56 protein-coding genes and 1 pseudogene (2 of these 57 running past the window's edge) are annotated in these 55,980 nt (G+C 63.4%); 38 read left to right on the top strand and 19 right to left on the bottom strand.

Annotated elements, in window-relative coordinates; all coding sequences use genetic code 11:
- Both thiE and ACQE2J_RS12710 read left to right on the top strand, forming a co-directional pair.
- Positions 1–382 carry the 3' portion of a thiamine phosphate synthase gene (gene thiE, locus ACQE2J_RS12715; RefSeq protein WP_426936425.1) on the top strand. Its footprint begins 302 nt before the window's first position, so the window shows 382 of its 684 coding nt (coding positions 303–684); its start codon lies beyond the left edge, outside the window; the stop codon is at positions 380–382.
- A complete protein-coding gene (locus ACQE2J_RS12710) occupies positions 379–1,344 on the top strand; it encodes a ketopantoate reductase family protein (RefSeq protein ID WP_426936424.1) in 966 nt (321 codons plus the stop codon). Before thiE ends, ACQE2J_RS12710 begins: the two co-directional genes overlap by 4 nt.
- On the opposite strand, the gene ACQE2J_RS12705 is transcribed toward ACQE2J_RS12710, so the two are convergent.
- A complete protein-coding gene (locus tag ACQE2J_RS12705; RefSeq protein WP_426936423.1) occupies positions 1,298–2,521 on the bottom strand; it encodes a DedA family protein in 1,224 nt (407 codons plus the stop codon). The two genes, ACQE2J_RS12710 and ACQE2J_RS12705, sit on opposite strands and share 47 nt — an antisense overlap.
- A 152-nt stretch (positions 2,522–2,673) precedes the next feature.
- On the opposite strand from ACQE2J_RS12705, the gene ACQE2J_RS12700 reads away from it, so the two are divergent.
- From ACQE2J_RS12700 to ACQE2J_RS12690, 3 genes are all read left to right on the top strand, one after another.
- Positions 2,674–3,861, top strand: a complete 1,188-nt coding sequence (locus ACQE2J_RS12700; protein WP_426936422.1) for a sensor histidine kinase — start codon at positions 2,674–2,676, stop codon at positions 3,859–3,861.
- Between the two features lie 8 nt (positions 3,862–3,869).
- Entirely contained in the window at positions 3,870–4,544 is a 675-nt protein-coding gene (locus ACQE2J_RS12695; RefSeq protein WP_426936421.1) for a response regulator transcription factor, read from the top strand.
- A gap of 184 nt (positions 4,545–4,728) precedes the next feature.
- Positions 4,729–5,982 (top strand): alpha-hydroxy acid oxidase, encoded by a 1,254-nt coding sequence (locus ACQE2J_RS12690; RefSeq protein WP_426936420.1) that lies wholly within the window; start codon positions 4,729–4,731, stop codon positions 5,980–5,982.
- 7 nt (positions 5,983–5,989) lie between these two features.
- On the opposite strand, the gene ACQE2J_RS12685 is transcribed toward ACQE2J_RS12690, so the two are convergent.
- Positions 5,990–6,598, bottom strand: coding sequence for a TetR/AcrR family transcriptional regulator (locus ACQE2J_RS12685; protein WP_426936419.1), 609 nt, complete (start codon positions 6,596–6,598; stop codon positions 5,990–5,992).
- 164 nt (positions 6,599–6,762) lie between these two features.
- Between ACQE2J_RS12685 and ACQE2J_RS12680 the strand changes: the two genes are divergently transcribed.
- The 3 genes from ACQE2J_RS12680 to ACQE2J_RS12670 all read left to right on the top strand — a co-directional run bounded on the left by ACQE2J_RS12680 (position 6,763) and on the right by ACQE2J_RS12670 (position 10,678).
- Entirely contained in the window at positions 6,763–8,028 is a 1,266-nt protein-coding gene (locus ACQE2J_RS12680; RefSeq protein WP_426936418.1) for an FAD-dependent oxidoreductase, read from the top strand.
- Positions 8,029–8,134: 106 nt separating this feature from the next.
- A complete protein-coding gene (locus ACQE2J_RS12675) occupies positions 8,135–9,613 on the top strand; it encodes an amino acid permease (protein WP_426936417.1) in 1,479 nt (492 codons plus the stop codon).
- Between the two features lie 105 nt (positions 9,614–9,718).
- Positions 9,719–10,678: an iron-siderophore ABC transporter substrate-binding protein gene (locus ACQE2J_RS12670; RefSeq protein ID WP_426936416.1), complete on the top strand. Its 960-nt coding sequence runs from the start codon at positions 9,719–9,721 to the stop codon at positions 10,676–10,678.
- 21 nt (positions 10,679–10,699) lie between these two features.
- Here ACQE2J_RS12670 and ACQE2J_RS12665 read toward each other — a convergent pair whose 3' ends face one another.
- On the bottom strand, positions 10,700–11,158 hold the full coding sequence (locus ACQE2J_RS12665) for an NUDIX hydrolase (protein WP_135807615.1): 459 nt from the start codon (positions 11,156–11,158) through the stop codon (positions 10,700–10,702).
- 90 nt (positions 11,159–11,248) lie between these two features.
- Here ACQE2J_RS12665 and ACQE2J_RS12660 point away from each other — a divergent pair, with 90 nt between their 5' ends.
- The 6 genes from ACQE2J_RS12660 (at position 11,249) to ACQE2J_RS12635 (ending at position 16,574) form a co-directional block, all read left to right on the top strand.
- Positions 11,249–12,037 carry an alpha/beta fold hydrolase gene (locus ACQE2J_RS12660; protein ID WP_426936415.1) on the top strand — a complete coding sequence of 263 codons (789 nt, stop codon included), beginning with the start codon at positions 11,249–11,251 and terminating at the stop codon, positions 12,035–12,037.
- Positions 12,038–12,109: 72 nt separating this feature from the next.
- Positions 12,110–13,018, top strand: coding sequence for a sulfurtransferase (locus ACQE2J_RS12655; RefSeq protein ID WP_135807613.1), 909 nt, complete (start codon positions 12,110–12,112; stop codon positions 13,016–13,018).
- On the top strand, positions 13,018–13,503 hold the full coding sequence (locus tag ACQE2J_RS12650; RefSeq protein ID WP_426936414.1) for a SufE family protein: 486 nt from the start codon (positions 13,018–13,020) through the stop codon (positions 13,501–13,503). Before ACQE2J_RS12655 ends, ACQE2J_RS12650 begins: the two co-directional genes overlap by 1 nt.
- 85 nt (positions 13,504–13,588) lie before the next feature.
- Complete coding sequence (locus ACQE2J_RS12645) at positions 13,589–14,656, top strand: iron chelate uptake ABC transporter family permease subunit (protein WP_135807611.1); 1,068 nt, start codon at positions 13,589–13,591, stop codon at positions 14,654–14,656.
- 32 nt (positions 14,657–14,688) lie between these two features.
- Complete coding sequence (locus tag ACQE2J_RS12640) at positions 14,689–15,756, top strand: FecCD family ABC transporter permease (RefSeq protein ID WP_426937516.1); 1,068 nt, start codon at positions 14,689–14,691, stop codon at positions 15,754–15,756.
- The gene (locus ACQE2J_RS12635) at positions 15,753–16,574 is read left to right on the top strand and encodes an ABC transporter ATP-binding protein (RefSeq protein WP_135807610.1); all 822 of its coding nucleotides are present in this window, start codon (positions 15,753–15,755) and stop codon (positions 16,572–16,574) included. Before ACQE2J_RS12640 ends, ACQE2J_RS12635 begins: the two co-directional genes overlap by 4 nt.
- A gap of 105 nt (positions 16,575–16,679) precedes the next feature.
- Here the strand turns inward: ACQE2J_RS12635 and ACQE2J_RS12630 are convergent.
- The 3 genes and pseudogenes from ACQE2J_RS12630 to ACQE2J_RS12620 all read right to left on the bottom strand — a co-directional run bounded on the left by ACQE2J_RS12630 (position 16,680) and on the right by ACQE2J_RS12620 (position 18,447).
- Positions 16,680–17,650 (bottom strand): annotated as a pseudogene (locus ACQE2J_RS12630) (DUF808 domain-containing protein).
- The gene (locus ACQE2J_RS12625; protein WP_135807608.1) at positions 17,651–17,971 is read right to left on the bottom strand and encodes a hypothetical protein; all 321 of its coding nucleotides are present in this window, start codon (positions 17,969–17,971) and stop codon (positions 17,651–17,653) included.
- Entirely contained in the window at positions 17,968–18,447 is a 480-nt protein-coding gene (locus ACQE2J_RS12620) for an META domain-containing protein (RefSeq protein ID WP_426936413.1), read from the bottom strand. The genes ACQE2J_RS12625 and ACQE2J_RS12620 overlap by 4 nt, the downstream gene beginning before the upstream one ends.
- 246 nt (positions 18,448–18,693) lie before the next feature.
- Here ACQE2J_RS12620 and ACQE2J_RS12615 point away from each other — a divergent pair, with 246 nt between their 5' ends.
- Both ACQE2J_RS12615 and ACQE2J_RS12610 read left to right on the top strand, forming a co-directional pair.
- Positions 18,694–20,664: an LPXTG cell wall anchor domain-containing protein gene (locus ACQE2J_RS12615; protein WP_426936412.1), complete on the top strand. Its 1,971-nt coding sequence runs from the start codon at positions 18,694–18,696 to the stop codon at positions 20,662–20,664.
- Positions 20,665–20,929: 265 nt separating this feature from the next.
- On the top strand, positions 20,930–23,080 hold the full coding sequence (locus ACQE2J_RS12610) for a S1 family peptidase (protein ID WP_426936411.1): 2,151 nt from the start codon (positions 20,930–20,932) through the stop codon (positions 23,078–23,080).
- A gap of 75 nt (positions 23,081–23,155) precedes the next feature.
- Here the strand turns inward: ACQE2J_RS12610 and ACQE2J_RS12605 are convergent, their stop codons facing one another.
- Positions 23,156–24,133, bottom strand: a complete 978-nt coding sequence (locus ACQE2J_RS12605) for a GNAT family N-acetyltransferase (protein WP_346763129.1) — start codon at positions 24,131–24,133, stop codon at positions 23,156–23,158.
- A gap of 84 nt (positions 24,134–24,217) precedes the next feature.
- Between ACQE2J_RS12605 and ACQE2J_RS12600 the strand changes: the two genes are divergently transcribed.
- The 7 genes from ACQE2J_RS12600 (at position 24,218) to tpx (ending at position 30,278) form a co-directional block, all read left to right on the top strand.
- Positions 24,218–24,433 (top strand): hypothetical protein, encoded by a 216-nt coding sequence (locus ACQE2J_RS12600; protein WP_135807604.1) that lies wholly within the window; start codon positions 24,218–24,220, stop codon positions 24,431–24,433.
- 42 nt (positions 24,434–24,475) lie between these two features.
- Positions 24,476–25,294: a thioesterase family protein gene (locus tag ACQE2J_RS12595; RefSeq protein ID WP_426936410.1), complete on the top strand. Its 819-nt coding sequence runs from the start codon at positions 24,476–24,478 to the stop codon at positions 25,292–25,294.
- Positions 25,295–25,401: 107 nt separating this feature from the next.
- A complete protein-coding gene (locus ACQE2J_RS12590; RefSeq protein ID WP_135807602.1) occupies positions 25,402–25,773 on the top strand; it encodes a VOC family protein in 372 nt (123 codons plus the stop codon).
- Positions 25,774–25,828: 55 nt separating this feature from the next.
- Positions 25,829–26,347 carry a DinB family protein gene (locus tag ACQE2J_RS12585; RefSeq protein ID WP_135807601.1) on the top strand — a complete coding sequence of 173 codons (519 nt, stop codon included), beginning with the start codon at positions 25,829–25,831 and terminating at the stop codon, positions 26,345–26,347.
- A 44-nt stretch (positions 26,348–26,391) separates the two neighbouring features.
- Positions 26,392–27,399 carry a DUF368 domain-containing protein gene (locus tag ACQE2J_RS12580; RefSeq protein ID WP_135807600.1) on the top strand — a complete coding sequence of 336 codons (1,008 nt, stop codon included), beginning with the start codon at positions 26,392–26,394 and terminating at the stop codon, positions 27,397–27,399.
- Positions 27,400–27,514: 115 nt separating this feature from the next.
- A complete protein-coding gene (locus ACQE2J_RS12575; protein ID WP_135807599.1) occupies positions 27,515–29,638 on the top strand; it encodes a bifunctional metallophosphatase/5'-nucleotidase in 2,124 nt (707 codons plus the stop codon).
- A gap of 139 nt (positions 29,639–29,777) precedes the next feature.
- A complete protein-coding gene (gene tpx, locus ACQE2J_RS12570) occupies positions 29,778–30,278 on the top strand; it encodes a thiol peroxidase (RefSeq protein ID WP_135807598.1) in 501 nt (166 codons plus the stop codon).
- A gap of 154 nt (positions 30,279–30,432) precedes the next feature.
- Here tpx and ACQE2J_RS12565 read toward each other — a convergent pair whose 3' ends face one another.
- Positions 30,433–31,149 (bottom strand): PIG-L deacetylase family protein, encoded by a 717-nt coding sequence (locus tag ACQE2J_RS12565; RefSeq protein ID WP_135807597.1) that lies wholly within the window; start codon positions 31,147–31,149, stop codon positions 30,433–30,435.
- Positions 31,150–31,254: 105 nt separating this feature from the next.
- Between ACQE2J_RS12565 and ACQE2J_RS12560 the strand changes: the two genes are divergently transcribed.
- A complete protein-coding gene (locus ACQE2J_RS12560) occupies positions 31,255–31,917 on the top strand; it encodes a hypothetical protein (RefSeq protein ID WP_135807596.1) in 663 nt (220 codons plus the stop codon).
- On the opposite strand, the gene ACQE2J_RS12555 is transcribed toward ACQE2J_RS12560, so the two are convergent.
- The 4 genes from ACQE2J_RS12555 to ACQE2J_RS12540 form a co-directional block, all read right to left on the bottom strand.
- Entirely contained in the window at positions 31,887–33,110 is a 1,224-nt protein-coding gene (locus tag ACQE2J_RS12555; RefSeq protein WP_240688449.1) for an NAD(P)-binding domain-containing protein, read from the bottom strand. The genes ACQE2J_RS12560 and ACQE2J_RS12555 overlap by 31 nt on opposite strands.
- A gap of 102 nt (positions 33,111–33,212) precedes the next feature.
- On the bottom strand, positions 33,213–33,767 hold the full coding sequence (locus ACQE2J_RS12550) for a hypothetical protein (RefSeq protein WP_135807594.1): 555 nt from the start codon (positions 33,765–33,767) through the stop codon (positions 33,213–33,215).
- 293 nt (positions 33,768–34,060) lie between these two features.
- Positions 34,061–34,657 (bottom strand): hypothetical protein, encoded by a 597-nt coding sequence (locus tag ACQE2J_RS12545; RefSeq protein ID WP_135807593.1) that lies wholly within the window; start codon positions 34,655–34,657, stop codon positions 34,061–34,063.
- A gap of 201 nt (positions 34,658–34,858) precedes the next feature.
- Complete coding sequence (locus ACQE2J_RS12540) at positions 34,859–35,446, bottom strand: HhH-GPD-type base excision DNA repair protein (protein ID WP_135807592.1); 588 nt, start codon at positions 35,444–35,446, stop codon at positions 34,859–34,861.
- A gap of 54 nt (positions 35,447–35,500) precedes the next feature.
- Between ACQE2J_RS12540 and ACQE2J_RS12535 the strand changes: the two genes are divergently transcribed.
- The 6 genes from ACQE2J_RS12535 (at position 35,501) to ACQE2J_RS12510 (ending at position 40,672) form a co-directional block, all read left to right on the top strand.
- Positions 35,501–35,884, top strand: coding sequence for a YchJ family protein (locus tag ACQE2J_RS12535; protein WP_168216582.1), 384 nt, complete (start codon positions 35,501–35,503; stop codon positions 35,882–35,884).
- Positions 35,885–36,083: 199 nt separating this feature from the next.
- The gene (locus ACQE2J_RS12530; protein ID WP_135807591.1) at positions 36,084–36,587 is read left to right on the top strand and encodes a DUF2087 domain-containing protein; all 504 of its coding nucleotides are present in this window, start codon (positions 36,084–36,086) and stop codon (positions 36,585–36,587) included.
- 59 nt (positions 36,588–36,646) lie between these two features.
- Positions 36,647–37,150 (top strand): phosphoribosyltransferase, encoded by a 504-nt coding sequence (locus tag ACQE2J_RS12525; RefSeq protein ID WP_135807590.1) that lies wholly within the window; start codon positions 36,647–36,649, stop codon positions 37,148–37,150.
- Between the two features lie 9 nt (positions 37,151–37,159).
- Complete coding sequence (locus ACQE2J_RS12520; RefSeq protein ID WP_426936409.1) at positions 37,160–38,467, top strand: carboxylesterase family protein; 1,308 nt, start codon at positions 37,160–37,162, stop codon at positions 38,465–38,467.
- 76 nt (positions 38,468–38,543) lie between these two features.
- Complete coding sequence (locus ACQE2J_RS12515) at positions 38,544–39,653, top strand: winged helix DNA-binding domain-containing protein (RefSeq protein WP_135807588.1); 1,110 nt, start codon at positions 38,544–38,546, stop codon at positions 39,651–39,653.
- A gap of 20 nt (positions 39,654–39,673) precedes the next feature.
- Positions 39,674–40,672 carry a diacylglycerol/lipid kinase family protein gene (locus ACQE2J_RS12510; protein WP_135807587.1) on the top strand — a complete coding sequence of 333 codons (999 nt, stop codon included), beginning with the start codon at positions 39,674–39,676 and terminating at the stop codon, positions 40,670–40,672.
- Positions 40,673–40,697: 25 nt separating this feature from the next.
- Here the strand turns inward: ACQE2J_RS12510 and ACQE2J_RS12505 are convergent, their stop codons facing one another.
- The 3 genes from ACQE2J_RS12505 to pdxS all read right to left on the bottom strand — a co-directional run bounded on the left by ACQE2J_RS12505 (position 40,698) and on the right by pdxS (position 42,506).
- The gene (locus ACQE2J_RS12505; RefSeq protein ID WP_346763131.1) at positions 40,698–40,928 is read right to left on the bottom strand and encodes a helicase HerA-like domain-containing protein; all 231 of its coding nucleotides are present in this window, start codon (positions 40,926–40,928) and stop codon (positions 40,698–40,700) included.
- Positions 40,929–41,046: 118 nt separating this feature from the next.
- Complete coding sequence (pdxT, locus tag ACQE2J_RS12500; RefSeq protein ID WP_346763128.1) at positions 41,047–41,628, bottom strand: pyridoxal 5'-phosphate synthase glutaminase subunit PdxT; 582 nt, start codon at positions 41,626–41,628, stop codon at positions 41,047–41,049.
- Entirely contained in the window at positions 41,625–42,506 is an 882-nt protein-coding gene (gene pdxS, locus ACQE2J_RS12495; protein ID WP_135807584.1) for a pyridoxal 5'-phosphate synthase lyase subunit PdxS, read from the bottom strand. Before pdxS ends, pdxT begins: the two co-directional genes overlap by 4 nt.
- Positions 42,507–42,724: 218 nt before the next feature.
- On the opposite strand from pdxS, the gene ACQE2J_RS12490 reads away from it, so the two are divergent.
- Together ACQE2J_RS12490 and ACQE2J_RS12485 are read left to right on the top strand one after the other, a co-directional pair.
- Entirely contained in the window at positions 42,725–44,119 is a 1,395-nt protein-coding gene (locus ACQE2J_RS12490; RefSeq protein WP_426936408.1) for a PLP-dependent aminotransferase family protein, read from the top strand.
- Complete coding sequence (locus ACQE2J_RS12485; protein WP_426936407.1) at positions 44,116–44,505, top strand: hypothetical protein; 390 nt, start codon at positions 44,116–44,118, stop codon at positions 44,503–44,505. Before ACQE2J_RS12490 ends, ACQE2J_RS12485 begins: the two co-directional genes overlap by 4 nt.
- 450 nt (positions 44,506–44,955) lie before the next feature.
- Here the strand turns inward: ACQE2J_RS12485 and ACQE2J_RS12480 are convergent, their stop codons facing one another.
- The 3 genes from ACQE2J_RS12480 to ACQE2J_RS12470 all read right to left on the bottom strand — a co-directional run bounded on the left by ACQE2J_RS12480 (position 44,956) and on the right by ACQE2J_RS12470 (position 48,444).
- On the bottom strand, positions 44,956–45,600 hold the full coding sequence (locus ACQE2J_RS12480) for a 4'-phosphopantetheinyl transferase family protein (protein WP_426936406.1): 645 nt from the start codon (positions 45,598–45,600) through the stop codon (positions 44,956–44,958).
- A gap of 3 nt (positions 45,601–45,603) precedes the next feature.
- Complete coding sequence (locus ACQE2J_RS12475; protein ID WP_135807580.1) at positions 45,604–46,095, bottom strand: LapA family protein; 492 nt, start codon at positions 46,093–46,095, stop codon at positions 45,604–45,606.
- Positions 46,096–46,215: 120 nt separating this feature from the next.
- Positions 46,216–48,444: an NADP-dependent isocitrate dehydrogenase gene (locus tag ACQE2J_RS12470; RefSeq protein WP_426936405.1), complete on the bottom strand. Its 2,229-nt coding sequence runs from the start codon at positions 48,442–48,444 to the stop codon at positions 46,216–46,218.
- Between the two features lie 157 nt (positions 48,445–48,601).
- On the opposite strand from ACQE2J_RS12470, the gene ACQE2J_RS12465 reads away from it, so the two are divergent.
- From ACQE2J_RS12465 to ACQE2J_RS12445, 5 genes are all read left to right on the top strand, one after another.
- Positions 48,602–49,243: a thymidine kinase gene (locus ACQE2J_RS12465; RefSeq protein ID WP_135807578.1), complete on the top strand. Its 642-nt coding sequence runs from the start codon at positions 48,602–48,604 to the stop codon at positions 49,241–49,243.
- A 96-nt stretch (positions 49,244–49,339) separates the two neighbouring features.
- Positions 49,340–50,107: an alpha/beta fold hydrolase gene (locus tag ACQE2J_RS12460; RefSeq protein WP_135807577.1), complete on the top strand. Its 768-nt coding sequence runs from the start codon at positions 49,340–49,342 to the stop codon at positions 50,105–50,107.
- 104 nt (positions 50,108–50,211) lie between these two features.
- The gene (locus ACQE2J_RS12455) at positions 50,212–51,837 is read left to right on the top strand and encodes an SLC13 family permease (RefSeq protein WP_135807576.1); all 1,626 of its coding nucleotides are present in this window, start codon (positions 50,212–50,214) and stop codon (positions 51,835–51,837) included.
- A 28-nt stretch (positions 51,838–51,865) separates the two neighbouring features.
- The gene (locus ACQE2J_RS12450) at positions 51,866–52,936 is read left to right on the top strand and encodes an NADH:flavin oxidoreductase/NADH oxidase (protein WP_135807575.1); all 1,071 of its coding nucleotides are present in this window, start codon (positions 51,866–51,868) and stop codon (positions 52,934–52,936) included.
- Positions 52,937–53,055: 119 nt separating this feature from the next.
- The gene (locus ACQE2J_RS12445) at positions 53,056–53,709 is read left to right on the top strand and encodes an MBL fold metallo-hydrolase (RefSeq protein ID WP_135807574.1); all 654 of its coding nucleotides are present in this window, start codon (positions 53,056–53,058) and stop codon (positions 53,707–53,709) included.
- 51 nt (positions 53,710–53,760) lie between these two features.
- Here ACQE2J_RS12445 and ACQE2J_RS12440 read toward each other — a convergent pair whose 3' ends face one another.
- Positions 53,761–54,345, bottom strand: a complete 585-nt coding sequence (locus ACQE2J_RS12440) for a hypothetical protein (RefSeq protein ID WP_240688448.1) — start codon at positions 54,343–54,345, stop codon at positions 53,761–53,763.
- Between the two features lie 259 nt (positions 54,346–54,604).
- Between ACQE2J_RS12440 and ACQE2J_RS12435 the strand changes: the two genes are divergently transcribed.
- Positions 54,605–55,980, top strand: the 5' portion of a protein-coding gene (locus tag ACQE2J_RS12435; RefSeq protein ID WP_135807573.1) for an ABC transporter family substrate-binding protein. The gene runs 430 nt beyond the window's last position; only the first 1,376 of its 1,806 coding nucleotides appear in the window; its start codon is at positions 54,605–54,607; its stop codon lies beyond the right edge, outside the window.

Raw genomic sequence — 55,980 nt, 5'->3', positions numbered from 1 at the left:
TGTCTTCCACGTCGGACAGGGAGACCTCACCAGCGTCCAAGCCAGAGCCGTGCTCGGCCCCGACGTCATCCTCGGCCGCTCCACACATTCTCTCGACCAGGCGCTCGCCGCCGAGGCAGACCCGGAGACCGACTATTTCTGTGTCGGACCGGTATGGGAGACCCCGACGAAACCCGGCCGTGCCGCTGTGGGGACGGAGCTGCTGGAAGCCGTCACCGCTGAGGCGGCCACACCGTGGTTCGCGATCGGCGGGATCTCGGCCGGGGAGAGACTGGAAGCGGTCCGGCAGGCGGGCGCGAACCGTGCCGTCGTCGTCCGCGCGATAGCCTCGGCAGAGGACCCCGCTGCGGCCGCTCGGGGGCTCAAGGAGGAACTGAAATGACTGAATCAGCCGGCAGCGCAGCCTCGGGAACCGATGCCCGGCCCGACCTGTCGATCCTCATTGCCGGGGCAGGCGCCACCGGGGGAGCGTTCGGCACCTATCTGCACGAGGCCGGTCGCAGTGTCACCTTCCTGCTGAGGCGCGCGCGGGCAGAGGCGATCCGCTCGGAAGGGCTGCGCTTCGCTGCTCCGGACCATGACCGGACGAATCAGGTCCGTGTGGTCACCGCAGAGGAACTCAGCGCCGCACCGCAGACCTACGACCTCGTCATCGTCGCGGTCAAAGCGGGCGGCCTCGACTCGGTCATCGACGATATCGGACCGGCTGTGGGAGAGCAGACGACGATCGTCCCGTTCCTCAACGGCATGGCCCAGATCGAGAAGCTGCAGAACCGGTTCCCCGGTCAGGTGCTCGGCGGATTCGTCAAGATCGTCGGCACCATCAGAGACGGTGCCGTCGTCCAACTCACCGATCTGGCCGTGATGACCATCGGCGACCTTGACGGAGCAGACGTGCCGACCCGAATCGTCGAAGCACTCGATGTGCCAGGGTTCAGACTCCAGACCATCGACGGAATCATCGACGGACTGTGGGAGAAGTGGACTTTCATCGCCGCGGCGGGAGTCGTCACCTGCCTGTTCCGTGCTCCGGTCGGGGCGATCATGGATGCCGGAGGCAGACCGCATGTGCATGCCATCGTCGATGAACTCGAAGCTGTGGCCGACGCGGCCGGACACCCGGTGTCAGAGCAGTCCCACGCCATGACGCTGAAGATGCTCACCGAAGACGGATCGGCCTTCACCTCTTCCCTCTACCGGGACGTGACAGCAGGGCTTCCGAGCGAAGCGGAGCACATCCTCGGCGATCTGGCGCTCAGAGCAGACGAGCTGGGAGCAGCGACTCCGCTGCTGGACCTCACACTTGTGCAGCTGCGGGCAGGCGCAGCCCAGCAGCGGCCCTGACTTCTGCCATACCCGTTCGCAGCATCGCCAGATACGGCTCCTGCGGCTGGGCGTGTTCGGCATCGGCTGAACCATGGGCGGCGGTGAACGTGACCATGGGGACGCCGTCGGCATCGTCGAGGACGAGGAGGGTCTCGTATCCGCCCGGACCCACCGAATAGGAGCTGCCGGCGGGCAGATCGAAGACGAGGTGTTCCAACGGACTGTCGGGTTCGGGCCGGCGGTTCATCTCTTGGGCCGCCACATCGGCGAACTGCGCGGCGGTGATGAGGTAGGCCTTGGCCGGAGTCGGTCCGGGCACGGAATGATCGTAGAAGGCCATTCCGCCGCCCCAGACCTTCGACTCGCCGGCGAAGTAGATCGTGCCGGGCAGTTCGATCCCGGCCTCGGCTTGAGGCAGTGTCGCGTCTCTGGCACCCGGATAGGTCACCATCGCCCCGGGCGGTCGTCCGCCCTGCAGATAGCAGGCGAGCCGATCGCGGGCCATGTTCGAACCGTAGCTGACGTACCACACATGTGTTTGAGACATCTCTTCCATGATGCCACCTCGGGCCCCGAGACTGTCGAACCGGTTCCCGGTGCGTCCACGACGGTGCTGCCGCAGTCTGCGGACGAGTTCGGCTGCACCGGTGACGGCCACAGCGATGCCGATGCCGACGGCCACTCCGATCAGTGGGCGGTCCTCGAAGATCGAGCCGCCGATCAGTCCGATTCCCGTCGAGTAGAGTGCCCAGGCCAGAGAGCCGATGCCGTCCCAGAGGAGGAAGCTGCGGATGGGGAGTCCGAACAGGCCGGAGCCGATGGTCGCCACGCTGCGCCCGCCGGGAACGAATCGACCAGCGATGAGAGTGGTGCCGGCTCGGCGAGAGAAGGCTGTGCGGGTGGAATCGATGAGTTTCGCTGCCCGTGTCCACCGCTGCCACCTGCCGACACCAGAGTCGGCGAGTCGGCCGAGGAGGTGAGCGGCCAGATCACCGAGGAGAGCCCCGCCGGCGGCAGCGAGGACGAGACCCGCTGGATGAGGCAGCCCCGCAGCGGCGAACGTCGCGGCGGTGATGAGCAGGGTCTCGGACGGAACGATGGGCATCAGCGAGTCGAGCGCCGCGGCCACAGCGATGAGCAGATAGACCCACGGAGATGTGAGAGTGGCGGTGAGCAGCTCGAGTGTGAGTTCCATACTCAACCACGCTAAAGAGCAGATGATCCGAGCGGTACGCGGCCGGGCACACGGTCAGCGCGGGCGACCGGCAGCACTGCTGCGGAAAACCGGAACCCGAGACTGCGGTCGAACCTCTGTGAGTCGGCGTCCGGCGTTGCTACGATCGATCCATGCCTTGGCCGAGCGCGCTGTCCACCCGTTTTCCTCCTGAAGCACGGATGTTCGCCGCGCGGTGGGCGCGTTCGGTCCTCGCTGTCGCGTGGGGCGGTCTGCTGTGTCTTCCGCTGCTCATCGCCTCCGTCTTCCCACCCTCCTCACGTGTGGCCAAGAGGGTGAGAGGGTGGGAACTCGCCCGTCATTCTCGCGGATTCGGACTCGTCCTCGCCGCCGCACCGGACCACCGCCGGTTCCTGCTCGGCAACGGCCTCGTTGCGGGAATCGCCATCATCCCCACCGCGAACCTCCTCGGCGGATTCCTCGTCGTGACTCTCGGTTCGCTCTTCCAGGGGTTCTTCATCGGGGGAGCCGTCAACATCGGCTTCGACATGTGGTCGATCTCCCAACCCACACTCTTCGTCGGTGTCCTCTACGGGGCGGCGAACCTCATCGGAGCCGTTGCCCTGGCCGAAGCGGCGAGCTGGGCGCACGGTCGCATCGATGCGCGCTTCGCCGAGGTGGACCGCCCTTTCGCCGTCTACACCCGCATCAGTGAGCTGGTGACGACCCGCCGCGGAGTCGTCCTCGCCATCGATGAGGAGCGACGACGGATCGAACGCGACCTGCATGATGGCGTGCAGCAGAACGTCGTCTCCCTGTCCGTGCTCATCGCCCGCGCCCAGCGAGCCTCTGATCCGGTGAAGTCCAAAGCCCTCCTCGACGATGCGCTGGTTCAGTCCCAGGACCTCATCGACGAGATGCGGGAAGTCGCATGGCGGGTCTACCCCACAGCACTGGACGATCATGGGCTTCGGCCCGTGCTCGAGAGGATCGCCGGTCGCAGCCCCGTACCGTTGACTCTCCTGACCGTGCAGGAGGGTAGACTTCCGCCGGCAGTGGAATCCGCCGCCTACTTCGTCGTCCGTGAGGCCGTGACGAACGTCGTCAAACACGCGGAGGCGGCAGCGATCACGGTCGGCATCGTCGCCGAGGCCCAGACACTGACCGTGACCATCTCCGATGACGGTCTCGGTGGCGCCGATCCGGGTGGGGGCGGACTCCAAGGGTTGGCCCGACGGGTCGGTGCGCTCGACGGGAGTCTCGATGTCGACTCCCCTGACGGCGCAGGCACCACAGTGAGCGCACGGATTCCGCTCGGGACGGAAGCACAGATCGGCAGTACGAAGAGTCAGACGAGGTAGAGGTGACCATGACAGAGATGCAGGCGGAGAATCGGATGCGAGTCGTCCTCGCCGATGACGCGGTGCTGCTGCGCGAAGGTGTGCGCAGTCTGCTCGAAGACGAGGGGATCAGCGTCGTCGCGTCCGTCGGCGACGCGGGCGAGCTGCTGCGGGCGGTGAACGAGCTGCGACCGACCCTTGCGATCGTCGACGTGCGGATGCCGCCGACTCACACCACCGAGGGGCTTGAGGCGGCGTTGGCGATCAAACGCCGATTTCCGGACATCGGTGTGCTCGTGCTCAGCCAATATGTGCTGCGCGAGTATGCGACGGAGCTGCTGAGCACCGAATCTGTGGGCGTCGGCTACCTGCTGAAGAACCGGGTGACCGACATCGATCGGTTCCTCGAGTCGGTCCAGCGGATAGCCGAGGGCGGAACGGTCATCGATCCCGACGTCGTGCGGCAGCTGCTGACCACCTCGGAGAGGCAGAACACGCTGTCGACCCTGACCCCGCGGGAGAGCGAAGTGCTCGAAGCGATGGCCGAGGGACTGTCGAATCGGGGCATCGGCGAACGACTCTTCGTCTCGGTCAGCTCCGTCGAGAAGTCCATCAGTGCGATCTTCGACAAACTCGGCCTCCTCGCGGGGGAGACGACGAGTCGACGCGTCGCAGCAGTGCTCGCCTACCTCAACCAGGAGTGAGCACCCCGGCCGCGGTGCTTTGACGACTCGCGCAGGGCGATTCGGGGCGGACAGGCGTTCGGCTGACGGTCGCCTGAGCAAGTGCGGCGCTCGCCTCCTTAGACTGGCACTCTGCGGACCGCGAACGACCCGCCATGGAACCTCCGGACTGCGGATGCCAGCCGGAGCCTGACCCAGGAGAGAGATGAAACGTCGACTGCCCGATCTCAAAGAACTCGCTCCCTTGCTGCAGTTCGACCTGCCCCGCCTCGACCGGGTCGCAGCCAGGTTGGAGTCGGCCGCAGACATCTGGGACCTCCGGCGCGTCGCCAAGCGTGTGACGCCGACGGCTCCGTTCGACTACGTCGACGGTGCCGCCCTCGATGAGAGGACCCTGCAGAAGAACCGCGACGCACTGGGCCGCATCGAGCTTCTTCCTCGAATCCTCCACGGAGTCGACGCCCCCGACACGTCGACGACGATCGCCGGAGCCCGGGCCCGACTGCCCTTCGGCATCGCCCCGACCGGATACACCCGCATGATGCACTCCGAGGGCGAGATCGCCGGAGTGCGTGCGGCGACGAAGGCCGGAATCCCGTTCTCGCTGTCGACGATGGGCACGACCTCGGTCGAGGACGTCGCCCAGGCGGCTCCGGATTCCACCCGGTGGTTCCAGCTTTACCTGTGGAAGGACCGGCAGCGCAGCCTCGATCTGATCCAGCGCGCCGCCGCCAGCGGATACGAGACTCTGCTCGTCACCGTCGACACCCCGATCACCGGCCAGCGTCTGCGCGACCACCGCAACGGCCTGACGATTCCGCCGCGACTGAACCTGGGCACCATCCTCGACGCCTCCTATCGTCCCGGCTGGTGGTTCAACTTCCTCACCACCGAACCGCCGAAGTACGCGTCGCTGTCGAACACCTCCCAATCCCTGACTGAGATGACTCGCACGATGTTCGACCCGACCCTCGACCTCGATGACCTGCGGTGGATCCGCGAACAATGGAAGGGACAGCTGTTCGTCAAGGGCATCCTCACCGCCGACGACGCCAGGCGCGCCAGATCTGTCGGGGCCGATGGACTCGTCGTCTCCAACCACGGCGGCCGTCAGCTCGATCGGGCCCCGGACTCGCTGACTTCTCTGGCCGAAGTCCGTGCCGAGGTCGGACCGGAGATGGAACTCATCTTCGACTCCGGGATCATGTCAGGCACCGATGTCGTCGCCGCAGTGTGCGCCGGTGCCGACTTCGTGCTCATCGGGCGGGCCTACCTGTACGGGCTCATGGCCGGCGGTCAGCGAGGCGTCGAGAGGGCGATCGCCCTGATCCGGCAGGAGATCCTCACCGCCATGGGACTCATGGGCGCCCGCAATATCTCAGACCTCGGTCCCGAACTCGCCCGCGGACTGCCGAGCGCACCGACCCCGAGCCGTGAGAACCCGGCCGAGTCTGTATGAGATCCGGTCAGGCACGCAGCAGCCGTGTGAGCAGCCGGAACTGATGGGCTGCAGCCGCTTCCGGGCCGACGGCGGCGCTGTCGCTCTCCGTCAGTTTCAGAGACCATTCGTCGAAGGTGCGTAAGAGCGAGAACACCGAGAGGGTTTGGAGTTCGAGCGGACACTCGACGTCGATCGACGCAGACTCACGTCCGGCAGTGAGCACTGCACGCACCCATTCTTCGACGCGGACAGCGAGTTCGCGGACAGTGCGATCATCCGAGTTCGCATAGACGATATGCCACAGCAGAGTGAGCTCCGGACTGTCTGGCCACGTTCGCACAACGTCGTCCCAGACCGAGCGCGCACGGTCCCAGAATCCGTCTCTGAAGCTGTCCGGAACCGGCGGAGTCCAGAAGCGACGGGCGGTCGCAGCGAGATCAGCGACGACAAGAGAGAAGAGGTCATCCTTCGAATCGACGACATGATAGAAGGAGCTCTTGCTCATCCCGCAGCTGGAGATGATGCGATTGAGCGATGCTTCCTCGAACGGCCGTGAGGCGAATTCACGAGCCGCGGCATCAATGAGAGCGGCTCGCCTCTCAGGGCGCATGCGCGCCAACGCAGTCTCGGACACGAAGTCAGTCTAGCAATGTCCGACCCATCTGTGGACCATGCGGTCCAGTCGGTGATACTGTGCTTGGACCAGGCGGTCCAGAAGCGGGGCCGTGCAGCGAATCGGCCCGAATCAGGAGTCCACGTATGATCACTGCGGCCACTGTCGACGACCAGCGGAGGGACGTGAGTCCAGAAGAGCCGCGCATCCTCATCGTCGGAGCCGGAATCGCCGGAATCACCCTGGCCCAGCTGCTCCGGGCCCGCGGTATGAATCCGGTTCTCATCGACCGCTCGGCCGATGCCGGTCGGATGATCGGTGACAACCGCGCCGGATACATGCTTGCCCTCATGCCCATGGTCGAACCGATCATCGACGAGCTCGATCGCCGGGAGGCGTACCTCGATGCCAGCGTCGGCATCAGCCGCTACATCGCACATGCGCACACCGGCAGAGTGCTCCGGCAGGACCACCTCGGTGATCTGCTGGCCGAATACGGCGACTATCGCGGAATCTCCCGCGCGGGCCTGCTCGGCGTACTCACCGCCGACGACTGCCCGATCGCCTTCGGCGCCACGGTGACCGGGCTGTCTGCTGACGGCACCACCGTGACCGTGGCTGGTGCGGACCGTGGCGACCGACGCCAGAGCCAGTCGTCAGACTTCGATTTCGATATCGTCGTCATCGCTGACGGAATGAACTCCCACACCCGTCGGCTTGTGATCGGCCAGCCCGACGCGGCCGACTCCGTCGAATCCTCGGTGGCGGATTCCGTGGATACGGCTTGGGGCGGGTGGGTCTGCTGGGCCGAGGCAGATGCCGATGACGACGCCGTCAATGAGATCTGGGGCGACGGGTTCTTCCTCGGCATATATCCGGTCAAAGGCGCCGTCGGAGTGTTTCTCGGCTGTCCCGATGCCCGGCAGTCGCTCGGCCCGCGGCGATTCGCAGCCGAGGTCCGCAGCCGCCTCACGGTGCTGACACCACGGATCGAGGCCTGCCTCACCGCGGTCGCAGAGACAGACGACGCCTTCTTCTGGCCGCTGCGCGATTCTCGGGTGCAGCGCTGGAGACGCGGTCGCACTGTTCTGCTCGGCGATGCTGCGGCAGGTTTCCTCCCTACGGCCGGGATCGGTGCCGGAATGGCGATGGAGTCGGCCGGGGTGCTCGCCGAAGAGCTCTCCGCCCTGGCCGCTGATTCCGGAACAGACTCACGTTCGGGCGGGCTCGCGGCAGTCGATGAGATCGAGACCGCGCTCGACCGCTTCGAAGCCCGTCAACGGCCGCGAGTCGAAGCCGCTCACGACAATTCCCGCGCCCTGGCCCGTCTGATGTTCGATCGGTCTCGCCTCTTCGCATTCGTCCGTGACCAGGCGTTCCGCATCATCAGCATCCGATCCGCACTCAAACCGATCCTCCGTCTGCTCGAATCCCCGCCTGAGAGAGTGTGACCCTCCTCCCAGACGTCTTTCCCATCGGCTGTGGAGGGCCGGGCGTGTGGTAGGAATGGCCAGGGTCCTCGTGCGCGGACCTTTCGAACCACGAACGAGGATGACCATGGGAATGCCAGCCGCCTCGGCGAGCGAAGAACGCCGACTCCGACGGGGACTGAAGTCTCGCCACCTGCAGATGATCGCCATCGGCGGTGCCATCGGCACCGGGCTCTTCCTCGGGTCCGGCGGCACGATCTCACAGGCCGGCCCCGGCGGTGCTCTGCTCGCCTACGCGGCGATCGGCATTATGGTCCTGTTCGTCATGCAGTCCCTCGGCGAGATGTCGACCCATCTGCCCGTGGCAGGATCGTTCCACACCTACGGGACAAAATACGTCAGCCCCTCGTTCGGCTTCGCCATGGGCTGGAACTATTGGTTCAACTGGGCGATCACCTTGGCCGCCGAACTCGTCGCCGCCGGTGTCATCATGTCCTTCTGGTTCCCCGACGTTCCGTCGTGGATCTGGGCTGCGGTCTTCCTCGTCCTCCTCTCCGGGCTGAACTTCCTGTCCGCGAAGGCCTTTGGCGAAGGGGAGTTCTGGTTCGCCGCCATCAAGGTCACAGCGGTGCTGGCGTTCCTCGTCCTCGGCGTGCTCATGATCGTCGGCATCCTCGGCGGAACCTCACCCGGACTGAGCAACTGGACGACCGGCGAGGCCCCGTTCGCCGGTGGGTGGATGTCGGTCATCAGCGTGTTCATGATCGCCGGATTCTCGTTCCAGGGAACCGAACTCGTCGGCGTCACCGCAGGGGAGTCGGAGAACCCTCGCAAGGACATGCCGCGAGCCATCCGCACGGTGTTCTGGCGCATCATGCTCTTCTACATCGGAGCCATCGCCGTCATCGGCTTCCTCCTGCCCTACACCGACCCCTCCCTGCTGGCCTCGGCGAACAACGAAGACGTCACGGCCTCACCATTCACCCTCGTCTTCGAACGCGCGGGGATCGCTGTGGCCGCCGGAATGATGAACGCCGTCATCCTCACCGCCATCCTCTCGGCCGGCAACTCCGGCCTCTACGCCTCCACCCGCATGCTCTACGCCATGGCCGAAGAAGGAACCGCGCCGAGGCTGTTCGCCCGACTCAACGAACGCGGAGTGCCTGTCATGGCGCTGCTGGCCACCGCGATGATCGGTCTGTTCGGATTCCTCACTGAGATCATGGGCGACGGTGGTGCCTATACCTGGCTGATGAACGTCTCCGGTCTCTCCGGCTTCATCGTCTGGGTCGGCATCGCGTGGTGTCACTTCCGGTTCCGCCGCGCCTATGTCCGGCAGGGACGTGCTGTCGCGGACCTGCCGTACCGGGCACCGCTGTTCCCGATCGGTCCGATCATCGCGCTCATCATGCTCGTCGTCGTCATCATCGGCCAGAATGTGCAGGCCATCGTCAACGGTCAGCTGCTCCAGGTCGCCAGTGCCTATGCCGGGCTTCCGGCATTCCTGCTGCTGTGGGTCATCCACCGCATCGTCACCGGCCGAGACTCTCGCATGGTCGGATTGGACGAGATGGACATCGAAGGTCTGGAGATCAAGGCGTCCTGAATCACGACGCGGGGGTTCTGCGGCGGGGGGAGAGTCGAGTGCAATCACCTGCATGATGATGGGTTAAGCTAGGCTCGCCTAATACTTCAAGAAGGACTCCCTCCCATGCGCAGAATTCTTGCTCCACTGTTCGCCTCTGTTCTCGTTCTCGCCGGCTGCGGCGGAGGAGGATCGGACTCAGCAGACTCCGCCTCCGGTCCCACGGTGGACACCAAATTCGGTGCCATCGAGGTGCCCGCCGACCCGCAGAAGGTCGTCGCGCTCGGGTGGGGTGACGCCGAGACCGCCCTGGCGCTGGGCGTCCAGCCCGTCGGTGCTTCGGACTGGGTGGAGTTCGGCGGCAAGGGCGTCGGCCCCTGGGCCGAAGACCTCTATGACCAGGACCCGGAGATCATCGCGACAATGGAACCCGACTACGAGGCGATCGCCGCACTCGAACCCGACCTCATCCTCGACACGAACAGCTCGGGAGAGCAGAAGCGCTACGATCGTCTGTCCGAGATCGCTCCGACCGTCGGCGTTCCCGAAGGCGGCGACAACTACCTGACGACGATGGAGCAGCAGGTCGATCTCGTCTCCCAAGCGCTGGATAAGGACGACGACGGGAAGAAGCTGCTCGACGATCTCGATCAGACGTTCGAAGATGCGGCGGAGGCTCATCCCGAGTTCGAAGGCAAGACCGCCACGGTTGCTGCGAAGACTGCGGACGGGTGGGGCGCGTATGTCGAGAAGTCGAGCCGGGTGGAGGTCATGGAGCGACTCGGCTTCACTCAGTCACCGAAGATCGATGAGAGCGAGGCCGAAGGATTCTCCGTCCCGGTCTCCGAGGAGAACCTCAAGACCCTCGACGCCGATGTGCTGCTGACGTTCCCGATCTACGTCCCCGATTCCGACGTCACCGACGATGAGGGCTTTGAGCGCATCCCCGCCGTCAAGGACGGTCGCTCCCTCGTCTTCACCGACGACATGGACGACCTGCGGATGGCGTTCTCGCTCAACTCCATCCTCTCAGCGAAGTACGCGGCCGAACACCTGCCTGACGAACTCGAGAAGATCGTCAAGTAGCCGTCCTACCGCGATTGCCGACTACGACGCGGCACGCCGCGCATCGAGACCGACGTCGATGATGCGGGCGTGCCGCACATCTGTCAGCGAGTCGATCGGCAGCCACTCGGCCCGGTCCGTCGTCCCGTCGACCTCGAGCGTGCCCAGCGTGCCGCCGGTGACCCGAGCCTCGTAGACGACGCGCACTCCTTTGAAGGGGCGAGAGGTCGAATCGCCGAACACCGGATTGCGTCGTGATTCGGTGAAGGAGTGGGTGGTCAGGGGGCGGACAAGCTCAGCGTCGTAGCCGGTCTCCTCTCTGATCTCCCGAATCGTGCCCGCTTCGATGCTCTCGTCGAATTCGATTCCGCCGCCGGGCAGCGTCCAGATCGCGTGCAGGCGGTCCCTCCCGCCGTTGAACCAGCTGAGGAGGATTTCGTCGTCGTCATTGACGATGACCGCGTAGCCGGCAAGTCGAGTGTCATATTCGGAGAAGTGCATGCCCTCACCCTACCGGTGCGGGATCCCTCGGGTACGGAAGTCTGCGCGGGAGGCCGACCGGATAGGAGACCGACGGGATAGGCTGGAGACGTGACCACCATCAACAGCACTCGCATCGGTGATTCCGGGCGCCTGGTCGTCTTCCTGCACGGATTGTTCGGCCGAGGCAAGAACTTCACCCGCATCGCCAAGGACATCGAGCCCGAATTCTCCAGCCTCCTCGTCGACCTGCCCAACCACGGCGACTCCGAATGGACCGAGACCTTCGACTACGTCGAGCTCGCCGATGCCGTTGCGAACCATATCGCCGAGGCGGTCGGTCCTGATGAACAGCCGGTGCACCTGGTCGGGCATTCCCTGGGCGGAAAGGTCGCCATGGTGCTCGCCCTGCGCCACCCGAGCCTGATCGACCGCCTCGTCGTCGTCGACATCGGCCCCAACGCCGGCGGCTCGACCGGCGTATTCGATCATCTCCTCTCCAGCCTGGCCGCCCTCGATCTCGAACAGATCGAATCGCGCGCCGACGCCGATGCGGCGCTTCAGGAGCCGATCCCCGAAGCCGCGATCAGAGGATTCCTGCTGCAGAACCTGCGCCCCACCTCGGCGGGGTATTCCTGGCAGCCCAACCTCACACTCCTGCATTCGAGCCTCGATATCATCGGGGATTTCCCGGAGATGGGTGATTCCGTCTTCGACCACCCCGTCCTGTGGGTCGCCGGCGAGAAGTCGGACTACGTCAGCCGTGACGACCTGCCGCAGATGCGCGGCCTGTTCCCACGCACCACCCTTCTCACCGTCAAAGGCTCGGGCCACTGGGTGCATTCGGAGAAGCCGCAGGCGTTCGTCTCAGCCTTGACGGCATTCCTCAGCCGACCCTGAAAAGGAATATGCTGAACGCGCTCGGCGTTGCCATGTCGAGCACAACTAGTCACCAACCCTGAGGAGGAATGCGTGAGCACTTCGATCCCGGCCGATCCCGCACCGAAGTTCGCCGAATACGCGGACGGAACCCGACTGGTCAGCACCGACTGGGTGGCTGAGCATGCAGGCGATCCCGGACTCGTCATCGTCGAAAGCGACGAAGACGTGCTGCTCTACGAGACCGGGCACATTCCCGGAGCAGTCAAGGTCGATTGGCACACCGAACTCAACGACCCCGTGACCCGTGACTACGTCGACGGCGAAGGATTCGCCGCACTCATGTCCGCCAAGGGCATCTCCCGCGATGACACCATCGTCGTCTATGGCGACAAGTCCAACTGGTGGGCCGCCTACGCACTGTGGGTCTTCACCCTCTTCGGTCACGAAGACGTCCGCCTGATGGACGGCGGACGTGCGAAATGGCAGGCCGAAGGCCGAGAGATGACCACCGAGAAGCCGAGGCCCGAACCCACCGAATACCCCGTCGTCGAACGCGACGATTCAGTCATCCGCGCTTTTCTGTCCGACGTCCGGGACAGCCTCGGCGAACTGCCGCTCATCGATGTGCGCAGCCTCGAAGAATACACCGGCGAACGCACCCACATGCCCGCCTATCCGGAGGAAGGCGCACTGCGCGGCGGCCATATCCCCGGTGCGAAGTCGATGCCCTGGGGCAAGGCGGCCAACGAGGACGGCACCTTCAAGTCCGCAGCCGAACTCAAGGAGCTCTACACCGAGCAGGCCGGACTGGGCACCAGCGACGAGGTGATCGCCTACTGCCGCATCGGTGAGCGCTCCAGCCACACATGGTTCGTCCTCAAGCACCTGCTCGGCTACGAAAATGTACGCAACTACGACGGCTCCTGGACCGAATGGGGCAACGTCGTGGCCGTGCCGATCGTCACCGGAGCCGAGCCCGGAGAGGTGCCCGGGCGCTGATGACTGAGGCCACCACACCCACAACCGATGACCTGCCGGAGGCGCTGGCGGAGATCGTGGTCGATTTCGCCGAAACCTCGGCCGATGACCGTCTGCAGGTGCTGCTGGAGTTCGCGACCGACCTTCCGGACCTGCCCGCGAAGTACACGGATCATCCCGAACTGCTCGAGCCTGTGCCCGAATGCCAGTCGCCGATCTTCCTCGTCACCGAGGTGGCCGACCCCGAGGCGGGGGAGCAGGCTGAGGTGCGCCTGCACTTCTCTGCGCCCCCGGAGGCACCGACGACGCGCGGATTCGCCGGTATCCTCCACGAAGGGCTCGACGGAGCCAGCGCCGAGGCGATCCTGTCGGTGCCCGCCGACCTGCCGCTGCGTCTGTCGATGTCGGAGGTCGTCAGTCCGCTGCGGCTGCGCGGAATGAGCGGAATGCTCTCACGCATCCAGCGACAGGTCTCCGAAAGGATCGGCAAGATCACAGGCAGCTGATCCCTCCAGCGCTTGGCTGTCATCGGGGAGTGCGTTACAGTGTGGTTAGCCTGACCTTAGTGAGCCACTCGAAGGACCGACCCCGATGACAGCATCCGCCACACTCTCCTCGGCGAAGGAGGAAGCGGATGCCGGACGTACCACCGGTCGGGCTCTGCTGATCAAACGCACCACGGGACTGATCGCGGCAGTGCTCGCTCTCGTCGTCGTGGTGCTGGCCTCCCTGGCCATCGGTGCCAGGGACATGCCCGTCTCCGAGGTGCTCGACGCCTTCTTCGCTCCGACCGGCAGCGATGACCAACTCGTCGTCCTCGAACTCCGTCTGCCCCGGACCGTGCTGGGCATCCTCGTCGGCATGGGCCTGGGGCTTGCCGGCGGGCTCATCCAGGCACTGACGCGCAACCCGCTGGCCGATCCCGGAATCCTCGGAGTCAACGCCGGTGCCTCCTTCGCGGTGACGATCGGCATCGGCTTCTTCGGCATCACCTCGATCAACGGCTACATCTGGTTCGCCTTCGTCGGTGCCTTCCTCACCACCGTCGGGGTCTACATCATCGGCTCGTCCGGGCGCACCCGCACCGTCGACCCGATTCGACTGACTCTGGCCGGAGTGGCCATGGCCGCCGTGCTGACAGGACTGACGAAGGGGATCCTGCTCACGAACGAACGGGCCTTCGACTCCTTCCGCTCCTGGGACGTCGGCGCGATCGCCGGTCGTGACTTCGACGCGGTCACCGCGGTGCTGCCCTTCATCGCCGTCGGCACGGTGCTGGCTCTGGCACTGGCCCATTCGCTCAACGCCGTCGCACTCGGCGACGACCTCGCTGCGAGCCTCGGCACCTCGGTCAACCGCACTCGAATCCTCTCGATCCTCGCGGTGACGCTGCTGGCCGGCGCCGCGACCGCCGCAGCCGGGCCGATCGGCTTCATCGGACTGATGATCCCGCACATCGCCCGCTGGATCGTCGGACCCGATCAACGGTGGATCCTCGCCTACTCCGTTCTCCTCTCACCCATCCTCCTCCTGGCCTCAGACGTCATCGGGCGTGTGGTGATGAAACCCGGAGAGCTGCAGGTCGGTGTCGTCACGGCCTTCGTCGGAGCCCCCGTCCTGATTGCGCTCGTACGCCGAAAGAAGGCCAGCGGACTGTGAAGACTGCACCGACCCGACTCGAATCGACCGAGATGAACATCGACCGGTCCGTGCTTCCCGGGGAGAAGATCGACTTCGGACGGCCGATGCTGCGCATCTTCGGCCAGCGCATCGACATGTGCGTCGTTCTGACCGTCGGCATCGTCACGCTCCTGGCGCTGGCCTGCGGTTTCGCCGCACTCATGCTCGGCAAGTTCTCGCTCACCCCAGCCGAAGTGTTCCAGGGCCTGTTCGGTCAGGCCGAGAGACGCATCGTCAACACCGTCGTCGGAGAATGGCGCGCTCCGCGGATCATCGCCGGCATCGTGCTCGGAGCAGGGCTGGGGGTATCGGGAGCGGTGTTCCAGTCGCTGACCCGCAACCCGCTGGGAAGCCCCGACATCATCGGTTTCTCCACCGGCGCCTACACCGGCGGAATCGTCACCATCATCGTCTTCGGCGCAGGCTATGTGTCCACGGCGTTCGGTGCGATCATCGGCGGCATCCTCACCGCCGTCGTCGTCTACCTGCTGACGTGGAAGGGCGGAGTCCAAGGCTTCCGACTCATCATCGTCGGCATTGCGCTGACGGCCATGCTCAACGCGTTCAACACCTGGCTGATCCTGCGCGCGGACCTCGAACTCGCGATGGCCGCAGCGACCTGGGGAGCCGGGTCTCTCAACGGCATGGGTTGGTCGACGATCACCCCCGCAGCGGTCGCCACGATCGTCCTCTGTCTGGGCTGCGGGATCTTCGCCCGTGACCTGCACACCATGGAATTGGGAGACGATACGGCGAAGGCGCTGGGAGTGAGGAACGAACCGGTGCGCGCAGCACTCATCGTCGTCGCCGTCGCCCTCGTGGCAGTGGTCACCGCCGCCGCCGGACCGATCGCCTTCGTCGCCTTGGCGGCCCCGCAGATCGGGCGACGGATCGCTCGCGCCCAGGGCACCAGTCTGCTCGCCTCCGCAGCTGTCGGAGCGCTGCTGCTGGTCGGGGCCGATCTCATCGCTCAGCATGCCCTCGGCGACATCCAGCTGCCCGTCGGAGTCGTCACCGTCAGCATCGGCGGCATCTATCTCATCTGGCTCCTCATCCAAGAAGCTCGGAAGGCACAATGAGCACATCCACAACCTCTCCGTCACCGCTGGTCGCGCGGAATCTCGATCTGTCCTATGACCATCGACAGGTCGTCCGCGACCTCGACGTGTCGATTCCCGACGGCAAGTTCACCGTCATCGTCGGCCCGAACGCCTGCGGAAAGTCGACCCTGCTGCGAGCCCTGGCCAGACTCCTGCCTCCGGCTAAGGGATCGGTCCTGCTCGACGGGACGGACATCGCGAAGATGAAGACGAAGAGCATCGCTCGCCGCCTGGGTCTGCTGCCGCAGAGTTCGATCGCGCCCGAAGGCATCACTGTCGGCGAACTCGTCGCCCGCGGCCGGCACCCGCATCAGTCGTTCCTCAGACAGTGGACCGACACAGACGAGGCCGCAGTGCTCACCGCACTGCGGGCGACGAACACCGAGGAACTCTCGTCCCGGCAGGTCGACGAACTCTCCGGCGGTCAGCGTCAGCGGGTGTGGGTGGCCATGGTGTTGGCGCAGGAGACCTCGCTGCTGCTCCTCGACGAACCGACGACGTTCCTCGACGTCGCCTTCCAGATCGAACTGCTCGACCTGTTCTCACAGCTGAACAACGAATACGGGCACACGATGGTCGCGGTCCTCCACGACCTCAACCAAGCGTGCCGCTATGCCGATGAGATCATTGCGATGAAGAACGGTGCAATCGTCGCTCAGGGGCCGCCGGAGAAGATCATCACCTCGGACCTCGTCCAGAAGGTGTTCGGCATCGAGTGCACGGTCATCGACGATCCGGTCACGGATGCTCCGATGATCGTGGCAGGAGCACCGAAGAAGACCTTCTCCCAACGCTGACGCGCCTGTTCAGGAGCAGCAGACTCAGAAAGGCTCAGCGACACGATGAAGGACGGGCTCGAAGCCGTCGGCGCCGACGAGCGGATACGAACAGATTGCGCCCGCCTATGAAGCAGCGGCGTCCTTGTTCCCTGGCTTCGTCGCAAGCGCCTTGGCTCCGACGATGACAGCGACGACGATGCCTCCCCAGATCGCGCCGAGGATGAAGGAGAAGAACGTATTGACCAGCCAGCCGAGGAATCCGCCGACGGCCGCGATTGCGGCGACGGGTTCTTCGAGGTGGTGGACGAAGCCGTAGAGGGCGTGGAAGCCGAGTTCATCGGTGCCGACGAGGATGATGTGGCCGCCGACCCACAGCATTGCGAAGGTGCCGACGACGGAGAGCAGCGCGAGCAGCTTCGGCATGGCTCCGACGAGAACCGACCGAACTTCTGCTGTCCGGGGGAATCCTTCTTCGCCATATGCAGACCGATGTCATCCATCTTCACGATGAGCGCGACGACACCGTAGACACCGACGGTGATCGCAATGCCGACGACGGCGAGGATGACCGCGCGACTGGTCAGGGACTCACCGGCCACCTCGTTGAGGGCGATGACCATGATCTCGCAGCTGAGGACGAAGTCGGTGGTGATGGCTGAACGAACGACCTTCTTCTCCGCTGCCGCACCATCGGTCGGCTCATCCGCGGCGGGAGTCTCCTTCTCATGGTGGGCAATCCACCCGAGCTTCTCACCGATCTTCTCGGCACCCTCAAAGCACAGATAGGTGCCGCCGACCATGAGCAGCGGGGTCAGCAGCCAGGGCAGGAACTGGCTGAGCAGCAGGATGACCGGCAAGATGATGACGAGCTTGTTGAAGAGCGAGCCCACAGCGATGCGCTGGATGATCGGCAGCTCACGTTTCGGATTCACTCCTTCGACGAACTTCGGCGTCACCGCCGCATCATCGATGACGACGCCCGCAGCCTTGGCGCCGGCTCGTGACGCACCGGCAGCGACATCGTCGAGGCTGGCAGCCGAGAGCTTGACGATCGCGGCGACGTCGTCAAGGAGTGCGATCAGACCCCCGGCCATCTACCGAGCGCCGAGCGTTTCAGTGGTGCCCGGCGGCTGACGATGGAGATCGCCGAGGTGGTTCTCTGCGGCGTCGAAGAGTCGCAGACGGTCACCGTCGGGTTCGACCCGCCTGGCTTTGGGGACCCACGTGAGCATTCCGGGAGCGGCTTTGAGCGTCATGATCGAGGATCTGATCATGTATCCTTCCGGCTCGGCCGACCATGAGGTCACGAGGTTGTTGGCGCCGTCGCTGCCGCGCAGTGACCCGTTCTCGGAGAACTCGAGGAATGCTCGTTCGTTCGTCTCAGCCACCCAGCGGCCGATGAGTTCCTGTGTCATTTGTCTTCCTTCTCCAGTCCGCCGATGACTTCTCCGTTGCTGTCTTTGACTTTCATGACGTCGCCTTCGATGGCGGCTGTCGACGCCTTGCTCAACCAGGTGTCGACGCCTGCGCACGCCTTCTGAGTCGACATGAAGGAATCGATGACGATCTCGTCGCCTTCGACTTTCCAGCTGGTGACGATCGCATTGCAGCCGTCAGAACCTTCGAGCGAACCGTCTTCAGCGAATTCGAGGAAGGGGTCACCCTTTTCCGGTGAGGTCCATTTGCCGGTCGGGTCAGGCTCGGAGGCCTCTTCGCTGGGGGACGTGGTTTCGGTGGATTCGGTGGGTGAGGCGGAGCTCGGGCTCCGTGGGTCGATGCCGGTGTCGCAGGCTGCCAAGGGCAGTGTGAGGGCGAGGGCGGCGAGTCCGAGCGCGAGCCTCGATGCGGGTGTCGCAGCGGTCAGGGCGCGAAGCAGTGTGTGGTTCGGCATGCCCCTGATCATAACGGCACCGTTTCCGAGGCCCCTGGAAGAACACAGGACGGCTTGTGAGCCTCGACTTCTGTAAGTTGTGTTCACCTGCGACTCTGATGGTTTTTGCCATGTGTCGTGATCAAACCGTAATCTTTCACACGGTTGGAAATCTGACACCAGAGACATGAACCGCCGAATCGTGGTGAAGCGTGTTGAAGGGGTCGGGCAATCGAAGCATCGACAACGATCAAGGGAATCAACCTTATGCAGAAGAAACTCGTGCAGAGTTCGCTGGCAATCAGCGCCGCAGCGGCGCTGGGCCTGAGCGGCGCGCTCGTTGCCTCGCCGGCGATGGCCGACAACGCTCCGCAGAAGCTGGACCTCCAGAGTGAAGCTCACGTCCAGAAGGCTCTGTCCGGAGTCGAGGGCGTCAACGCCTACGGCACCGAGGGCGGCGAGCTCAGCATCGGCGTTGCCAAGAAGACCGACGAGATCAAGAAGCTCGAAAAGCAGTACCAGAACATCAAGGTCACCGAGGGCATCAAGGAACTGAAGCCTTACGCGAAGAATGACCTCGTCGGCGGCGCCGGCTACCTCGTCAAGGCTGGCGAGAGCGGCGGAGCCTGCTCGACCGGTTTCTCCGGCTGGGACGGAGACGGCAAGCCCGTCGTCCTGACTGCCGGACACTGCTCGAAGATCATCAACGAACAGACCAATGACTTCGACGGTGACACCACTGTCGATCAGACCGAGAAGCCTTCGACCTCTGAAGCCAACGGTGGAGAAGGATTCCAGGCTTCCGGCGACGGCGTCATCGGCAAGTGGGGCTTCCACAACTTCGGCGGTGACCTGCTCGAGGGCGCCGATCAGGACAAGTGGCCCGAGCCCAGTGAGTCGGACATCGACTTCGCCGTGATCAATGTCGACGAGTCGAAGTACAACGTCAAGAACGGCATCACCGATTGGTCCACAGCCGATGACGACGATCTGGCCAAGTCGACGACCGAGATCACCGAGGTCGGCGAACACAAGGAAGGTGCGATCAACAAGTCGGGTCGCACCACCGGTAAGACCGACGGCGAAGTTCTGCCGCGCTCGGAGTACGACTTCGACTACCAGAACGTCGGCGGCCGTTGGGTCCACGGATTCGGCGTGACCTCGCCGATCGACAAGCCCTTCTCGCAGCCGGGCGACTCCGGTGGCGGCGTGTACCAGGGCAAGACGGCCGTCGGTGTCATCTCCGGTGGCGGCGACCTCGACGCGAACACCTCGTTCACCTGGGTGGCTGACCTGGATCACTCGCTCGAGGAGTCCGGCACGGACTTCAACCTCGAGAAGCCGGGCGAGGAGACCCCCGAGGCTCCCGCCGCTCCGAAGGCCGAAGACCAGACCATCGAGCCCGAAGGCAAGATCAAGGGCAAGGCCGAGGCCGGCGCCGAGGTCGAGGTGAAGTGGGAAGCCGCTTCGGCTGCTGACGGCGAAAAGGAAAACCAGGCCGACCCTCAGGCCGATGAAAGCGGTTCGGAGACAGTCAAGGCCGACAAGGACGGAAACTTCTCCGTCGAAGGGCCCAAGGCAGAGGGTGACTACGACTTCACTGCGACTGCGTCCGTTGACGGCGAAAAGTCCGAGGAGACCGAGTTCTCTGTGACCGTTGAGAAGGACGAGTCCGAGACACCCGCTCCTGTCGAGCGCGAGATCAGCATCGATCCCAAGCAGATCGCGGCTTCCGACTTCGTGAAGGAAGACAACGGCGTGACGATCACGGTCAAGGGCTTCGACGAGGGTGAGAAAGTCACCCTCGAAGTCGCCAGCGGACCCGAGGGTGTCGAAGGCATCGAGCTGGAAGAGACCGCCAACGAGAACGGCGCTGCCGCATTCTCCATCTACGGCACCAGCGCCGAGAACCCCGAGGCCTACCTCGGTAAGTACGACGTCGAGGTCGCCGGCGCCAACGACACCGAGGATGAGTCGGCACTGACCGGTTCGTTCGAGGTTGTTGCTGACGAAGACGGCTCCGGTGGCGGAACCGGTGGCGACGATGACGGCAACAACGACGACGGCAATGCCGACGGCGGAGCCGGCGAAGGAAATGACGATGACGGAAACGGTGACGGTGGCTCTGATCTGCCTCGCACCGGTGCCGAGCTGACCGGCCTTGCTGCCGGCGCCGGACTGCTCCTCGTGGGCGGAACCGCAATCGTTCTGACGATGCGTCGCAAGAACAACAACTGAGTGCAGTGATGCAGACCGTCTGACGGTCTGCTGAACCCGCACTGACGATGCCCCCGGTCCTCTGACCGGGGGCATCGTCAATTCATCCCGTGGTCGCGCGGCGGATAAAGGCAAGTCGCTTTGTACATCTGTTGAAGTTTCGTTCATTAAGTTCACAGTTTTCCACGTACTTTTTTGGTAGTCCCTGAGTGCGGCCCGTAACCTTATCGTGACTTAGGTCATCGATTCGTGATTTTGATCCCTCACACAAGAGAGACAACAACTTATGCAGAAGAAACTCGTGCAGAGTTCGCTGGCGCTGGCCGCAGCGACAGCACTCGGACTCGGAGGCGCACTCGTCACCGGGCCCGCAATGGCAGATTCGCCTGAGCTCACTCAGCAGACTGCGCAGAAGGCTGCGAAGTCCATCTCCGTCGTCAATGCTTTCGGTTTCGACAACGGCACACTTCACCTCGGTGTCGAAAACGAAGGTGACGTAGATTCGGCAGAGATTGAGAAGCTCCAGAAGAAGTACGGGGCTGACAACGTCGTCGTTCAGGCCGGTATTCCCGAAGTCGAAGCCCATGCCGCTGACGATCTGGTCGGTGGCGCCGGCTATCTGCTGACCTCGCCGAGCACCGGCGGAACAGGGGCCTGCTCGACCGGATTCTCCGGATGGGACGATCAGGGTAACCCTGTCGTCGTGACGGCGGGCCACTGTGCCGAAGACACCGGAGAGAACGGCGAGGACCTCGGATCGAACGATATCCTCGACACCGAGCTTCCCAACTCTTCTCCCGCCGCCGGTGGTCAGGGTGGCGAAGTCACCGGGGTAGGCTCTCTCGGCTCCTGGGGATACAACAAGTACGGCAGCCCTGTCGAACCTGATGACGAGACAGGCAGTGAGGGCGATATCGACTTCGCCGTCATCGACGTCGACGAGTCGAAGTACAACGTGAAGAGCGGTATCACCGATTGGTCTGATGATGAAGACCTCTCATCCTCGGTCGCGGCTATCACCTCTGTGGGATCGCATACCGAAGGCAGCATTCAGAAGGCCGGTCGCACGACCGGACTGACAGAGGGCCAGGTCATCCCTCGCGAGCAGGCGCCGTTCGACTTCATGAGCGTCAGCGATCGCTGGGTGCATGGATTTGCTGTTGAGTCGTCGCTGAGCGATCCGTTCTCGGCGCCCGGCGACTCCGGCGGCGGTGTCTTCCAGGGAGACACCGCAGTGGGCGTGATCTCCGGTGGCGGACCTGCTGAATGGGACGACGGCACCGAGTTCTCACTCGGTTGGGTAGCCGACCTCGACTACTCCCTCGAGCAGTCGAACCAGTCGATTTCCTTCGAGGACCCCGCCGAGGAGCCCCCTGGCGACGACAACTCGGACGCAGATGCTTCTGCTGCCGCTGAGGGTGAGGACGCGGATGCTTCGGCAGCCGCAGAAGGCGACGACGCCAACGCTTCCGACAACGCTGATGCAGACGCCAAGGATGCCGACGCTTCGTCCGCTGCAGAAGGCGACGATGCTGAAGCTTCGGCTGACGCAGACGGAGCAGAGGCAGACGCTTCCGCAGCCGCCGACGGCAAGGATGACGAAGCTGATTCCGACGCTGACGGTGACGAGAAGCCCGAAGCTCCCAAGGTCGGCGACCAGACAGTCGTCGAAGGTGGAAAGATCAGCGGTCAGGCCGCTCCGAATGCTGAAGTGAAGCTGACTTGGAAGTCTGCTGGCGCCAACGCTGGTTCCGCTCAGGCCGCACCCGCTGAGGGCAATGTGACCGTCAAGACCGATGCTGACGGCAACTTCTCGACCGAGGCTCCTGCCGAAGCCGGTGAGTACAACTACACCGCAGTCGTCAACGTCAACGGACAGGACTCCGCCCCGGCTGAGTTCGTTGTGACCGTTGAGGCTGAAGAGGCCCCTGCCGAGCGCAGCCTGACCGTCGACCCGAAGGAAGTCTCTGCTTCTGACTTCGTGAAGGAAGACAAGGGCGTGCAGGTCACCGCTGAAGGCTTCGAAGAGGGCGAGAAGGTCAGCCTCGAGGTTGTTGCCGGTCCGGACAATGTCGAGGGCATCACTCTCGAAGAGACCGCCAATGCAGACGGAGTCGTCGGATTCTCGATCTACGGCACCAGCGCCTCGAACCCCGAGGCCTACCTCGGTCAGTACGATCTCGAGGTCACCGGAGCCAACGACGCCGAAGACGAAGAAGCCCTCACCGGTTCCTTCCAGGTCGTGGCCGACGAAGACGGCAACGGTGGCGGCAACGATGGCGATGACAACGGCAACGACGACGGAAACGGTGACGGCGGTGGCTCTGATCTGCCTCGCACCGGTGCCGAGCTGACCGGCCTTGCTGCCGGAGCCGGACTCCTCCTCGTCGGCGGAGCCGCTGTTGTTCTGACCATGCGTCGCAAGAAGAACAACTGACGCAAACTCTGACGGTCAGATGCTGACCGACTGAGCGGACGTGCCCCTGACCTTCGGGTCAGGGGCACTTTCTCATCATCGGACGAAAGCACGCAGAGCCGCCCCTGCAGATGGGGAGGCCTCGCTGAATCCGAGAGAAGCGTAGAACGCCGTCAATCTCGGATCATCGTCGGTAAGCAGAACAGTCTGTCGGACGTCGGCGAAAGGTTCGAAGGCACGGATGACGAGTTCCGTTCCGATGCCGCGCCATTGCACCCTGGGGTCAACGAGGACATCCTGCAGATAGACAAGTGTCCCGAAGTCGCTGATAACGCGAGCCAGTCCCACAAGAGTTCCTTTCTCGCGAGCGCAAACGACATGTGCGGAGTTGAGCACGCTGAGGATCAGCCGTTCCGGGTCGTTTGTATAAGCAGACCATCCGACTGAATCGTAGAGGCCGAGCAGCTCACTGCGCGAAGACACGTCATTCGACGAATACGTGATCCCGTTTCGAGTCCGCTCTGGGAAGTGTCGACGATCGTGCCAGTGAAGCACGTCACGGACCCCTGTCTCCCATTCCCTGCGCAGAATCGCGTAGGCGACTGAATCCAAAGGGTCTCCACCGGCAACGGGCCACGCCTGACGGTAGTGAGCTTCCTTTGTCCAGCCCGCTCGTTCGAAGACCGACCTCATGGCGCAGTTGTCTTCCCGGGTCTGACCTTCCACTCGTATCGCTCGCGTATTGGCGAACATGTGATCGGAAATGGAGTTCAATGCCGCAACGCCGAGCCCCAGGCCCCGGAACCGTGCGGCCAATCGGAGGTCGAGCATCGGAGTCTCGTCACGAAGATCCTCGAGTCGGACGATACCGATCCGCCCGTACTCACCGTGATCGAGCCAGAATGTCTCGTTCGTCTCGCCGAGGAAGTATCCGGTCGCAATTCGTTCGCGGACCGATTCCTCTGACCAGCCGGACGTCGCCACGTGAAAAGGAAACTCTTCCGTAGTGTAGAACTCAATGAGCTCACCAGTATCGCGGTCATCGGGATCGACTCGGGTCAGTTGCATACTCATGCGCTTAGACTAACCGGAGTGTGCCCACCGCGGTTCAGAGCAGATACGCGATGATCAAAGCGCGTCCGACGAAGGAGTCCAGCAATGAGCCTTGAAGACGACCCGTTCGACTACCAGATCACCAAATCCGGAGTCCTTGTCATCCGCCGAGGCGGCCGTACGGTCATGGAACTCGGCGGGAAGAAGGCCGCCGCACTCATTCCCAGACTCGGCCGCGATGACGAAACCGACCAGCAATTGCTGGCCCGGGCGACCGGAAACTACCGTCACGGAAACGAACGTCAGCCCAAACAATCCTGATGCTGGCTGTACGATCGTTCAGCTGTTGGTAATGTATGTCACATGAGTCAAACGACCGCCAGTGAATTCTCCCGCGCCACCGCCGTTACTCGACAAAGCGAACACGAGTTCACCGCCGAACTCGACGCCGGCTGGAAAGTCGCCGGAGCCGTCAACGGAGGCTACCTCCTCGGGGTCGCCGGTCAAGCACTTCGCACCGTCAACCCCAGTACGCCGGACCCCCTCGTGGTCTCCACCTTCTATCTGGGACCCAGCACAGAAGGTTCGGTGGACATCACCACTCGCACACTGCGCGAAGGCCGATCAACGGCGAGCTACGGCATCGAACTCTCCCAGAACGGGGCACCGACGATCTCGGCAATGGCCACGATGGGCAACCTCGGCGAGCTTCCCGACGATGTCGGCACCACTGCCACCCTGCCCCAGCTGCCGCCACCAGAGGAGTGTGTCAGCGTCGCTGAAGCCAGCGAGGATTTCACGAAAGCGGCACCGCTGATCGAACGTTTCGATATGCGCCTGGACCCGGCCACCGCTGGGTTCGCGGTCGGCAGACCCAGTGGTCGCGGAGTGCTGCAGGGCTGGATTCGGTTCATCGACGGGACGGATCCAGATCCGCTGTCTCTGCTGACGTTCCTCGACTCCTTCCCGCCGGTGATGTTCGACCTGGGTCGTTTCAATTGGGCACCGACGATGGAACTGACCGCGCACGTTCGGGCCCTGCCTGCGCCCGGTTGGATCAGTGCGCGACTGGCCACTCGGAACATCGCCGGCGGTATGTTCGAAGAGGACTGCGAATTGTGGGACTCGGCCGGCCGCCTCGTGGCTCAGTCACGTCAGTTGGCGCGCCAGCCTCGTGGGTGAAGAAACGATGACGGCGGATAACCGACGATGACGCCCACAGAGTGTCATGTCAGCACGGTGCTCTAGAGTCAGTTCAACACCTATCCGACTGTGAAAGGACCAAGTCCATGGCATCGCTGTCATCGCTGAGCATCACATTCGACTGCCTCGACGTGGAAACGCAATCGCTCTTCTGGGCCGAACTCCTCGGTGCCGAAATCGATTCTGGTGCCAATGATTATGTCGCGAGCATCGGGGGAGTCCACAACACCGAATCATCGACCCCGGGAATGCTCTTCCTCAAGGTCGACGAGCGTACAGAGGGGAAGAATCCGCTGCATATCGACCTCGACGATCCGCACTATCCAGCGGATGTCGACCGGGCGGTCTCCCTGGGGGCGCAGAAGCTGGGGTCCTTCGACGAATACGGAATCGAATGGACGACCTTGAAAGATCCCGAAGGAAATCTCTTCGACATCGGCCGAAGAAAACTAGACTGAACCCCATGCACCTGGTTTGAACGACAGGCCGTCTGCATGATCAGAGAGGCTCAGCATGACCCTGCCATTGACCGATCCGAGCAGCACCCCGACCGAACGCCGTGGGCTCGAAGAGTTCCTCGACTACTTTCGACAGGTGGTCAGACGCAAGGCCGATGGGCTGACGCCTGACCAGCTGGCGCACACCGTGGCCTCCTCGTCGTTGACGATCGGCGGGATCCTCCGCCATCTCACTCTCGTCGAAGAGAGCTGGTTCGTCGAAGTGCTGCAGGGCAGAGAGCTGGGGGAGCCGTGGTCGAGTGTCGATTGGAACTCCGACCGTGATTGGGACTTCGACTCCGCTGCGGGGATGACTGCGGAAGAGCTCCTGGACGCCCACGCACAGTCATGCGAAATATCCCGTGAAATCCTCGCCGAGGTGGCCGACCTGGGCACGCTCACCGAGCGAAGTGACAGCGACGGAGTCAGGTTCAACGTCCGCTGGATCCTCATCCACCTCATTGAAGAATATGCTCGACATGCGGGCCACGCCGATCTCCTGCGCGAAGACATCGATGGTGAGATCGGCGACTGAGTCGCAGGCTCGCAACGGCCGGTCGATGAAATAGGCTGGGAGGTATGACGAACTCCTCGCCATCCGCTGCCGACACTGAGCCGAAACGACCCAAGGCGCTCCTTCCACTCGACCTGGTGCGTGGCTTCCTCATCGGCAGCGCCGAACTCGTCCCCGGAGTCTCCGGCGGAACCATCGCCCTGGTCACCGGAGTCTACGACCAGCTGATCGACTCCGCCGCACACGTCGTCTCTGCAGCAAAGACCCTGGTGGCAGGACCGGACCGGGTGACAGGTGCGATCGCTGAACTGCGGCGTACCGACTGGCTCCTCGTTATCCCCGTTCTGCTGGGAATGGCCACTGCAGTGTTCACCATTGCCGGTGTCATGGAGTCCTTCGTCGCCGGCAACCCCGAACTCTCCCGCGGACTGTTCTTCGGTCTCGTCGCCGCCAGCATCGCGGTGCCGCTGCGGATGCTGCCCGCACGGACCACGCGTCAGCCGGCACTCCTCGGTGTTCTGGCCTTCATCGCCGCAGCCGCGCTCGCGTTCTGGATGACGAGTCTGGCCGGCGGTGCAGATGTGGAGAACCCGCCTCTCATCACGGTCTTCTTCGTCGCCTCGATCGCCATCTGCGCACTCGTCATTCCCGGAGTCTCCGGATCATTCTTCCTGCTGGCGGTCGGCCTGTACTCGACGACACTGCGCGCCGTCGACTCCCGCGATTTCGGGTACATCGGAATCTTCCTGCTCGGAGCGATCCTCGGCCTGGCCGTCTTTGTCAACATCCTCAGATACTTCCTCCACAACCACCGGTGGTGGACACTCACCGTCATGGCGGGACTGATGTTCGGTTCCCTGCGCGCTCTCTGGCCCTGGCAGTCGTCCGCCGAGGCAGGGGCTGACGGCGAAGAGCACGGAGCAGGTGCTCTGCTGGCTCCTGGTGACCCGGTGCTCGGCCCGATCCTTTTGGCAGTCCTCGGCGCAGCTGTTGTCGTCATCCTCATCGTCGTCGAGGCGAAATTCGCTGCTTCGAAGGCTCAGTCGGTTGGAGCCGACTCCAGCGCGGCTTGAGCGCAACAGAGTTTGTTCAAATTTCTTTCAAGATCCATTCAGAAAACGGTCAGCGCACACTAGGGTGAGAGAGTTGAATCACTTTCATCCACTTTGACCAGTCTTCTGGAGACACATGCGTCTGCGCACCCTGACCTCGTCAACACTCGCCCTTGCTCTCATCGTCACCGGACCCGCGGCCGCCTCGGCGACCGGCCTCGGCGACGCAGGGGATTCCGCCGACGCCCAGGCGGCCAAGACCGGAGAGCTGACGCTGCTGGCGACGACCGACGTACACGGCAACGTACTCAACTGGGACTACTTCGCGAACAAGCCTTACCCGGCAGGGGAGGAACTGGGGATGACCCGCGCAGCGACGCTCGTCAATGGGGTCCGCGAGGACAAGGGCGCGGAATCCGTGCTCCTCGTCGACAACGGTGACACCATCCAAGGCAACCCCTTGGCCTACTACTTCGCCAAACAGGAGCCGATCACGACGAGTGGTCAGACGCACCCGCTGGCCAAGACCTACAACCATTTGGAATACGACGCACAGGTCGTCGGCAACCATGAGTTCAACTACGGTCTCGATCTGCTGGCCACCTACAAAGACCAGATCGACTTCCCGCTGCTCGGCGCCAATGTCATCGATGACGCTGACGGTCAGACACATCTGGATCCGTATGCGATGGTCGACAAACAGGTCGATGGTGAGACGATCACCGTCGGTGTTCTCGGAGTGACTACCCCCGGCAGTCGAATCTGGGACAAGAACAACCTGACCGGAAAGGTGCACTTCGACGATCCCGTTGAGACGGCCCAGAAGTATGTCCCCGAGATGAAGCAGAAAGGCGCTGACGTCATCGTCGTGCTTTCCCACTCGGGCAAGGATCCGAAGGGGCAGAACTGGGACCCGGACCAACTGCAGGAGAACCTCAGCACCTCGGTGGCGAAGGTTCCCGGTATCGATGTCCTCGTTGCCGGACATACCCACCAGAACGAACCCAGTCAGGTCGTGGACCGTGACGACGGCAGTCAGGTGCTCATCACCCAGCCGAACTACTGGGCCCGATCGGTCTCCGAGGTGGGCCTGCCGATCAATCTCGACACACACCACGTCGATTGGGGTGAGATCGAGCCCCACGCGGATGCGCTGGCCACCCAGGGCGAAGTCGCTGAGGATCAGGAGATCAAGGACCTCGTCGATGAGCAGCACCGGACCACGATCGACTACGTGAACACGAAGATCGGGCGGGTGACTGAAACCCTGTCGGCGAAGACCTCCTACTACGAGGACACAGCGATCCTCGACTTCATCTCTCACGTCCAGACTGAGACGGTGCAGGAGGGCCTGAAGGGAACAGACTATGAGGATCTGCCCGTGATCTCACAGGCATCACCGTTCAGTCGCACCGCAGAATTCCCAGCCGGTGACATCACGATCCGCGATGTGGCCGGACTCTACGTCTACGACAACACTCTGGCCGGGGTCGAAATCAACGGTGCCCAGCTCCGTGACTACCTCGAGTACTCGGCCCGGTATTTCAAACAGACTGAAGAAGGCGCTGAATTCGACCCGGTCGACGGCACCAATGCGATCGATGAAGGCTCCGATTCACCGATCCCGGACTACAACTATGACGCTCTGGCCGGAATCGACTATGACATCAACGTCTCCAAACCCAGCGGTGAGAGGATCGAGCATCTCAAACGGGCCGACGGCACCGAAGTCGGAGACGACGACCGGTTCATTCTCGCCATCAACAACTACCGCCAGTCCGGGGGAGGCGGCTACCCGGTCGACGGACTCAAAGAGATCTACAACGAGCAGGTCGAGGTGCGCCAGGCCCTCATCGACTGGGCCGAGGAAAAACAGATCGTCGACCCAGCCGATTTCTTCGACGAGAACTGGCAGGTCGTCACCAGCAGTCGGACCCCTGGCGGAGACGGCGGAGACGATGGCGACGATTCCAGCGACAACGGAGACAGCTCCCGTGAAGCAACTGCGGCAGCAGATTCGAATGGATCCGATGACGACGAGTCCGATGCCAGCGAATCCTCGGATGCTTCGAGTTCTGGGAATGCCGGAGGCTCTGACGGGGATGACAGCGGCGAAGCCGATGAATCGGCGGCCGGCGCCGGTGGCGGGGCCGACCTTCCACGGACCGGTGTCGAAGTCACCACGAGCATCGGCATCGCTGCCGCGATCATCGCACTCGGGACGGTGCTGGTGCTCTTCACACGCCGCCGTCGCAGCTGAGGAATCGCCGAGCATCCGCGGGACACAGCGAATTGACGTCGACCTGATGACCGGTCTGCATTCATCGGGCTTCCCCCGGCCTCGACTCACGTAGAGTGAGAGAGACAGCAGTCAGCTCTGAAGAAGGAGAAAGTCAAGCATGGCCAACACAGCATTCCAGGGATCTCCGGTCAAGACCGTCGGCGACCTGCCTGCCAAAGGCGAGCAGGCTCCGGCCTTCAGCCTCGTCGGCGGCGACCTCGGTGATGTGAACTCACAGGACTATTCGGGCAAGCGCGTCGTGCTCAACATCTTTCCCAGCGTCGATACGGGCGTGTGCGCAGCCTCGGTGCGCAAGTTCAACGAACTCGCCGCCGACCTGGGGAACACCACCGTTCTCTGCGTATCCAATGACCTTCCGTTCGCTCAGGGCCGCTTCTGCGGTGCCGAGGGAATCGAGAACGTCGTGGCAGCATCGGGATTCCGCAGCTCGTTCGGCAAGGACTTCGGTGTGACCATGGTCGATGGTCCGCTCGCCGGCCTGCTCGCACGCTCTGTCGTCGTCGTCGATGAGAAAGGCACTGTGACCTACACACAGCTCGTCGACGAGATCACCACCGAGCCCGACTACGACTCAGCGATCGCAGCTCTGGGAGCCTGATCTCCTGTCTGCGGGCCGAATCCTCGACCCGCGCATAGTGAACCGGGTGGGACGTGTACGCGTCCCACCCGGTTCACTCTGCAGGCAAAGAGTGCCGATCATGATCAATGCGGCAGGCACCTCGGGTGCCGGTACGCAGCTCGTGCCGAAGTTCTCACATATCGACGACGGTGATCGGCAGAGCATAATCAACACCGGCGAGCTCTCCACCGCTCGTGGTGATGCCGGAGATCATATCCTTCGGTTCCGGGTGGTCACTGAGTGCGTCCAAATAGACCTTGTGCGCCTCGAGTGACCGCACACCGCGGTCGACATGCTCGGCGGTGAGGGCCACGGCATGAGTGGGCTCGGCACCGTTGATGAGCAGCCGATCGGCTTTCCACGCTTCGAGCCCTTCGTCCTTGAGATCGGTGAAGACCCAGGGATTGTCGGCATCGCGGATCGCATCGACAGTGGCGACACCGGCATTGCGATGATCGACATGATTGAGTCCCCACTGGACCTGCAGATCGAATGTCGTCACCACGACCGCATTCGGTCGGAACTCGCGGATCTTCCGCGCAATCGAGCGACGCAGCTCATGAGTGGGTTCCAACAGTCCATCCGGGTAGTCGAGGATCTCGAGATCGTCGACGCCGACGACATTGCATGCCCGACGCTGCTCTTCGGCGCGCAACGGCGCCACCTCCTCGGGGCTCATTTCACGGATCCCTGCCTCCCCACGGGTAAGCAGCAGATAAGCGACCTCCTTGCCCTCGTCGGTCCATTTCGACACTGCGGCCGACCCTCCGTACTCCATATCGTCGGGGTGGGCGACCACGCAGAGCACGCGGTTGATATCAGAGTCATCGAAAAGCGGGATCTCAGTCATGCCTCCAGGCTAGGCGGCATCCTGCAGTTGCGCTAGGGAACGGGGACGAATCCGACTTTGGGTACGATGTGGATGACCCCACCGACCGAGTGAAGGCAGACAACGATGAAGAGGTCATTCGCAGCGGTGACGTTGGTTCTGGGGCTGACCCTCAGCGGATGTTCGGCGTTCCGGGTCAGCAGCTCCGATGAAGCAGGCTCGAAGCCGGCGAAAGTGGGCATCGGGGATGGGCAGTCACCATCGCCGACATCAACGGGTCCGACGATTCCCGACGACATGAGTGAGACCACCGTTGACCTGGGCGACAAGTGTCCCATCGAAGTCAGCCTGGCATTGGGCGCAGACTGGGCCGATGGTTCCGGGTACGACGGATATCGGCTCTATACCGCCGATTCCGAGGCGATCATCACGGTCAACTGCTTCGATGACGATGATTCTTCACCTCAGGGCTTGGTGGATCAGGCGCGGGAGAGAATGTTCAGCACCTCGGGGTCGACATTGGACAGTGAAACCACGGGATCACTCAGTGGGGGAGAGTACTGGGTCTTCCATGGCACGCTGGCTGCCGACGATATGCGCGCAGTCGATCAGGAGGACTCAGTGATCTTCGGTACCGTTGCCGGATTATCCGCCGACGGTCGACTGTTCAAGATCAGTGTCGACATGCTTGCTCAAGCCGATGACACCGAAGCTCAGGACCAGTTCCGCCAAATGCTTCCGACGGTTCGCCTCGGCGATCAGGTGCTCAAAGCCCCAGACCTGCGCTGAGGCTGTCGGCTACCTGACATGCGTTTGAGCAGTTCCCGGGCCGCAATCCTTCCCGCGCGGGTGGCGCCGACCGTGGAACTGGCCGATCCGTAGCCGACGAGGAAGAGTCGGGGATCGTCCTTGACGGCGACTTCTGTCTCCATGGCGATCCCACCATCCGGTGTGCGCAAATGAAGAGGTGCGAGGTGTTTGAGAGCTGCTCGGAATCCTGTGTTCCAGAAGATCACGTCGACCTCTTCGACGTGAGGTGCGGTGAATGGTGCCCACGACTCGGGTACTGCCAGATGGTCACTGGCCGATGGGCCCAGTCCCTCCGAGGTCGTCGGCTGTTCGGTGTCGCCGGTCCCGGGGAACCGGACCGCGTGAGGAAGGATGCGGTCGAACATGCCACGGGAGACCAGAACTCCGGAATCGATCCCTTCGCGGAACTCTCGTCGGATCGGCAGCCCCGTGGTGCGCACGACGCTGGCCGGGGCAAGGCCGGACAGAGTTCGGTCGCGCACGGCCCGCTCGACTTCGAGGCCCCATTGGCCGTCGAATTCTCTGGACGTGAAGTTCGGGGGACGGCGTGTGGCCCACAGCGTGTCGGTCACCTCGGCGAGTTCGAGGAGAAACTGTGTGGCGGAGATTCCGCCGCCGACCACGAGTGTGCGCAGTCCGCGGAAGTCCTCGACGTCCCGGAAGTTCACGGTATGGAGCTGGTGGCCTTCGAATTCGGCGATGCCGGGGATGAAGGGGACGTAGGGCTGAGTCCAGGTGCCGGTTGCGTTGATGAGGAAGTCGCTGGAGAGCGCCACGTGTTCACCGTCTATTGTGGTGGTGATGGTGAAGCGTCCCTGCCCTCGTTCTTCCGAGCGGACGGTGTTCACTTCAGCTGGGCGGATGACGCAGAGTTCGAGCTCGCGTTCGAACCGGGAGTAGTAGTCGGAGACGATCTGCGAGGCGGGTATGTTCGGGTCGGGGCGGCCGAGTGGGAATCCGGGCAAGTCGGAGATATGGTTCGTGGAACCCAGAGTCAGGGAGTCCCACCGCTCCCGCCACGCTCCACCGGGTCCGTCGCCGGCGTCGAGGATGATGAAATCCTTGCCCGGTGCGAGCCCGTCGCGCCACAGGTAATGCGCTGCGGACAGCCCGGCTTGGCCCGCCCCGATGATGACGACGGGCCAGTGAGAATCGATCAGGAGCTCGTTCATTCGGCACACCATGGTGCCATTGTTTCAGGTTTCTCGAGTCACAGTCCGACTGTCTATGCCGGGGCGTTAGACTGTTGCGTTCTGGCCGAGAGATGAGGGGTGTCATCTGGCCGATTGAGCGCAGTCGGGTCCGCGAGGGTTGGTGTAGCAGTTTTCGTCGACGAGGTAGCGGTGATACCGGTAGACGTCGATGCCGATGGTGTTGCTGGCGACGTGGGCGAAGCCGTCGATAGGCAGCCAAGGGCCGCCATCGACGGAGAACTCTCCGCTGAATGTCGCTGTCATCGCTGCCGAGACTTTGCCTGATTTTTGGTATTCGTGACCGATCTGCGGTGTGCCGCCGGCAAGTGGTTTCGCGCCTTTCGCAGTGGTTGTGGTGCCCGAGCCGTCTCCGAAGTCCCAGCTGAAGCGCTCTGGGGTGACTCTGACTTTGACTGCGTAGGTCAGCAGGGTCATGTCGATATAGCTGACGTCGATGTCGGTCCAAAACGCTGTCGGCTTGCCGACGACGGCCCAATCTTTTGGCCAGGCGTAGATTGTGGGAGCCGGAATATCGAAGTTCTGGAACTGCGATTCCGGGATGCGTGTCGGGGGATCCGGTCGGGCCGGAGCCTCGCCGCCTCCGCCTCCTCCACCGCCGGGGCCGGGTTCGCTCACGCACAGATAACCGACATCTTCCGTTGCACAGTCCGGCACTCCACCACCGGCGCCACCACCGGCGCCACCTCCGCCGTCGCTACCGCCACCGGAGCCGCCTCCTCCGGTCCCACCGCCGCCACCTCCGGAGCCGCCCCCGCCCGGAGGCGGCTCTGGAGCAGGAGGTTTCACTGCTTCACACCCGCTTGTGTCGCCGATGGTGCAACCCGGTGCTGCCACTGCTGGTATCGGAACCACGAATAAGCAAATGACGACAATTGCGATAGAAAGTATGGTGTGGGAAGCCCTGTTGTCTAGCAACGTCGTTCCCAGAGTGTTTGCTGGTCGACTTTCCAGCTCCCGTCATCCTGCTGAATCGTGTGTTGCATTGTCACTTTTCCGTCAGGGTTCGAAGTCGGTGATTGCCCCGCCGGGGTCATCGTCCACTTTGTAGTGTCGACACAGAAGTTCACTAAGACTGATGCGGCTTCTGCTGAGTCCTCCAGCTCCGTGATATCAAATACTTCGACCTTTAGCGGTACGACTTGGCCTTCAAACGTCGCTTTATCCGAAGCTACTGATTTGGCTTCTGCTTGAATTGACTTAAGTGCATCGCCAGACGCGAACTGAGGGAACTCGCTCGTTGCTTTGGTCTTTCCGGAATATGCTTCATTGATGGTTTGGATGAAACCTTCAAACGCCACCAGCGCTCCCTCTACGGCCTTCTTTTCCTCCTTATTGAGGTCGAGGTCGGTTTCGTAATCGGGGATGGCCACCTCGGCGGTGTCATCTGTGGAATCAGCGTCGGGCTCATTCGCGGGCAGGGTCGACGTCGGCGCAGCGACGGGCGAAGTGTCGGCACAGCCGACAACTGAGACCAGACTCAATGCGGAGAAAATGGCAACGATCAATTGGGCGGGTCGACGACACGGTCGGGACGATCCAGTTCTCATTCCACGCCTCTGTGGTCTGCAACTGCGGCGCGACCCCATCGGCCGACACCCGGATTCTCTACATTATTCGACAGGCGCGCTTTTTAGAACAGGCGAAGTCGAATCTGTGGATAACTCATGTCCGAGTGCGCGGAAGCAATTGTGCCGAAGAGATCGGCCCTACTTGTTCGCCGCCTTTGCCGCCTTCGCGGCGGCCTTCTGCTGCTTCTTGAAGGCGCGCACCTCCTGCAGAGTGACGTCGTCGACGACATCGGCGATCGAACGGCGGGCGTCCTCGTCACCGTAGTCACCGGCAGCCACCTGCCAGCCTTCGGCCTGAAGCTCGAACTGCTTACCGAGCAGCGCCAGGAAGATCTTCGCCTTCTGATCACCGAATCCAGGCAGCTTCTTCAGCCGTTTGAGGACCTCGGCACCGCTGGGATCACCATCAGTCCAGATCGCCTCAGCATTCCCGTCGTAGTCGTCGACGATGGCCGCAGCCAGCTTCTGCACCCGTCCGGCCATCGACTTCGGGAACCGGTGGACCGCAGGAGACTGGGCGAAAGTGTCGAGGAAATCATCCGGATTCATCTCTGCGATCTCGTCGACATCGAGCTTGCCCAGTCGCTCGGCCAACTTCGCCGGCCCCGCAAAAGCGCTCTCCATGGTCACCTGCTGATCGAGCAGCATTCCGACGAGCAGAGCGAAGCGGTCTTCGGCCAACAGTGCATCGGCCTTCGGATCTCCAGACAGGAACAGTGAAGTCATGGCTCCATCTTCGCATGCCGCCGTCTGCCGTCCATGCACCGATATCATCGGGGAATGATCTGTCCCTGTTCCGGAGTGCCTCGAGGCGCCGACTACGCCGACTGCTGCCGACCTGCACTCGACGGCGAAACCTGGCCCACCACCGCCGAGGCGCTCATGCGCTCCCGCTATACCGCTTTTGTTCGCGGCAATGAAGACCACCTCTTCCGCACGTGGCATGCCAAGACCCGACCCGACGACGTCGGCGTCGATGACTCCACCACCTGGCTCGGTCTCGAAATCCTGTCCACGACCGACGGGGGACCCGATGATGGCGCCGGAACGGTGCACTTCCGAGCGAAATTCCGGGACCACCTCGGCGATCATCTCCTCGAAGAGAACTCCTCCTTCGTCCGCAGGGCCGGACGGTGGATGTACCTCGATGCCCTTGAGAACTGACTTCGAACACCGACTTCGAGAATCGATGACGATGACATCTATACTGTTGGCTGGCGCATCCAACGCCCAGCCGAGGTCGTGATCCCAGCACACCGACCACATGGCGAAGGGGAGAGCATCCTCGGACGAAACCGGCACGGTGAATCCCTGACCAGGTTTCGTGCTGGGGGGAGACTTGGTCGCTTGAGGAAGAGACACCATGACCAAGGACAAGGATTTCAAGAGACTCGTTCGCACGCGGATGACCGAAACCGGTGAGAACTTCACTACTGCCCGCGCCGCACTGCTCGCCGAAAGCCAAGATGCGAACCGGAGTGCAGAGGCGCACCGCGGAGCCAGCGGCGAAATCCTCAGCGATTCCCCGATCGACCCGCAGATCGATCGGTTTCGGGCGAAGACACTGAGGACGTTCATGCCGAACGGTCGCATCACAGCCGTTCCGACGAAACGTCGCGCCCTCGTCGTCATCCTCATCGAGGTCCTCGTCTCCCTCGACCCAGACCGGGTCTACGACGAAAAGCAGCTCAACGGCATCCTCGGCGAGTTCCATCCGGACTTCGCCCTGCTGCGTCGCGAACTCATCGACTACCGACTGCTCGAACGCAATGCCCACACGGGTGAGTACTGGGTCAACCCGAAACCACCCATCCACAGCGGCTCACAGGCACAGGAGATGGCCGGACTCGAGGTATTTCTGAGCTGAACCGGCGACGGCGTATCCTTGAAGCTCGAACCACAACCGGGCAGACACGAGGAGCATCCATGGCCTACCACGCCGATTCGACCGATCTCGACGAAAAAGAGATTCTCAGCTGGGACATGTTCGGCCAATCGGCGCGTGAGATGGCGCAGACCATTGCGGATTCAGACTACGACCCCGAGATCGTCATCGCCGTGGCCCGGGGTGGGCTGCTGCCCGCCGGAGCACTGGCCTATGCCCTCGGGCTCAAGCTCTCCGATGCCATCAACGTCGAGTTCTACACCGACGTCCACGAAACCCTGCCCGATCCCATCCTGCTCGCCCCGATGCTCGACATCGAAGCGATCAAGGGCAAGAAGCTGCTCGTCGTCGATGACGTCGCCGACTCCGGTCGTACCCTGGCCCTCGTCCTCGAACTGCTGCGCAAACACGGTGCCGAAGCCCAGTCGGCCGTCATCTACGCGAAGTCCGCGTCGATCATCGACCCGGACTTCGTGTGGAAGCGCACCGATCAGTGGATCGTCTTCCCCTGGTCAGCCGAGCCGCCGGTCGAACCCAGCAAGTAAGCTGACCGTATGGAGGAGACACGGGACATCGCCGCCCCGTGCGGACGCGTCCGCGCCTATACCGCCGACGATGTGATCCGCGCACGGGGAATCCGCTATGCCCGCGCGGGGCGTTTCCTTCCTCCCGTCGACGAACCCCCGGTGGACTTCATCGACGGCGGCCAGCCCGGCCCGGCGAGCCCGCAGCTGCGCCGCGACCCGAACGCAGGGATGACCTTCGACCAGCTCGGAGGCCTTCCCATCAGCGAAGACTGTCTGCGCGTGAGCGTGACGATGCCCCGCGACATCGATCCCAGCGCCGAGGTGGGGCTGCCTGTCCTCGTCTGGATCCACGGCGGAGCCTATGTCGCCGGGGCCGGTGACGCGGAGATCTACGACGCGCACACCATCGCGGCAGAACAGCACATCATCGTCGTTTCCGTCACCTACCGCCTCGGCGTGCTCGGCTATTTGGGCACGGGCGCACCCGAGCATTCGAACCTCGGTGTGCTCGACCAGATCTCCGCTCTTCGGTGGGTGCAGACCAACATCGCCTCCTTCGGCGGCGACCCGCGCAATGTCACGATCGCCGGACAGAGCGCCGGTGCAGACGCCTGCGCCCACCTGATGATCGCCGAGGGTACGACGGGCCTCTTCCGGCGCGTGCTCATGGCATCTGCACCGCTGGGTCTGGCCGGTGGTACGGACACGATGAACTGGGCGATGGCCAAGGTCGCCCAGAGGATCGACCCTGACGCGAGCGTGAAGGAGATTCTCGAGGCCCAGGAGGAAGTGCACAGGGCGGCCCTCGTCGGCGGCCTGCACGCGGGAATGTGCTTCGGAGTCCACTACGGCCGGTACCCGCTGCCGTCCCGCGCCGAGGCGGCCAAGGCATGGGTCGACGTCGCGCCGACGTATGACGTGCTCATGACCCGCACCGAACGCGAGATGGCGTTCTTCGCCGGTTTCGTCCCCGCCCTGCGCCGGCTGCACAAGCGGTCCCTGACCTCACCGATGCTCGAATCCCTCATCTCTGGGATCACTTCGGCGGTCTACACCCGAGCCGGTCGAGAGTTCTACGACCGGCACCGCATGTCCGGCGGTCAGGGAGCGCGCCTGCTCATCGTCTCTCGCGGCGACGGCAGCTTCTTCGACGCCGCCCATGCCGGAGACCTGCCGCTGATCTTCCCCGGCGCGATCTGGCACAGATCCTTCCTCGACTACGGCGCGACCACCGATATCGCCGGTCCCGAACTGCGCCGGATCTGGGGCGACTTCGCGGCCTCGGGGTCGCTGCCGCGTATGCGCGTGCCCGGCCTCATCGACATCATGGGCTGAACGGTTCGACAGTGCGGTCCCGATTCTGTCGGTCTTTCACAATTGCCGTGTCACCGGCGTGCACTACCGTAAGACCATGGATGCACATCAGGTCTCGGCCGCCCGTCTGATCGCTCAGGGCCTCGTCGGACCTCCGCCCTCGTCACCGACAGGCACGGACCTCTCACCTGCAGGTGCCGTCGTCGAACATCTGGGCTGCGTCCAAGCGCAGGCCCTCAGCGGCGCTTTGGTCTCCATCGCCTTGCGTCTGGGTCCCGATGTCACTGCAGGGGTAGGCGCCGTCCGCGCCGCCATCGACGCCGGAGAGATCGTGCGGTCCTGGACTCAGCGCGGCACCATCCATCTGACCACAGCCAAGGACATCGGGTGGATCCTCGGCCTGACCGGTGCACGGACGATGAAGTCCACAGCCAACCGGCGCAAGCACTTCGGCATCACCGACGCGATGATCGACACCGCGGCCCGACTGGCCGCAACCGCCATCAGAGACCGTGGACCTCTGACCCGTGAAGAGCTGCTCGAAGCGTTTGCCCCCATCGAAGCCGGAGACGAATACGGACACGCTCGACACCTCATCACCTCCCTGGCACTGCAGAACATCATCGTTCAAGCCCCCATGATCGAGGGCAAGGACGATATGAAATACGTGCTCACCGACGATTGGGTGACGAGTCCCACCGCGTTGAACGCCGAGGCGGCGCTGCACGAATGGATGAGACGCTTCGTCACCAGTCACGGACCGGTGACGCTCGACGACGCCACCCGATGGACGGGACTGCCGAAGACCCACGTCAGAATGGCCATCCACGCTGGGATCGACGCCGGTGAGATCGTGAGTGCGGACATCGACGGCACTGACTGCGTGCACGCCCCGGACCTCGAAGATCGTCTGTCCGAATGGGAGACCGCGGCGCAGGAGACGATGCTGCTGCCGGGATTCGACGAGATCATCCTCGGTTACAAAGACCGCAGCGCTACGCTCGACCCTGCAAACGAAAAGCTCGTTGTTCCCGGAGGCAACGGAATGTTCAAGAACACGGTGGTGATGGGCACCCGTGCACGCGCCACATGGAAGCGATCACCCCGCAAAACCGGTCCACGTGTCCTCGTCGAAGCATTTCCTGGTGAGACGGTGGCCCTCGAGGCCGTCGAATCGGTGAGCGAAACCCACCCGGCCTTCGTCTGAGATCGCAGGCACGACCGACAATGGGCGAATCACAGAGGACACCGGCGGGCGGCGAGGTCGCCCCAGAAGGCCGGCCGACATCGTCGCAGCGGAGAATCGACGTCGGGATCATACTCAATCCCAGACATGCGGCGACTCTGCGAGCGTATGCCGATCTCGTTCAGGGCCTGCGTTCTGTTTCCGCGCACCACCGAAGCATGACGACCAGCGTCGAACGCTCTGGGCATTGGCAAGCCGAACAGCTCACCGATTGGGGCGCCGACATCGTCATCATCCTCGGCGGAGACGGCACCATCCGTGCGGCAGCCCCGGTGCTCGCAGAAGCGGGGATTCTTGTCTTCGTCATCCCGACGGGAACCGCGAATGTGCTCAGCCGTCATATCGGTCTCGGCTCGTCCCGGCAGGCAATCGACCATTGTGTGTCCACGGTGGCATCGATCATCCGCGGCGGGACCACGAACAGTGTGAGCGTCCCGGTCAATGCGGCGGACCTTCGGCAAGCAGACGGCAGTCGACTTCGCAGCGATTTCATCAGCCTCGCGGGAATCGGGGGAGACGCCCGTGCCGTCGCCCACCATCACGCCGCCCCTGGGCTGGCGGGTTACGCCTGGGGAGCCGTCCGAGCCCTCTTCGCCGCCAACTTCACAATGCGTCCTGGGAACGCTGCCCAGAGGCCGGTGTGGTCGGTGATGGCATCGAAGGCGGCCCGTCCTGCAGGACCCATCGCAGTGTTCCCCGAGGCACGAATCGAGGCAGAGACCTTCTCCGTGCTCACCGTCGGCCCACTTCCGCACCCGTTCATGGCCCGGTGCAGAGCGTGGGCGGGAATCGCCGCAGCATGCCTGCAGGGCGAACCGCAGACACACCCGCTCATGAGCTATCGCAGTACCGCGGAAACGACAGTCGCGCTCGAATCACCTGTGCCGGCGCAACTCGACGGCGACCACATCGGCGACTGTGTGGAACTGCGGGTCAGCGTCGGCGAGAAGAAGCTCTTGGTATCAGCGCCGACGGCGTGAGGTGCCGAAGATCCCGCGCGCGATCTCACGTGCCGCGGTCCGCGTGGGCAGCTCTTCGAGGCCATAGCCGGACTTCGGGAAGATCTGTACGGGCTCCGCCGATACCCGAGAGATCGCCTTTGACATCGGAGACGAAGACCGGCGCACCGTCCCGTGACGGCCGCTCGGCGAGCATCTGCAGGGGTGCGGTCTTGCCGGTTCCGGTGTCACCGGCGACGAGGTCGTGCCGGTTGAGCATGGACAGTCCGATGGAGATCGGGGTCTCCTTTCAGGGTTCCTCACCGTCGAGGGCGACTCCCAGATCGAGGGTCTCCCCGTCGAAGGTGTATCCGTCTTTGAGTGTCTGCAATGCCTGCGCTGTTATGCCTCAATCTTTATACAGCCGCACCGTGGCGGTGGAGGAATTCTGCATGGACTCGCCGGTCCGTCCCCAACTCGGGGTGGAAGCTGGCTCCCCACACCTGCCCCTGCCGAACGAGGACGGGCATACCGTCATGCCGGGCGAGCACCTCGGTGTCGGGCCCGAGATCGAGTATCTGCGGGGCCCGGATGAATGTGCCGTCGACCGGCTCGGTCAGTCCGTGGACGGTCAGCGGGGTGGTGAAGGACTCGCGCTGGCGACCATAGGCGTTGCGGGCCACGGTGATATCGAGCCCACCGAGGCGGTCGTAGCCGCCCAGCGAATCATCGCTGAGCCGATCCGCCAGGAGAATGAGCCCCGCGCAGGTGCCGAAGACCGGCAGACCACCGGTCATGCGTTCGCGCAGGGTCGCGAAGAGATCCGTGCCGGCTGCGATGCGCACCATCGCCGAGGACTCTCCGCCGGGCAGGATGAGCGCATCGATGGCGTCGAGGTGGTCGGACTTGGTGACCTTGAGGGGGTCGACCCCCAGGGAGCCGAGCATGAGCAGGTGCTCACGAAAAGCTCCCTGGAGGGCGAGGACGCCGACTCTCACCAGCCGCGTTCGGCCAGGCGGTGCGGTGCGGGAACATCGGCGACATTGATGCCGACCATCGCATCGCCGAGTGCGCGGGAAGCCTTGGCCACAGCCTGCGGATCGTCGAAGTGAGTGGTCGCTTCGACGATGGCCTTCGCACGGGCCTCGGGGTTGCCGGACTTGAAGATTCCGGAGCCGACGAAGACGCCGTCGGCACCGAGCTGCATCATCATCGCGGCATCCGCCGGGGTGGCGATGCCTCCGGCGACGAACGTCACGACGGGCAGCCGGCCGAGGCTGGCGACCTGTTTGACCAGGTGGTAAGGGGCAGCGATCTCCTTGGCCGCGACATAGAGCTCGTCTTCGCTCTTCGCACCCAGTGCACGGATCTCAGAGTTGATGGTGCGCAGGTGACGCATCGCCTCGGAGACGTCGCCGGTTCCTGCTTCACCCTTCGACCGGATCATCGATGCGCCTTCGGTGATCCGGCGCAGAGCCTCACCGAGGTTGGTCGCACCGCAGACGAACGGCACCTTAAAGACAGACTTGTCGATGTGGTTGACGTAGTCGGCGGGGGAGAGGACCTCTGATTCGTCGATGTAGTCGACGCCGAGGGTCTCAAGTATCTGTGCTTCGACGAAGTGCCCGATGCGGGCCTTGGCCATGACCGGCACGGACACGGCACTGATGATCGAGTCGATGAGATCGGGATCGCTCATTCTGGCGACTCCGCCTTGAGCGCGGATATCTGCGGGGACTCGTTCGAGGGCCATCACGGCTGAGGCTCCGGCCGCCTCGGCGATGCGTGCCTGCTCTTCGTTGACGACGTCCATGATGACGCCGCCCTTGAGCATCTGGGCAAGTCCGGTGTTGAGCAGGGTCTGTGTTTCGGTCATTGTGGTGCCAGTCCATTCACTGTCGCGGAGTCGATCCGGGCCGACACTGGGTGCAGCGCAGAGTGATCGCGGTCTGCTGCCAAGTATCGGAAGGATCATGCTTCTTCGGGGCGAACGGCCGTTCCCGACTAGCCTAAACTGCCGAGTGGCTCACTGTGAGAGCCAGAAAGAGTCAAGTATTTTAGGCCAGATGCGCATTGTCGCACTATGATCGTCTGATGGTTTCGACGTCACAGGGCCGCACGCAGACCGAGGGCATCGCGCTGCCGATGAGTGTCGACAAGGGTCTGCCGACTCCCTTGCCCGATCAGCTCACTCAGGAGCTGCGCCGTCTCATCTCGGACGGTACGCTGCGTCCCGGGGACGCGGTGCCCTCGAGTCGTCGGCTGGCCAAGCACCTCGGAATCTCCCGCGGCAGCGTGGAGACTGCCTATGCGCAGCTCGCCGTCGAGGGATTCCTCGTCGCCTTCGAACGCTCGGCGACGCGGATCAACCCTGACCTGCCCGCCGCACCGCGAACACTGCGTCCGCAGCGCCGGATTCCCGAATCACCGAGGCGGCTCTTACGCAACTATGTCGACCTGCGTCCGGGATTCGGCGGTGATGACCCACTGCGCGAACCGGCCTTTCGTCGCGCCTGGAGGGAATCGCTCGACCTCGACCCGGGGCCGATCGATCCCTTGGGCCAGCCCCGTGCCCGCTGGGCGATCGCCGACTATCTGCGACTGGCGCGCGGCATGGCAGTCGACCCCGATGAAATCATCCTCACCAGCGGGTCTCGCGACGGACTGAGGCTGCTGCTGAGCATCGGCACCGCCGGTTCCATCGCCGTGGAGAATCCGGGCTTCCCAGGCCTGCGGCAGGCAATGACCGACCAACATCTCGTGCCCTTGGACACTGCCTCCTCGTCGCCGGCTCCAGCCGATGTGGGGGCCGCCGTCGTGACTCCGAATCACCAGTTCCCACACGGGACACCGATGCCGGTCGACCAGCGTGCCCGGCTGTTGGACTGGGCGGCCAGGGGCGATGCCGTCGTCGTCGAAGACGACTACGACAGTGAGGCCCGTTTCACCCGGACTGTGCTCCCGACACTTCTCGATCTCGCATCATCGACCGGCAGTGCTGCCGAGGTCGTCCATATCGGCACTTTCTCCACTCTGCTGACCTCGGCAGTATCGACCGGATACGTCATCGCCCGCGGGGAGATCTCGGAGAAGCTCATAAGCGCGCGCACGGCACTGGGGCCCGCTTTCTCACCGATTCTGCAGATGGCCATCGCCACCTACCTCGGCTCCGGCGGGCTGCGTCGTCGCATCTCCCGCGGCCGACGTCGACTGCGGGCGGCCGAGGAGGTCGTAGGGGAGCTCGGTCCGATCCCCGGTCTGGTCCATGACGGACGTACCCTCGTCATCGAAACGACTCAGGAGCAGGCCGAGAGTCTGCTGCGACAGTTGGCCGACCGCGGCATTCTCGTCGCTTCATTGGCCCGCGGCTGGACCGGCGGTGATGAGGTCAGGCATGGTCTGGTCATCGCACATTCGAACGTCGAGGCCTCAGTGCTGCAGGAGGCCTTGGGAGAAGTGAAGACCCTGTTGAGTAGAATCCAGTCATGAGGAATTCGGGATTCGCAGTCGACGGGATCATCAAGCTGCTGCTGGCCGTTGCCGGCTTCATCTTCGTCCGCGGACTCGAGGACTTCTTCCTCGCCCCGCGCTGGCTGGTCATCACCGCTCTGGTGCTGTTCTTCCTCAGCGCCGCCACTCAGATCTCCTATGCCGTGAGCAAGGGAGAGAAGCGTTATCTGAAGTTCCCGATGGTCTTCGACGCGCTCCTCATCGTCGCCGTCGTCATCGGCCTCGTCCTCGCTGCTGCGAGCAATCCCGCCGGTGGTTGGATACTCTTCGTTCTGATGGGTGTGGGTTCGCTGGGCATCGCTGTGGTCTTCACCACCGGCGAGAACGGTCCCTCTTTCAGCGAAGAGGACTCACAGAGCCCCTGACCCCCGCCACCTGCTCACTGTCGACCAACCGCCTGCGCACGTCCGCCGTCGATCAAGCGCCGCCACACATTCTCACTGCCGATCAAGCGTCGCCGCGGATTTGTGGTCGTCTACGGGCATATTTCCGCGGCAATGCTTGATCGGCGGGTAGTTTGTGGGGTGAACGTGCGCGGCGGGCGGTCAGACGCGGCAGTGCTTGATCGGCGTGAACGGTCCGGTCTCGGCGAACGGCCGTCCCAGAGCACCTGTTCGGCGCCGCATGATTCCTGCCGATCAAGCGCTGGCGCGGATTTGTGGTCGTCTACGGGCATATTTCCGCGGCGAGGCTTGATCGGCGGGTAGTTTGTGGTGTGAACGTGTGCGGCGGGCGGTCAGACGCGGCAATGCTTGATCGGCGTGACTCTGCGAAGAGACAGTCAGCGCGGGGAGAAAGCCAGCGCGGAGAGACAGTCAGCGATTGAACGCGATCGCAGCGATATGACCGTCCGGAATGCCAGCCTCGAGGTCGTGGATGTCGACGTCCGGATGCGGTGAGTTCGGGTGCGGCCCGGCGCCGATGTAGTCGAGACCGGGATCGCGAGCCAGGCCCGTGCTCAGCGCTTTGAGGAAGGCCTCGGTGCGCGCCCACACGCGGACGAATCCAGCGGCGAAGTCCTCGTCGGACAAGGCCTCGAGCTCGGCCCGCTCATCTTTGTGGAGCAGATGCACAGCCTCGAGGGCGACATCTCGTTCGGGGACCGCTTCGATGTCGAGCCCGACCGGGTCGTCGGCGACGGCGACGAGAACGAGGCGTCGAGACCGAGACACCGAGAACTCACATTCATCGTGGCGTGGTTTGCCCGCCGAATCGAGGCGGATCTCGATCGCAGCGGGATCCCGGTCCAGATGTGCTGCGAGCACATGGCGGAGGACGACACGACCGGCTGACCAGGTCACGGCCGCCTCGGCGTCGAATTCCTGTGCATAGTTGCGTTCCTGCTCGGTGAGCACGGAATCGTCGTCGCGTGCCCACGCCGCCTCAGCCGAAGTATCGGCGAGGATGAGAGTCACGGGCAGCTCGGTGGACAGTTCGGTGAAGTTGGGGTGGTGCGCCATCGGTCAGCGGCCCAGAGCCTTGTTGATCTTCTTCAGCTTGCGGCCGAGGATGTAGATCCGCACCGACCCGATGATCCCGGCGATGAGGATGCCGCCGATGGCTGCGAAGAGCATAGCCACGCCCAGAGGCAGTTCGAACTGCCAGCCGAAGTACTTGAACTCGGCGGGGACATTGTTCTGCAGAATGAAGATGAGCAGGAGGACGACGATGACGGCGCCGAGGATGAGCGAGACCCACATGCCCGCCGACATTCCGGACCCGGCCTTCGTCGACGGCAGCTCACCGGTGTGTCCGGCCGGAGGCTGTGACTGTTCGTCGGTATGTCCGGCCGGAGGCTGAGTCTGTTCAGCTGATTCGTGTGGGGAGATCTCCCGAGTCTTGTCTGCAGCGGCGGCCTCGCCCGTCGCGGGAGTATCGCTGCCGAGGACTGCATCGGTTTCGGCCAGGAGCTCTTCGGGCGTCTGCGAATCGCCACGCGGGTCTTGAGTACTCATGCGCCCCATCATAACTGCTGATGGGGCGCACCAGGGTGGATTGCAGAACCAGGGTGGTTTGCAGAAAGAGTCCCGGCAGGGGCTGCCGGGACTCTTCCTCAGTTGGTGTCGAGCAGTGGGTCAGACGGTCTTGCTCAGGGAGGAGATGATCTCGTTGAGCGTTGCCGACGGACGCATCGCCGCGTTCACCAGATCATCGTTGGGGTAGTAGTAGCCGCCCAGGTCGACCGGGCTGCCCTGCACCTCGAGGAGTTCGGCCGCGATGGTCTCTTCCTTTTCGGCCAGAGCCTTCGCCACCGGTGCGATGGCCTCGGCCAGCGCTTCGTCGGAGGTCTGCTCGGCCAGGTTCTCCGCCCAGTAGAGGGTGAGGTAGAAGTGGCTTCCGCGGTTGTCGATCTCGCCGACCTTGCGTGACGGGGACTTGTTCTCTTCGAGGAACTTGCCCGTGGCGGCATCGAGGGTGTCGGCGAGGACGCCGGCACGTTCATTGCCGTGAACATTGAACTCGTGGCGGAACGATTCGGCCAGGGCGAGGAACTCACCGAGGGAGTCCCAGCGCAGGTGGTTCTCCTCCACGAGCTGCTGGACGTGCTTGGGAGCCGAACCGCCGGCACCGGTCTCGAAGAGTCCGCCGCCGGCGATGAGCGGAACCACGGAGAGCATCTTCGCGGAGGTGCCGAGCTCGAGGATCGGGAACAGGTCCGTGTTGTAGTCGCGCAGCACGTTGCCGGTCACCGAGATGGTGTCCTTGCCCTCGCGGATGCGGTCGATGGAGAACTGGGTCGCCTCCGCCGGGTTCATGATCCGGATATCGAGTCCCTCGGTGTCGTGGTCGCGGAGATATTCCTCGACTTTCGACCGGATGTTGTTGTCATGCGCACGGGTCTCGTCGAGCCAGAACACGGCCGGGGTGTCCGAGAGACGGGCACGGGTGACAGCGAGCTTGACCCAGTCGCGGACCGGGATGTCCTTGGTCTGGCAGGCGCGCCAGATGTCACCGGCGGCGACCTCGTGGCTCATGAGCACCTCACCGGCGGAGTTGACGACCTCGACGACTCCGGGCGCGGCGATTTCGAACGTCTTGTCGTGACTGCCGTACTCTTCGGCCTTCTGCGCCATGAGACCGACGTTGGGCACGGTGCCCATGGTCTGCGGGTCGAAGGCGCCCTTGGCCTTGCAGTCCTCGATGACGGTCTGGTAGACGCCGGCGTAGGAGGAGTCGGGGATGACGGCCAGGGTGTCCTGGGTCTGATCGTCCTTGTTCCACATCTTGCCGCCGACGCGGATCATCGCGGGCATCGAGGCATCGACGATGACGTCGGAGGGGACGTGGAGGTTCGTGATCCCCTTGTGCGAGTTGACCATGGCCAGGTCAGGTCCGTCGGCCAGGCCCTTCTCGATTCCGGCCTTGATGCCGGCTGCAGCGTCGGCAGGCAGGGTGTCGAGGCCGGCGAGGATCGCGGCCAGTCCGTTGTCGGAGGTCAGCCCCGCCTCGGCGAGGACGTCTCCGTATTCGGCGAACACCTCGGGGAAGAAGGCTTCGATGACCTTGCCGAAGAGGATCGGGTCGGACACCTTCATCATCGTGGCCTTGAGGTGGACGGAGAACAGGACTCCGTCGGCCTTGGCGTGCTCGATCTGCTCCTTGACGAACTCGTCGAGAGCGGCGACATCCATCTTCGTGGCATCGATGATCTCACCGGCGAGGACGGGCAGGGACTCCTTGAGGACCTGCGTCTCACCGGATTCGGTGCGCAGGCGGATCGTCAGCGTGTCATCGGCATCGATGATCACGGACTTCTCGTTGTCGCGGAAGTCCTGCGAGTCCATGGTGGCCACGCGGGTCTTCGATTCCTTGGACCATTCGCCCATCGAGTGCGGGTGGGCCTTGGCGAAGTTCTTCACGGCCTCGGGCGCGCGGCGGTCGGAGTTGCCTTCGCGCAGCACCGGGTTGACGGCCGAGCCCTTGACCCTGTCGTAGCGTGCCCGAATGTCCTTCTCTTCATCGGTCGAAGGCTCTTCCGGGTAGTCGGGCAGCTCGTAGCCCTGTCCCTGCAGCTCGGCGATGGTGGCTTTGAGCTGCGGCACGGAAGCCGAGATGTTCGGCAGCTTGATGATGTTGGCATCGGGCGTCTGGGCCAGAGCGCCCAGTTCGGCCAGGGCGTCGCCGACCTGCTGATCTTCGGGCAGGCGGTCACTGAACTGGGCCAGCACGCGCGCGGCAAGGGAGATATCTCGCGTCTCGACCTCGACGCCGGCCGATGTGGCGAAGGCTTCGATGATGGGTTTGAGCGAATACGTCGCCAGAAGCGGCGCTTCATCCGTGCGCGTGTAAATGATTTTAGCCATAGTTGTGGACCACTCCGCATCTTCTTGGGGTTTGTCGCCCTCCATCCTACCTTCTGGGCCATTTCAGCAGTCGGGTCAGGCCGATGATGGTGCTCACATCTGACGTCGGCACCCGGTAGTCTTCTGTGTCGGCACGGACAACAGAAAGAGGACGACAGTGGCCAAACTCTACTTCCGGTACGGAGCGATGAATTCGGGCAAGTCGACCGCTCTGCTGCAGGCGGCCTTCAACTATGAGGAGCGCGGTCAGCGGGTCCTGCTGGCCAAACCGCTCATCGACACCAAGGGAGCATCGCAGATCGTGTCCCGGCTGGGAGTCACTCGAGAGGTCGACTTCGTCATCCCCGCCGACGGCGACGTTGAGACGATCTATGCCGAACATGCGGACTACGTCGACCACGATGCCCTCATCGAGTCCATCGACGCTCCGAAGGTCCCGGTCTCGTGCCTGCTCATCGACGAGGCGCAGTTCCTCACCCCTGTCCAAGTGGATTCGCTGATGCGCATCGCTACGAATGCCTCGGTGCCGGTGATGTGCTACGGAATCCGCACGGACTTCCAGACGAAGGCGTTCCCCGGATCGGCCCGGCTGCTCGAGATCGCCCATACCCTCGAGGAGCTCAAGACGATCTGTCGCTGCGGTCGCAAGGCCATGTTCAACGGCCGGCTCGTGGACGGACGGTTCATCTTCGACGGCGATCAGGTCGCCATCGACGGCAACACTGTGACCTATGAATCACTGTGCCCGAGCTGTTATCTCGAGTACTCCGACGGTAGGCTTTCAACGACAGACTCCTGACCGATCCCGACACAGCTTCCCCGTCGCATCCAGCTCGTCGACTTCCGTCACATCCAGTCGAATTTCCGACGCACCTCAAGTTCTCAAGGAGCCTCCATGCGCATCGCCGTCCGTGCCTTCAACGACAATCCCGGTTCTCCCGTCCTCGTCTTCGGCAACGCTCTGGGCACACGGATGCCCTTGTGGACGCCCGTAGCCGCACGCTTGGCCGACGACTATCAGATCTACCTCACCGACCTTCCGGGGCACACCGTGGCCAACGGTGGATCGGCCGCCCCGCTGACAGTCGAAGCGCTGGCTTCCGGTGTCGTCGAGTCCCTCGCCGAGGTCGGGGTCGAGTCCTTCGCCTACTGCGGAGTCTCGATCTCCGGCGCTGTCGGTCTGACTCTGGCACTGAACCATCCCGACGTCCTGACAGGACTCATCGCCTGCGCGACTGCCGAGAAGTTCGGCACCCCGGAGTCATGGGACGAACGCATCGGCCAAGTCCGCGCCGACGGAACCCGGAGCATCGTCGATGACACCGCCGACCGGTGGTTCGCCGCCGGATTCCTCGGCGAGGACATCGCCACCGGTCACCTCATCCTCTCCGACCTCGCGCTGGTCGATGATGAGGTCTACAGCGCGGCCGCCTCGGCGCTGAAGACCTACGATCTGAGCGGAAAGCTCGGTTCGATCAGCACCCCGACGCTGGTCGTGGCCGGGGCCCAGGACCCCGGCTGCACCCCGGAGGCGATGTCAGAGATGGCCCAGCAGATCGAGGGCGCGCACTTCGTCACGATCCCGGACTCGGCGCACCTGTCGATGGTCGAACACCCCGAGATCGTCGCCGACCATATCCAGGAGTTCTGCGGCCAGCTGTAGGAACGCTTGCGCCCACGGGTCAAGGGCTCCTCTGTCGATGGTGAGACCACTTCTGGAGTAGGCTGTGCCAAAGCACAGGCAAACCTGCTCGATGAGGAGTGAGAATGTCCCCGCGCCCGAGTTCCCCTGATTTCACATCCACCGAGGTCGACCTGCGCTCTCCCGGGGAACGAGAACCCGGAATCAGCCGCACCACCCTGCGAATCAGGTGGACCGGGTTCCTGCTCGGCCTCATCTTCTCCACTCTGATCTATGCGATCATGCCTGCCGATATCGGGCATGGTGCCAAACTGACCGCGGCGGTCGCGGTGCTCATGGCGGCCTGGTGGATGACGGAAGCGCTGCCGATCGCAGCGACCTCCCTCGTTCCGCTCGTGGCGTTCCCCGTGTTCGGCACGGACGTCGAGATGGAGACCGTCGGCGCCTCGTACGGGAATCCGATCATCTTCCTCTTCCTCGGCGGCTTCCTCATCGCCCTGGCGATGCAGCGGTGGAATCTGCACCGTCGCATCGCACTCGTGACGCTGAGCATCATGGGTGACCGGCCAGGACCGATGATCGCTGGCTTCATGATCGCCACCGGGTTCATCTCGATGTGGGTGTCGAATACGGCGACCGCAGTGATGATGTTGCCGATCGGCATGTCGGTGCTCATGATCGTGTCGAAGGTTGTGGGCACCGCCTTCAACAAAACGGCGGATCCTGACGGAGACGGGACAGAAGACGCCGTCGGCGCTGCCGACAGACCGAGCGACGGCGGCGATGACACCGGCATCGGCGCGGTCGTGAAGTCGAACTTCGGCACCGCGCTCATGCTCGGCATCGCCTACTCCGCGTCGATCGGGTCGCTGGGCACCATCATCGGCACTCCTCCCAATCTCTTCCTCGTCGGCTATCTCAAAGACAACTACGACATCTCCATCGGCTTCGGCCAGTGGATGATCGTCGGTGTGCCCCTGTCGGTGGTGATGATGGCCATCGCCTGGTTCCTCTTGGTCAAGGTACTGTTCAGACCGGAGATCGACAGGATTCCCGGAGGGCGTGAGCTCATCCGCGATGAACTTGCCAAACTCGGCCCCATGTCCACAGGTGAGAAGCTCGTGCTCGCGATGTTCGTCCTTGCCGCCGTCAGTTGGATCTCGCTGCCGCTGATCTTTGACGAGCCGCCGATCAGCGACGAAGGCATCGCCATGGTCGTGGGGCTCCTGCTCTTCCTCATCCCCGGCGGAGCAAACCGGGGAGTTCGGCTCCTCGACTGGGCGACGGCGGAGAAGCTGCCCTGGGGAGTCCTCCTGCTCTTCGGCGGCGGGCTCGCTCTCTCCGCACAGTTCTCGGATTCGGGCCTGACCGAATGGATCGGCAAGACCACCAGTGGTCTCGGGGTTCTTCCGACAATGCTCGTCGTTGCGATCTTCGCGGCAATCATCCTCTTCCTCACAGAATTGACCTCGAATACCGCAACCGCGGCGACGTTCGTTCCGGTCGTCGGCGGAGTGGCCATGGGCCTCAGCCTCGACCCGCTGCTGCTGACGATTCCCGTTGCCCTGGCCGCGACGTGCGCGTTCATGCTGCCGGTCGCGACCCCACCCAACGCGGTGGCGTTCGGCTCGGGATATGTCACCGTGGCGCAGATGGTCAAGGGCGGGCTGTGGCTCAATGTCATCGGCATCGTGCTCATCACCGCCACGGTGTATCTGCTCGCCGTTCCGGTATTCGGGATCGCTGTCTGAGGACGAGCGGAACTGGCAGACTGATGGCATGACTGAGCTGTTCGAACCGCTGACTCTGCGGGGGACCGAGATTCCCAACCGCATCTGGCTGGCCCCGATGTGCCAGTACTCCTGCGAAGCCGAAGACGGAATGCCCGGCCCGTGGCACCTCGTCCACCTCGGTGCCCGAGCGCAGGGCGGATTCGGACTCATCCTCACAGAGGCCTCGGCCGTCGTCCCCGAAGGGCGCATCTCACCGCAGGACGCCGGGATCTGGAACGACGATCAGGCCGACTCCTGGTCGGCGGTCGTCGACTTCGTCCACTCCCAGGGCAGCGTCATCGGCATCCAGCTCGCTCACGCCGGCCGCAAGGCGAGCACCTATCGTCCCTTCACCGGTGAACCGAAGGGCAGCGTGCCCGAGTCCGAGGGCGGGTGGCCGACGTTCGGCGCCAGCCCCATCGCCTATCCGAAGCTCGCCGAGCCTGCGGAGATGACCAAGGACGATATCGCCGAGGTGGTCGCCGCCTTCGCCGCTGCGGCCCGTCGTTCGATCGACGCCGGTTTCGATCTCGTCGAGCTCCACTCCGCTCACGGCTACCTGCTCCATTCGTTCCTGTCCCCGCTGTCGAATCAGCGCAGCGACGAATACGGCGGCGACCTCGCCGGACGGTCTCGACTGCTGCACGAGGTCTATGCCGCGGTGCGCGCCGAAGTCGGAGACGATGTGCCGGTGTTCGTGCGCATCTCGGCGAGCGAATGGACCGACGGCGGTTTCGACGTCGCCGAGGCCGCCGAGGTCAGCCGTACTCTGTCTGAAGCCGGAGTCGACCTCATCGACGTCTCCTCGGGCGGCAACTATCCGGTGCGGATCCCCATCGGTCCCGGTTACCAGGTGTCCCTGGCCGCAGCGATTCGGGCAGAAGGCGTCCCGACCGGAGCCGTGGGACTCATCACCGACCCGAAGCAGGCCGAGACCATCCTCAGCACGGGTCAGGCCGATGCGATCTTCATGGCCAGAGCCGCTCTGCGCGAACCCTCATGGCCACAGCGCGCCGCCCACGTGCTCGGCGTCGAACCCGGACCCTACCCTCCGCAGTACACGCGCGGATCCTGGTGATCCATCCGTGATCGCTGCGGACGCTCCGCAGCGATCGGGGCACCCGACCAGCCATCACCGAACCATTCGCCCAGACAGAAGACATCGAGCCGAGACAGAACAGATTGAGGAGTACGGAAATGAACACGATCGAAACCGAGCACGTCGTCATCCGATCTATTGCGGTCTCCGAGATGGCGAACAACGTCTACCTGCTCACAGGCAGGGAGACCGGTTCCCAGGTGCTCATCGATGCCGCTGATGATGCCGATGGGATCGCCGATCTCATCAGCTCCGGCGCCCAGGACACCGAAGCCGAGCCGACTCTGCGGGCGATCATCACCACGCACCAGCATTGGGATCATATCCGGGCTCTGCAGGCCACCTCGGCGAACTATCCGGAGGCGATGACCATCGCCGGTGCCGCGGACGCGGCCGCCATCACCGAGGCGGAAGGCGTAGAGATCGCGCACTCCGTCGATCACCTCGACGTCGGGGACTTCGGCGGATTCGTCCTCCAGGCCATCGGACTGCGCGGACACACTCCCGGCTCGACAGCGCTGCTCCTTCGTGACGGGGGAAAGACGATCCTGTTCTCCGGCGATTCGCTGTTCCCAGGCGGACCGGGCAAGACCTGGTCGGCCGAGGACTTCACATCTCTGATGGACGACCTCGAAGATCGGATCTTCGGTGAGCTTCCGGATGAGACGCTCGTTCTGCCCGGGCATGGAGACTCGACGACTCTGGGTGACGAGCGCCCGAAACTGGGGGAGTGGCGCGAACGCGGGTGGTGACCGCGGTCCTGCGCAGGCTTCAGACGATGGTGAGAGCCTTCAGAGAGTTCCTCAGCTCGGCAGTGCGGCGAAGCCGATGAGCGCCCACGCGATGGCGAGGAGTCCCACGGCGACGATGCCGATGTTCCATCTCGTCTCGACCCTGCGCTGCCCGCCTGGGTTGGCCAGCTCTTCGTCGCTGAGAGCCGAATAGCGTTCGAGCACGGTGTCGACGGCCGGGTTGGGATCCTCGACCAGCCGGCGGATACCGTGCTCGTCCTTCTCCCACTTCTTGCCCTTGCCGGCCAGCGGCCATGAGGCGAACTTCTTCGCATGAGTGCGCACGCTGAGACCGAAGTGGGTCTCAAAGCCGTCGACGAGGTTCCATGGGATCGTCACGGTCTGCAGGGGATTGACCAAGACGATCTGCCGGCGGTGCAGCTCGACACGGGGATACCGGTAGAAGACGAAGACCAAGGTGCCGACGGCCAGCGGGATGCCAGCGGCGGCGAGTCCGCGCAGTGTGAAATCGCCGAAGACGATGGAGATCACACCCAAGGCGCAGAGCCCGCCGACGATGAAGAACAGAGCCGTCGAGCTCGTCGTCCGCACGACGGTCGGCTCGGTGTCATTGCGATCTATCTCACTGTCAGCCACCTGTTCATCCTATCCACTGAGACTGAGCAAAAGTTGTCTGTTCTCTTAGTCTCGAAACGGTAACGATTGCGAAATTTGCTCATTATGTGGACTCGGTCACAGTCCTCAGTGAATTAGCTTTGATGCAATCCATGTGAAAAACATGAACGCGGTCACATGTGCTTCGGCCTCTGCCGACGCTGCGGATGTGACCGGAATGCACTCCGGTTTTGGGGTGCACGTACGAGGGTGACTCGCCCTAGAACAACAAGGAGAGAACGTGAACAAGCGCTTCCTCGCGGCCGGCGCCTCTGTGGCTGCCGCTGCAATGGTGCTCACCGCCTGCACACCCCCTGGCGGAGGCGATGATGAAGAGTCGTCGAACAACTCAACACTCAATATCGGGTGGAATGAGTCCTTCCGATCGATGAATACCCAGACCGCAAACGGAAATGCGGCCTCGAATGCCCTCCTCACCTACCTGATGAACGACAACTTCGGGTACTACGACGACAACCTCGAAGTTCAGGACGGCAACCTCGGTACGGTGGAGCAGGTCTCAGAAGATCCGCTGAAGGTCAAGTACACATTCAACGACGATGCAAAGTGGTCCGACGGCACACCCGTCGACGCCGCTGACTTGGCGCTGACCTGGGCCGGCAGGTCGACGAACTTCAACACCGTCGAGTCGAACAACGACGACGACGGAGCGGTGAAGGAGAACGACGCGAAGACTGTCTACTTCGATTCCTCGACTGTCGGGGCATCGCTGATCAAGGACTTCCCGGAGATCTCCGATGACGGCAAGGAGCTCACCTTCGAATACACCAAACCCTATGCCGATTGGGCCGACGAGTTCGGCATCGGTCCCGATGGCGTGGGAGTGCCTTCGCATATCGTCGCGAAGAAGGCTCTCGGCGTCGATGATCCGGAAGAGGGCAAGCAGGCCATCCTCGATGCGATCAAGGACGAGGACACCGAGAAGCTCTCGAAGATCTCGAACACCTGGAACACCGGCTTCGATTTCACATCGATGCCGAAAGACGAGGATCTCCTCGTCCACAACGGACCGTACAAAATCACGAAGTTCGAAGAAGGCCAGTACCTCACGCTCGAACTCGACGACAACTACACGGGCCCGAACAAACCGAAGGTCAACACCGTGACCGTGCGTTACAACGGTGATCCGATGGCCATGGTCCAGGCGGTGGAGAACGGCGAAGTCGACTTCACCCAGCCGCAGGCGACGGCTGACGTGCTCTCGGCTGCCGAGGACCTCGACGGCGTCACCGTCGAAGCCGGCGACGGCGCGACCTATGAGCATGTCGACTTCACCTTCGACAACAAGGGGCCCTTCGACCCCGAAGCCAACGGCGGAGACGAGGAGAAGGCGAAGAAGGTGCGGCAGGCGTTCCTGCACACCGTCCCGCGTCAGGACATCGTCGACAAGATCATCAAGCCGCTCAACGATGAAGCTGTCACTCGTGACTCCTTCAACCAGGTGCCCGGATCCCCGCTGTACGACGGTATCGTCGCAGGCAATGGCATCGACGCCTACGAAGAGGTCGATGTCGACGCTGCGAAGAAGCTCCTCAAGGAGGCGGGCGTCGAGTCACCTAAGGTCCGTGTCATGTACGACAACACGAACTCCCGGCG

Source organism: Brevibacterium sp. LE-L, from assembly GCF_050214925.1.
Lineage (GTDB): Bacteria > Actinomycetota > Actinomycetes > Actinomycetales > Brevibacteriaceae > Brevibacterium.
Note: the sequence above shows the minus strand (reverse complement) of the source record. Positions and strands in the feature narration are given on the sequence as shown.

Excerpts from the sequence above, each read along its gene's own strand:
- ACQE2J_RS12650 (WP_426936414.1), top strand. The coding sequence starts at position 13,018 with ATGACTGAGGCCACCACACCCACAACCGATGACCTGCCGGAGGCGCTG.
- ACQE2J_RS12590 (WP_135807602.1), top strand. The coding sequence starts at position 25,402 with ATGGCATCGCTGTCATCGCTGAGCATCACATTCGACTGCCTCGACGTG.
- ACQE2J_RS12525 (WP_135807590.1), top strand. The coding sequence starts at position 36,647 with ATGGCCTACCACGCCGATTCGACCGATCTCGACGAAAAAGAGATTCTC.
- ACQE2J_RS12600 (WP_135807604.1), top strand. The coding sequence starts at position 24,218 with ATGAGCCTTGAAGACGACCCGTTCGACTACCAGATCACCAAATCCGGA.
- tpx (WP_135807598.1), top strand. The coding sequence starts at position 29,778 with ATGGCCAACACAGCATTCCAGGGATCTCCGGTCAAGACCGTCGGCGAC.
- ACQE2J_RS12455 (WP_135807576.1), top strand. The coding sequence starts at position 50,212 with ATGTCCCCGCGCCCGAGTTCCCCTGATTTCACATCCACCGAGGTCGAC.
- ACQE2J_RS12700 (WP_426936422.1), top strand. The coding sequence starts at position 2,674 with ATGCCTTGGCCGAGCGCGCTGTCCACCCGTTTTCCTCCTGAAGCACGG.
- ACQE2J_RS12485 (WP_426936407.1), top strand. The coding sequence starts at position 44,116 with ATGAGGAATTCGGGATTCGCAGTCGACGGGATCATCAAGCTGCTGCTG.
- ACQE2J_RS12605 (WP_346763129.1), bottom strand. The coding sequence starts at position 24,133 with ATGAGTATGCAACTGACCCGAGTCGATCCCGATGACCGCGATACTGGT.
- ACQE2J_RS12695 (WP_426936421.1), top strand. The coding sequence starts at position 3,870 with ATGACAGAGATGCAGGCGGAGAATCGGATGCGAGTCGTCCTCGCCGAT.
- ACQE2J_RS12665 (WP_135807615.1), bottom strand. The coding sequence starts at position 11,158 with ATGCACTTCTCCGAATATGACACTCGACTTGCCGGCTACGCGGTCATC.
- ACQE2J_RS12625 (WP_135807608.1), bottom strand. The coding sequence starts at position 17,971 with ATGACACAGGAACTCATCGGCCGCTGGGTGGCTGAGACGAACGAACGA.
- ACQE2J_RS12640 (WP_426937516.1), top strand. The coding sequence starts at position 14,689 with ATGAACATCGACCGGTCCGTGCTTCCCGGGGAGAAGATCGACTTCGGA.
- ACQE2J_RS12620 (WP_426936413.1), bottom strand. The coding sequence starts at position 18,447 with ATGCCGAACCACACACTGCTTCGCGCCCTGACCGCTGCGACACCCGCA.
- ACQE2J_RS12490 (WP_426936408.1), top strand. The coding sequence starts at position 42,725 with ATGGTTTCGACGTCACAGGGCCGCACGCAGACCGAGGGCATCGCGCTG.
- ACQE2J_RS12470 (WP_426936405.1), bottom strand. The coding sequence starts at position 48,444 with ATGGCTAAAATCATTTACACGCGCACGGATGAAGCGCCGCTTCTGGCG.
- ACQE2J_RS12530 (WP_135807591.1), top strand. The coding sequence starts at position 36,084 with ATGACCAAGGACAAGGATTTCAAGAGACTCGTTCGCACGCGGATGACC.
- ACQE2J_RS12475 (WP_135807580.1), bottom strand. The coding sequence starts at position 46,095 with ATGAGTACTCAAGACCCGCGTGGCGATTCGCAGACGCCCGAAGAGCTC.
- ACQE2J_RS12610 (WP_426936411.1), top strand. The coding sequence starts at position 20,930 with ATGCAGAAGAAACTCGTGCAGAGTTCGCTGGCGCTGGCCGCAGCGACA.
- ACQE2J_RS12540 (WP_135807592.1), bottom strand. The coding sequence starts at position 35,446 with ATGACTTCACTGTTCCTGTCTGGAGATCCGAAGGCCGATGCACTGTTG.
- ACQE2J_RS12450 (WP_135807575.1), top strand. The coding sequence starts at position 51,866 with ATGACTGAGCTGTTCGAACCGCTGACTCTGCGGGGGACCGAGATTCCC.
- ACQE2J_RS12670 (WP_426936416.1), top strand. The coding sequence starts at position 9,719 with ATGCGCAGAATTCTTGCTCCACTGTTCGCCTCTGTTCTCGTTCTCGCC.
- ACQE2J_RS12580 (WP_135807600.1), top strand. The coding sequence starts at position 26,392 with ATGACGAACTCCTCGCCATCCGCTGCCGACACTGAGCCGAAACGACCC.
- ACQE2J_RS12560 (WP_135807596.1), top strand. The coding sequence starts at position 31,255 with ATGAAGAGGTCATTCGCAGCGGTGACGTTGGTTCTGGGGCTGACCCTC.
- ACQE2J_RS12565 (WP_135807597.1), bottom strand. The coding sequence starts at position 31,149 with ATGACTGAGATCCCGCTTTTCGATGACTCTGATATCAACCGCGTGCTC.
- ACQE2J_RS12710 (WP_426936424.1), top strand. The coding sequence starts at position 379 with ATGACTGAATCAGCCGGCAGCGCAGCCTCGGGAACCGATGCCCGGCCC.
- ACQE2J_RS12535 (WP_168216582.1), top strand. The coding sequence starts at position 35,501 with ATGATCTGTCCCTGTTCCGGAGTGCCTCGAGGCGCCGACTACGCCGAC.
- ACQE2J_RS12615 (WP_426936412.1), top strand. The coding sequence starts at position 18,694 with ATGCAGAAGAAACTCGTGCAGAGTTCGCTGGCAATCAGCGCCGCAGCG.
- ACQE2J_RS12445 (WP_135807574.1), top strand. The coding sequence starts at position 53,056 with ATGAACACGATCGAAACCGAGCACGTCGTCATCCGATCTATTGCGGTC.
- ACQE2J_RS12675 (WP_426936417.1), top strand. The coding sequence starts at position 8,135 with ATGGGAATGCCAGCCGCCTCGGCGAGCGAAGAACGCCGACTCCGACGG.
- ACQE2J_RS12690 (WP_426936420.1), top strand. The coding sequence starts at position 4,729 with ATGAAACGTCGACTGCCCGATCTCAAAGAACTCGCTCCCTTGCTGCAG.
- ACQE2J_RS12575 (WP_135807599.1), top strand. The coding sequence starts at position 27,515 with ATGCGTCTGCGCACCCTGACCTCGTCAACACTCGCCCTTGCTCTCATC.
- ACQE2J_RS12510 (WP_135807587.1), top strand. The coding sequence starts at position 39,674 with ATGGGCGAATCACAGAGGACACCGGCGGGCGGCGAGGTCGCCCCAGAA.
- ACQE2J_RS12645 (WP_135807611.1), top strand. The coding sequence starts at position 13,589 with ATGACAGCATCCGCCACACTCTCCTCGGCGAAGGAGGAAGCGGATGCC.
- ACQE2J_RS12705 (WP_426936423.1), bottom strand. The coding sequence starts at position 2,521 with ATGGAACTCACACTCGAGCTGCTCACCGCCACTCTCACATCTCCGTGG.
- ACQE2J_RS12480 (WP_426936406.1), bottom strand. The coding sequence starts at position 45,600 with ATGGCGCACCACCCCAACTTCACCGAACTGTCCACCGAGCTGCCCGTG.
- ACQE2J_RS12595 (WP_426936410.1), top strand. The coding sequence starts at position 24,476 with ATGAGTCAAACGACCGCCAGTGAATTCTCCCGCGCCACCGCCGTTACT.
- ACQE2J_RS12515 (WP_135807588.1), top strand. The coding sequence starts at position 38,544 with ATGGATGCACATCAGGTCTCGGCCGCCCGTCTGATCGCTCAGGGCCTC.
- ACQE2J_RS12520 (WP_426936409.1), top strand. The coding sequence starts at position 37,160 with ATGGAGGAGACACGGGACATCGCCGCCCCGTGCGGACGCGTCCGCGCC.
- ACQE2J_RS12555 (WP_240688449.1), bottom strand. The coding sequence starts at position 33,110 with ATGAACGAGCTCCTGATCGATTCTCACTGGCCCGTCGTCATCATCGGG.
- pdxS (WP_135807584.1), bottom strand. The coding sequence starts at position 42,506 with ATGACCGAAACACAGACCCTGCTCAACACCGGACTTGCCCAGATGCTC.
- ACQE2J_RS12460 (WP_135807577.1), top strand. The coding sequence starts at position 49,340 with ATGCGCATCGCCGTCCGTGCCTTCAACGACAATCCCGGTTCTCCCGTC.
- ACQE2J_RS12635 (WP_135807610.1), top strand. The coding sequence starts at position 15,753 with ATGAGCACATCCACAACCTCTCCGTCACCGCTGGTCGCGCGGAATCTC.
- ACQE2J_RS12585 (WP_135807601.1), top strand. The coding sequence starts at position 25,829 with ATGACCCTGCCATTGACCGATCCGAGCAGCACCCCGACCGAACGCCGT.